At 51.3% G+C, this 55116-nt stretch carries 54 protein-coding genes, 1 tRNA gene and 2 rRNA genes; 11 read left to right on the plus strand and 46 right to left on the minus strand.

Annotated elements, in window-relative coordinates:
* Positions 1-94: 94 nt before the first annotated feature.
* The 3 genes from WC772_08425 to WC772_08435 form a co-directional block, all read right to left on the minus strand.
* Positions 95-334: a hypothetical protein gene (locus tag WC772_08425; GenBank protein MFA6170771.1), complete on the minus strand. Its 240-nt coding sequence runs from the start codon at positions 332-334 to the stop codon at positions 95-97.
* Positions 335-380: 46 nt separating this feature from the next.
* Complete coding sequence (locus WC772_08430) at positions 381-1319, minus strand: hypothetical protein (GenBank protein ID MFA6170772.1); 939 nt, start codon at positions 1317-1319, stop codon at positions 381-383.
* A gap of 336 nt (positions 1320-1655) precedes the next feature.
* A complete protein-coding gene (locus WC772_08435) occupies positions 1656-3368 on the minus strand; it encodes an AAA family ATPase (GenBank protein MFA6170773.1) in 1713 nt (570 codons plus the stop codon).
* Between the two features lie 239 nt (positions 3369-3607).
* On the opposite strand from WC772_08435, the gene WC772_08440 reads away from it, so the two are divergent.
* From WC772_08440 to WC772_08450, 3 genes are read left to right on the plus strand one after another with little or no spacing between them, the layout of a single operon-like run.
* Positions 3608-4270, plus strand: a complete 663-nt coding sequence (locus tag WC772_08440; protein MFA6170774.1) for a hypothetical protein — start codon at positions 3608-3610, stop codon at positions 4268-4270.
* Positions 4271-6010 carry a YcaO-like family protein gene (locus tag WC772_08445; GenBank protein MFA6170775.1) on the plus strand — a complete coding sequence of 580 codons (1740 nt, stop codon included), beginning with the start codon at positions 4271-4273 and terminating at the stop codon, positions 6008-6010. It begins immediately after the preceding gene.
* Positions 6004-7128, plus strand: a complete 1125-nt coding sequence (locus WC772_08450) for a radical SAM protein (protein MFA6170776.1) — start codon at positions 6004-6006, stop codon at positions 7126-7128. The genes WC772_08445 and WC772_08450 overlap by 7 nt, the downstream gene beginning before the upstream one ends.
* Here the strand turns inward: WC772_08450 and WC772_08455 are convergent.
* Complete coding sequence (locus WC772_08455; GenBank protein MFA6170777.1) at positions 7118-7729, minus strand: hypothetical protein; 612 nt, start codon at positions 7727-7729, stop codon at positions 7118-7120. The two genes, WC772_08450 and WC772_08455, sit on opposite strands and share 11 nt — an antisense overlap.
* Positions 7730-7928: 199 nt before the next feature.
* Here WC772_08455 and WC772_08460 point away from each other — a divergent pair, with 199 nt between their 5' ends.
* Positions 7929-8642 carry an SIMPL domain-containing protein gene (locus WC772_08460; GenBank protein MFA6170778.1) on the plus strand — a complete coding sequence of 238 codons (714 nt, stop codon included), beginning with the start codon at positions 7929-7931 and terminating at the stop codon, positions 8640-8642.
* Here the strand turns inward: WC772_08460 and WC772_08465 are convergent, their stop codons facing one another.
* From WC772_08465 to pgm, 4 genes are read right to left on the minus strand one after another with little or no spacing between them, the layout of a single operon-like run.
* A complete protein-coding gene (locus WC772_08465) occupies positions 8643-9122 on the minus strand; it encodes a hypothetical protein (GenBank protein MFA6170779.1) in 480 nt (159 codons plus the stop codon). It lies immediately after the preceding gene.
* 11 nt (positions 9123-9133) lie between these two features.
* Positions 9134-9739 (minus strand): DUF6498-containing protein, encoded by a 606-nt coding sequence (locus WC772_08470; GenBank protein ID MFA6170780.1) that lies wholly within the window; start codon positions 9737-9739, stop codon positions 9134-9136.
* A gap of 11 nt (positions 9740-9750) precedes the next feature.
* Positions 9751-11373 (minus strand): glucose-6-phosphate isomerase, encoded by a 1623-nt coding sequence (gene pgi, locus WC772_08475; protein MFA6170781.1) that lies wholly within the window; start codon positions 11371-11373, stop codon positions 9751-9753.
* A 1-nt stretch (position 11374) separates the two neighbouring features.
* Entirely contained in the window at positions 11375-13021 is a 1647-nt protein-coding gene (gene pgm / locus WC772_08480) for a phosphoglucomutase (alpha-D-glucose-1,6-bisphosphate-dependent) (protein MFA6170782.1), read from the minus strand.
* Between the two features lie 153 nt (positions 13022-13174).
* Between pgm and WC772_08485 the strand changes: the two genes are divergently transcribed.
* From WC772_08485 to WC772_08495, 3 genes are read left to right on the plus strand one after another with little or no spacing between them, the layout of a single operon-like run.
* Positions 13175-13897 carry a WecB/TagA/CpsF family glycosyltransferase gene (locus WC772_08485; protein ID MFA6170783.1) on the plus strand — a complete coding sequence of 241 codons (723 nt, stop codon included), beginning with the start codon at positions 13175-13177 and terminating at the stop codon, positions 13895-13897.
* Entirely contained in the window at positions 13894-15648 is a 1755-nt protein-coding gene (locus WC772_08490; GenBank protein ID MFA6170784.1) for a YgiQ family radical SAM protein, read from the plus strand. Before WC772_08485 ends, WC772_08490 begins: the two co-directional genes overlap by 4 nt.
* Before the next feature lie 57 nt (positions 15649-15705).
* On the plus strand, positions 15706-16227 hold the full coding sequence (locus WC772_08495) for a hypothetical protein (GenBank protein ID MFA6170785.1): 522 nt from the start codon (positions 15706-15708) through the stop codon (positions 16225-16227).
* Here WC772_08495 and WC772_08500 read toward each other — a convergent pair.
* The 7 genes from WC772_08500 to ssb form a co-directional block, all read right to left on the minus strand.
* A complete protein-coding gene (locus WC772_08500) occupies positions 16224-16730 on the minus strand; it encodes a DJ-1/PfpI family protein (GenBank protein ID MFA6170786.1) in 507 nt (168 codons plus the stop codon). The two genes, WC772_08495 and WC772_08500, sit on opposite strands and share 4 nt — an antisense overlap.
* A gap of 227 nt (positions 16731-16957) precedes the next feature.
* Entirely contained in the window at positions 16958-18082 is a 1125-nt protein-coding gene (locus WC772_08505; protein MFA6170787.1) for a site-2 protease family protein, read from the minus strand.
* Positions 18066-18320 (minus strand): hypothetical protein, encoded by a 255-nt coding sequence (locus tag WC772_08510; protein MFA6170788.1) that lies wholly within the window; start codon positions 18318-18320, stop codon positions 18066-18068. Before WC772_08510 ends, WC772_08505 begins: the two co-directional genes overlap by 17 nt.
* On the minus strand, positions 18317-19210 hold the full coding sequence (locus WC772_08515) for an LCP family protein (protein ID MFA6170789.1): 894 nt from the start codon (positions 19208-19210) through the stop codon (positions 18317-18319). Before WC772_08515 ends, WC772_08510 begins: the two co-directional genes overlap by 4 nt.
* On the minus strand, positions 19210-19869 hold the full coding sequence (locus WC772_08520; GenBank protein ID MFA6170790.1) for a SagB/ThcOx family dehydrogenase: 660 nt from the start codon (positions 19867-19869) through the stop codon (positions 19210-19212). Before WC772_08520 ends, WC772_08515 begins: the two co-directional genes overlap by 1 nt.
* On the minus strand, positions 19862-20290 hold the full coding sequence (locus WC772_08525) for a hypothetical protein (protein MFA6170791.1): 429 nt from the start codon (positions 20288-20290) through the stop codon (positions 19862-19864). The genes WC772_08520 and WC772_08525 overlap by 8 nt, the downstream gene beginning before the upstream one ends.
* 72 nt (positions 20291-20362) lie before the next feature.
* Positions 20363-20728: a single-stranded DNA-binding protein gene (gene ssb, locus WC772_08530; GenBank protein ID MFA6170792.1), complete on the minus strand. Its 366-nt coding sequence runs from the start codon at positions 20726-20728 to the stop codon at positions 20363-20365.
* Between the two features lie 147 nt (positions 20729-20875).
* On the opposite strand from ssb, the gene amrB reads away from it, so the two are divergent.
* On the plus strand, positions 20876-22009 hold the full coding sequence (gene amrB, locus WC772_08535; GenBank protein MFA6170793.1) for an AmmeMemoRadiSam system protein B: 1134 nt from the start codon (positions 20876-20878) through the stop codon (positions 22007-22009).
* On the opposite strand, the gene WC772_08540 is transcribed toward amrB, so the two are convergent.
* Positions 21987-22394: a hypothetical protein gene (locus WC772_08540; GenBank protein ID MFA6170794.1), complete on the minus strand. Its 408-nt coding sequence runs from the start codon at positions 22392-22394 to the stop codon at positions 21987-21989. The two genes, amrB and WC772_08540, sit on opposite strands and share 23 nt — an antisense overlap.
* Positions 22391-23623 (minus strand): glycosyl hydrolase family 8, encoded by a 1233-nt coding sequence (locus WC772_08545; GenBank protein ID MFA6170795.1) that lies wholly within the window; start codon positions 23621-23623, stop codon positions 22391-22393. Before WC772_08545 ends, WC772_08540 begins: the two co-directional genes overlap by 4 nt.
* Before the next feature lie 67 nt (positions 23624-23690).
* On the opposite strand from WC772_08545, the gene WC772_08550 reads away from it, so the two are divergent.
* Positions 23691-24185: an isoprenylcysteine carboxylmethyltransferase family protein gene (locus WC772_08550; protein MFA6170796.1), complete on the plus strand. Its 495-nt coding sequence runs from the start codon at positions 23691-23693 to the stop codon at positions 24183-24185.
* Here the strand turns inward: WC772_08550 and glgP are convergent.
* The 28 genes from glgP to WC772_08690 all read right to left on the minus strand — a co-directional run bounded on the left by glgP (position 24178) and on the right by WC772_08690 (position 52300).
* A complete protein-coding gene (glgP, locus tag WC772_08555) occupies positions 24178-26169 on the minus strand; it encodes an alpha-glucan family phosphorylase (GenBank protein MFA6170797.1) in 1992 nt (663 codons plus the stop codon). The two genes, WC772_08550 and glgP, sit on opposite strands and share 8 nt — an antisense overlap.
* 599 nt (positions 26170-26768) lie before the next feature.
* Positions 26769-28355: a hypothetical protein gene (locus WC772_08560; GenBank protein MFA6170798.1), complete on the minus strand. Its 1587-nt coding sequence runs from the start codon at positions 28353-28355 to the stop codon at positions 26769-26771.
* A 64-nt stretch (positions 28356-28419) separates the two neighbouring features.
* Positions 28420-29541, minus strand: a complete 1122-nt coding sequence (locus WC772_08565) for an MlaD family protein (protein MFA6170799.1) — start codon at positions 29539-29541, stop codon at positions 28420-28422.
* Between the two features lies 1 nt (position 29542).
* Positions 29543-30262 carry an ABC transporter ATP-binding protein gene (locus WC772_08570; protein ID MFA6170800.1) on the minus strand — a complete coding sequence of 240 codons (720 nt, stop codon included), beginning with the start codon at positions 30260-30262 and terminating at the stop codon, positions 29543-29545.
* Positions 30259-31038, minus strand: coding sequence for an ABC transporter permease (locus WC772_08575; GenBank protein ID MFA6170801.1), 780 nt, complete (start codon positions 31036-31038; stop codon positions 30259-30261). Before WC772_08575 ends, WC772_08570 begins: the two co-directional genes overlap by 4 nt.
* Positions 31016-31840 carry an NAD(P)H-hydrate dehydratase gene (locus WC772_08580; GenBank protein ID MFA6170802.1) on the minus strand — a complete coding sequence of 275 codons (825 nt, stop codon included), beginning with the start codon at positions 31838-31840 and terminating at the stop codon, positions 31016-31018. The genes WC772_08575 and WC772_08580 overlap by 23 nt, the downstream gene beginning before the upstream one ends.
* Positions 31827-32198 (minus strand): holo-ACP synthase, encoded by a 372-nt coding sequence (acpS, locus tag WC772_08585; protein MFA6170803.1) that lies wholly within the window; start codon positions 32196-32198, stop codon positions 31827-31829. Before acpS ends, WC772_08580 begins: the two co-directional genes overlap by 14 nt.
* 14 nt (positions 32199-32212) lie before the next feature.
* Positions 32213-33127 carry a branched-chain amino acid transaminase gene (locus WC772_08590; protein MFA6170804.1) on the minus strand — a complete coding sequence of 305 codons (915 nt, stop codon included), beginning with the start codon at positions 33125-33127 and terminating at the stop codon, positions 32213-32215.
* A gap of 28 nt (positions 33128-33155) precedes the next feature.
* The gene (locus WC772_08595) at positions 33156-34703 is read right to left on the minus strand and encodes an arginine--tRNA ligase (GenBank protein ID MFA6170805.1); all 1548 of its coding nucleotides are present in this window, start codon (positions 34701-34703) and stop codon (positions 33156-33158) included.
* A complete protein-coding gene (locus tag WC772_08600; GenBank protein MFA6170806.1) occupies positions 34704-34880 on the minus strand; it encodes a YtxH domain-containing protein in 177 nt (58 codons plus the stop codon).
* Position 34881: 1 nt separating this feature from the next.
* Positions 34882-35172 (minus strand): hypothetical protein, encoded by a 291-nt coding sequence (locus WC772_08605; GenBank protein ID MFA6170807.1) that lies wholly within the window; start codon positions 35170-35172, stop codon positions 34882-34884.
* Positions 35173-35175: 3 nt separating this feature from the next.
* A complete protein-coding gene (locus tag WC772_08610) occupies positions 35176-35403 on the minus strand; it encodes a hypothetical protein (protein ID MFA6170808.1) in 228 nt (75 codons plus the stop codon).
* Complete coding sequence (pheA, locus tag WC772_08615; protein MFA6170809.1) at positions 35404-36264, minus strand: prephenate dehydratase; 861 nt, start codon at positions 36262-36264, stop codon at positions 35404-35406.
* Positions 36239-36697: a cytidine/deoxycytidylate deaminase family protein gene (locus WC772_08620; protein ID MFA6170810.1), complete on the minus strand. Its 459-nt coding sequence runs from the start codon at positions 36695-36697 to the stop codon at positions 36239-36241. Before WC772_08620 ends, pheA begins: the two co-directional genes overlap by 26 nt.
* Positions 36694-37641, minus strand: coding sequence for a transketolase family protein (locus tag WC772_08625; protein ID MFA6170811.1), 948 nt, complete (start codon positions 37639-37641; stop codon positions 36694-36696). The genes WC772_08620 and WC772_08625 overlap by 4 nt, the downstream gene beginning before the upstream one ends.
* Positions 37638-38480, minus strand: coding sequence for a transketolase (locus tag WC772_08630; GenBank protein MFA6170812.1), 843 nt, complete (start codon positions 38478-38480; stop codon positions 37638-37640). Before WC772_08630 ends, WC772_08625 begins: the two co-directional genes overlap by 4 nt.
* Positions 38481-38484: 4 nt before the next feature.
* Positions 38485-39348, minus strand: coding sequence for a UDP-N-acetylmuramate dehydrogenase (murB, locus tag WC772_08635; GenBank protein ID MFA6170813.1), 864 nt, complete (start codon positions 39346-39348; stop codon positions 38485-38487).
* Positions 39349-39404: 56 nt separating this feature from the next.
* Positions 39405-40790, minus strand: coding sequence for a UDP-N-acetylmuramate--L-alanine ligase (gene murC / locus WC772_08640; GenBank protein MFA6170814.1), 1386 nt, complete (start codon positions 40788-40790; stop codon positions 39405-39407).
* On the minus strand, positions 40777-41832 hold the full coding sequence (murG, locus tag WC772_08645) for an undecaprenyldiphospho-muramoylpentapeptide beta-N-acetylglucosaminyltransferase (protein MFA6170815.1): 1056 nt from the start codon (positions 41830-41832) through the stop codon (positions 40777-40779). The genes murC and murG overlap by 14 nt, the downstream gene beginning before the upstream one ends.
* The gene (gene ftsW / locus WC772_08650) at positions 41829-42920 is read right to left on the minus strand and encodes a putative lipid II flippase FtsW (GenBank protein MFA6170816.1); all 1092 of its coding nucleotides are present in this window, start codon (positions 42918-42920) and stop codon (positions 41829-41831) included. Before ftsW ends, murG begins: the two co-directional genes overlap by 4 nt.
* Positions 42902-44203, minus strand: a complete 1302-nt coding sequence (gene murD / locus WC772_08655) for a UDP-N-acetylmuramoyl-L-alanine--D-glutamate ligase (GenBank protein ID MFA6170817.1) — start codon at positions 44201-44203, stop codon at positions 42902-42904. Before murD ends, ftsW begins: the two co-directional genes overlap by 19 nt.
* On the minus strand, positions 44200-45153 hold the full coding sequence (mraY, locus tag WC772_08660; protein MFA6170818.1) for a phospho-N-acetylmuramoyl-pentapeptide-transferase: 954 nt from the start codon (positions 45151-45153) through the stop codon (positions 44200-44202). The genes murD and mraY overlap by 4 nt, the downstream gene beginning before the upstream one ends.
* A gap of 84 nt (positions 45154-45237) precedes the next feature.
* Positions 45238-45849 carry a hypothetical protein gene (locus WC772_08665; protein MFA6170819.1) on the minus strand — a complete coding sequence of 204 codons (612 nt, stop codon included), beginning with the start codon at positions 45847-45849 and terminating at the stop codon, positions 45238-45240.
* Between the two features lie 138 nt (positions 45850-45987).
* The gene (locus tag WC772_08670) at positions 45988-47397 is read right to left on the minus strand and encodes an FAD-binding oxidoreductase (GenBank protein ID MFA6170820.1); all 1410 of its coding nucleotides are present in this window, start codon (positions 47395-47397) and stop codon (positions 45988-45990) included.
* 236 nt (positions 47398-47633) lie between these two features.
* Positions 47634-47751 (minus strand): 5S ribosomal RNA (gene rrf / locus WC772_08675).
* Positions 47752-47821: 70 nt separating this feature from the next.
* Positions 47822-50683 (minus strand): 23S ribosomal RNA (locus WC772_08680).
* Between the two features lie 335 nt (positions 50684-51018).
* A complete protein-coding gene (locus WC772_08685; GenBank protein ID MFA6170821.1) occupies positions 51019-51774 on the minus strand; it encodes a HesA/MoeB/ThiF family protein in 756 nt (251 codons plus the stop codon).
* On the minus strand, positions 51764-52300 hold the full coding sequence (locus WC772_08690) for a TMEM165/GDT1 family protein (protein ID MFA6170822.1): 537 nt from the start codon (positions 52298-52300) through the stop codon (positions 51764-51766). The genes WC772_08685 and WC772_08690 overlap by 11 nt, the downstream gene beginning before the upstream one ends.
* Positions 52301-53266: 966 nt before the next feature.
* Between WC772_08690 and WC772_08695 the strand changes: the two genes are divergently transcribed.
* Both WC772_08695 and WC772_08700 read left to right on the plus strand, forming a co-directional pair.
* Positions 53267-53338 (plus strand) — tRNA-Asn (locus WC772_08695).
* Positions 53339-53381: 43 nt separating this feature from the next.
* Complete coding sequence (locus WC772_08700; protein ID MFA6170823.1) at positions 53382-54029, plus strand: DUF4386 domain-containing protein; 648 nt, start codon at positions 53382-53384, stop codon at positions 54027-54029.
* Between the two features lie 106 nt (positions 54030-54135).
* Here the strand turns inward: WC772_08700 and WC772_08705 are convergent, their stop codons facing one another.
* Complete coding sequence (locus tag WC772_08705; protein ID MFA6170824.1) at positions 54136-54891, minus strand: hypothetical protein; 756 nt, start codon at positions 54889-54891, stop codon at positions 54136-54138.
* Between the last annotated feature and the right edge of the window lie 225 nt (positions 54892-55116).

Here is a 55116-nt window from a genome sequence, read left to right on the forward strand (position 1 = left end):
GGTCAGGCCGCATAGTTCGCTGGGGAATCTAACACCGGATGAATTTATCCGAAAGGAGGCGGAAACTGGCTCTTGCAGCCAGATTTACTCTAATTCATAATGGTACAGCTAATGGGGTAAGGTCACCCGGACCGCAAAGTTTGCCATAGTAGTAACAAGAACGGCAAGAAAAAACCAGGACCCGATACTCGGACCAAAGGCAGAATAATAAGTAAAGGATAACCGCGATCCGGCCAAAGCTGGACAAAATCGTCGCGCCGAGCGCGTAGATCGTTAAAGATAAAAGGATCGAGAGGGCGGGGATAAAGAGTGGATAGTTCTCAAATGTTTTCATAGTCGTATTTTGCCACTCAAGAAGGGGGGCGTCAATTGGGTAAAATCTAAGGCTTTTTCTTCAGATCCTCTTTGAAAGGCCGATCAGCGCCACTCTCAACGCTATCCGGTTGCGCCGGAGTGGGATATTTTCTTTGATCTTGTTTTATTTCCTCTAAAACGACTTCCATTCTTAATATTTCCGGTGAGGGGAGCTCGGCAGTCGTTTGCCAATTTTTGAATAATTGTCCAAGCTCCCGGCTGATCTGCTCCGGATTGACATCGAAGATCTTTTTCATTTGAAGCGCCAGTTCGCGGTTTTTAGACAGACGGACGCTATTTTCCAATTCAAGCGCGAGGCGTTCGGGTTCGGACCGGTAGAGGATGTAAGCGGTCGACATCGCGGCAACGGTCTCCAGCAAGCCGCTATCGGAGGCGCACAACTGGCCCCACTCCTGAAGGGCTTCATCCAGACCTGCCCGGTCAAAGGTTTCCCCGTTAAACCCGGCGGAGAGGATATTTTTTATCCGGTCAACAATGTCGCTGACCCGCCCGATTTCCGGCATGACCGGCGCGAGGATCGTATTCCATTTTTTGAGACACGCTCCAATCTCTTCCAGGGGAGCGTTCCGCAACTCCGCTTGCGCCTGTTGAATAAGCCGTAACTGGCCGAGCATCTCTTCCATAGTAAGCTTCGCGGCGGCTGACCTTTTGAGCGGTTCTGCCGATGCTTCGATCGATTCAACCAGATCGTCTTTCAGGTTAATGATGACCGGCGGCGGGTCGAGATCAGCAAGCAGATCCTTTGGAAGCCGGGGAGGACGCAAACTATGCGACATCTCCAAGCGGAGAGTAACTTCACCAACCTGATAGTTATTAACGAGATACGGCCCGATCGTGCGGCAAACTTTGGCGCCAAATTTGAACATCGATCTGGTAGTTTCGGTCCGATAAGCAACTTTTCCGATATTATAAGCAATTTCTCGGGCAACTGATCTGACTGACATACCTTTGACCTCCTGGAAGAAAGGGTTCCTTAAGTATATCGATAGTTAGGGAGGAAATTTCAAGGAATATTGGGGAAAACTCGAAATACTAAATACGAAACTCTAAACAAAGTCTAAATACCAAATTCTAAACCTCAAAACGGTTTTGGATTTTATTGTTTAGACTTTATAATTTGTTTAGAATTTAGGCTTTAGTATTTAAAGTTTATGCGTGGTGCGTCTGTCGGAGGGAAAGCGAGAATCGTCGCGCGAAGTGGGATGGGCGGATTGTGGGCAACAATATCCTTTATTTAAAACATTGATATTATAAATAAAATCTTTTAAAACCTTATATCACTAAGAAAGCAGTCTTTTTAATGGCTTAACCTTTTGCTTGGATATTTTTAGATGGTCACGTTCGACCTTTCTCCAAAAAGAAGATTTTATATCTTCTTTGTTTTTTATAAATTGTTTCGCCTCATTTTTGTTAGAAAACGATTTATTTCTTACGGCTGAAACTACGCCTGATAAATAAGAAGGGATATCTTCTTTTATTCCCCATGATGTTGTATTCCATATTTTATCAATACATTCTTCCAAATGATTATCAAATTCATCAAACAAGTCTTCCGAAGAGAAATTCTCTGGCAAGGTAATGGCAAATACATTATCACTGACTTTATATTTAACATATCCGAAACATTCTTCGATTTGTTGAGTTAAAAATCGCGAGAGATCTTTTTTCCCAAGGTCACAATCTAAGATAAAATAAGCGGCTGTTTTTAGCAAGGAATGATATGAGCCATACACCTCTAGATATTTAGCGATCTCTCCAGTCCCACCGAGCCCCTGAGCAATGTCTATTCCAGCTTCTTTAAACTTAATAATTGTAAGTGGCTTTTTATCTTCAATAAATATTGGCTTTTTATTCGCGGCAGCTAGAAAGTAGGCATAGAAATTAATGTCTCCCATCATATGTCCAATATCATTAATTTCCTTTTCTGACCAATTAATAGCTGTTTTGTTTGTTTGCAGAGCATGATTTTTTATTAAATTCCACCGTATTTTGCTCCCTCCAGCGCGACTTGTTGCAAGCAAAATGGGAGAATGAGTTGATATAATCATCTGAATATTATCAAGCCATTCCTTCGAGCTCAATTCTTTCGCTAATTTAATTATTAGGTCAGCGTGTAAAAACGACTCTGGTTCCTCAAGAAGCCAAATAGGGTTGTACTCTCCCAAATGCAAGGATCTGTCACTATCTAGAAGGAAATGGATTAAATACAATATTGTTGATTGAGCGCCCGTTCCTTGCAAAGTCAACTGAATCTCTGGAAGAGTTTTTTGCCCTTGGAAACTAATATCTGAAATCGCAATAATATCAAGAATTTTCGATGGCAACTCAATGCTCGCCTGGCTACCAGGCCACATTTTTTGAATACTACTTGTCAATGAAGTCGATAAATAGGTTTTAGCAATTTTTCGTAATGCCTCCCAATCTGTTTGGAGTTTTTTGAGACTTGTTGTAATTGTAGAATGACGCCCCCAATTCGCAAGCAATCTGTTTTTTAGTTTCTCTTGAGCTTCACGGAAGAGACTACGACCTTCTTGTGGGTGCAAATAGCTTATTTTGATAGATTTCAACAATCTTTGAATGTCTGCTGGAAGCTGCAATTGATCGTATTCTTTTCGACTTATTTTATAAACAAACGAAATTGTTTTAGCAACGGGAGAATATGTAATTATTTTTGATATGCTTATAGTTTTGCCATAATCCTTTTCCAGTCTTCTTTTCAAGACTTTTGTAGATAAGGATTTAACATTAAAAACAAGAGTTAACTCACATTTATTATAACCGGATCTCTTACTAAGATACTCGGTTTTGTTCAAGAAACTCTCATCTTTATACAAATTATTATCAAAGAAAAACCTTATTGCGTCAATTACAACGCTTTTGCCCGCATTATTTGGGCCAATAAGATAGGTGCCTTGGGAAAAGTTGAATTTAGATTTTCTTCTAAAACATCTGAAGTTTTTCAATTCGAGCGTTGATAATAATTGTTTTTGCATTGTTTTAGTTAAAACGAAGCCTTTTTATTATTCTCCCACTCTCTTATTATTGTGTCAATATTTCAAAGAGAATAAATATTCAAAATAGTAGTTAAATTTAACCGATCAACGTCTTTCGTCCAACGTTTCGCGCCTCGCGACCGATCACCGCATTACACACCAAAAGCCATTTTCCCCTGAAATCCCCCAAAAAACCTGCCGATCAATAGATGTCCGTAATTTCAAATGGAGGGAAAACAATGACCAATTCAAGTAAAGTTAGGGAATCTCGCTTCCAGCAACAATGGAACAAAGCCGGAGCGATCCAGTCGGCCATGACCCAAAATATTCTTAAGTTAGATATTAGGCTAAGGCTCCCAATCTTAGCGCAAAGCTTGTTCTCCTCGCTGGGAGGACGGTACAAGGAAGCCACTCTTCAAGACGTTATCGCCGCCTTAAAGCCAGACCTAACTAAACAAGCCGCCAAAATGCTCGGTTTAACTTCGTCAAGAGTAACTCCCCATTATTTTCGCTATAAAGTCATGCCGGCGCAGTTAGGGGAACTAGATAGCATTGTCACCGCCCGTGGTTTTCGGCGAATAGGCGGGATAATGAGCGTGATCTCCGTCCACCAGTTCCCTAAGTCAGAGCGCTCTCCTAACTCCAAACTCTGCCTCGCCATCGAAGTCGATCCAAATCGCAAAGATCCAACCCTAACATTGGCCGGAGTCGGCATTATGGGGAAAAAACCGGCCGACTTTGCCGCCGCCAGTAACTTTTTGAAGCGCCAACCAGGGGAAACCCGGTTTGGCGCCTTGCTGGCCCATAAACACCTGACAACCTTTGCTGAAATGCCGGGAGTAGCGATTGAACTGATCGATTGTTCGCTCCAGGCGATTTGGGAAGCGGTGGGGAAAAGATAAATGCCGGTTGTAAATTACAACTCCCAAACCAAATTAACCGGCAGTTCTTATTCTCACGGGCAAGGTGGACAAACCATTACTCCGGCCCGGGAAACAACTATCCGGGAAGCGCTTGACCACCTTAAAACCAGGCCAAACGACCGCTTCATGCGTTCTCATTTGCTCAAGAGCTTAATCAGCCTGAAAGAAGAAGGGATCAAATTAGCGGTTGAATTATTTAAGCAAGAACCCTCTCTGCCGCTCTTCGGTTTCCTGGTCAAAACCGGTTCCAGCTCCAGCCAGTACCCGGCGGTTATGGCCGCGTTGCAATCGCTCGGTATGCAGGCTGGTCTGGAAATGTTTCGCCGGCATCCGAGTCCCAGCGTCAGAGCGGTCTTAAAAGGTGAAGCGATCAGGCTAACTTCGATTTGGGAACGATATTTTTCGCTCAACCGCGAGCGCCATCTCGCTTTTCAGTCAATGCCTCGTTTTTCTCTCCCAATAACCACCGATCTCTTGCCGGTCAAAGGCAAAACGGCGGTCAACCTCGCCAACTTTAAACCCGAGGTTTCGACGTCCATCTCTTTCCGGACCGGGACCGGCTTGAGAACGGTCAAGCCAATGGAAACATTCGCGCGCCTTGAATCAGTGAAACTGTTTTCCGACAATGACCAGTCGATCTCATTGGTTCAATATCACGGCACAGATTTCGCGCTCTTCTTTGCTCCGTCAACCCGCCGGGTCGCGGTTGGGCCGCACGAACATACCCTCACCGGGACCGGCCACGGGAGCGGGAAAGGCTTGACCCAACAAGCCGCCCTGGTTTCGGCCGTGATGGAAGCGCTGGAACGCTACAGCGCCGCCGAAGGGGTTGGCAATAATTGGCCGGGCGGGTACGTTGCCGATCTATCGCTCACCCAGAAAACGCTGGCTGAACTGCGGCGTGACGGCCTGGCGGCGCTCGATCCAAACCAATTTAACCTGGAACATCCTTACGAAAACCAATCACTGCATTGGGTTAAGGGGGAAGTAAAAAACGGGAGTGGGGAGAGTAAAATTATGGTCCCGGCCCAGATCGTCTTTGAAAACTCTAATTTAGACGAAGTTGAAGTCTTTTTAACTTCATCCAACGGCTTGGCTTCCGGCAACACCATGGCGGAAGCCAAACTGCACGCCTTGCTGGAAGTGATCGAACGCGACGGCGATTACAGCATGTATTATCAACCGGCCCGGACCTTTGCGCTTTCCGCCGAAGACCAGGTGGTCGGCCCGATCATTCAGGCTTACGGAGCCAAAGGATTGAGCGTCCAATTGCTCGACCTAACAACGGAGTTCGGTGTCCCGACCTACCGGGCTTTCATTCACCTGCATGAACAGATCTTGAGCGGCAGTGGCGCGCACCTTGACGGCCGGATCGCCGCTTTCCGGGCGATCTGCGAACTGAATACCAAAGCTTTTATTTATGAAAGACATAATCGATCGCTGACTCCCGCCGCTGAACAACGAGCTGATGTCCGGACTAGGCAGTTCGAAACGCTCCCTTCGTTCTCGACCATGAACGTGGAAGAGGACCTGGCTTTGGCGGAGAGATTAATGATCGCTAACGGCTTGTCGGTCGTTTACGTCGATCTAACGCGAGCGGACCTTGGGATCCCGGTCGTGCGGGCGATCGTCCCTGGACTCGATCTGCCGCCGGTCATAAGCCGCCGCCAGGTCAAGCATTTATTGGAGATGTTTGGGAGTGAGGGGACGGTATGCTAACGGCTGAACGAACCCAACAAGCAAGCTCTTTTCTCGCCGCCCGCAGGACGGTCCTTAACAGGATGAAGGCCGCCGGGGAAGGCGGGGCCCTCGACTACCGGCCGCAGAAGATTGGTCTTAGCCTAACCGATAAATGCAACTCCAATTGCACCTATTGCTCCGCCAGCGTCGGCCCCAGTGGGAAAGAGGTCATGCCGATGGAGATCGTTAACCGGTCGGTCAGAGAAGGGGCTGACGCTGATATCGCGGCGGTCGTCCTGACCGGCGGCGAACCGACGACCCATTTTGACCTGCTGATGAAAGCGATCAGGCAAGCAAGCGAGTGGGCCCTGGCGCTCGCGATCCAGACCAACGCCAAAATGCCGGCCGAAACCGCGCAAAAATTAATTAAAGGAGTGGGAAACTCCGGTTGGAGACAAGAAAATTTCGGCCTTTTTCAATTCAACCTCTCTTACGCCTTGTCGCGTTCGCCGGCCGAGATCGAAAGCCTGGTTAATTTTGTCCGGTTATTCGGCCAGAGCCGGATCAGAGGGGAGATCCTGATCGAAGCGCTCCACGACCAGCCGATTCCCGTGCAGGAGGGGGTCGATCTATTGAACCGGCAGTTAGGCGACCGGCTGGTTGGATTAAAGGATTTCTTTTTGACGGGAGATAAGAAATTAAACATGATAGTTAATTTCCCGCTGATGCTTGGCCGCGCCCGGGTCTTGCGGGAGATGCCCCTTGGCCAAATGATCCGGGAAGCTTGTCAACCGCTTGATTTTTCCGGCTACCGCCGGCTGGAGCAATTCGACCAGGATGTCATTGCCGTCGATCCGTTCGGCTATGTTTATCCCTCCGGCCTTTATATGTATATGGGAATTTATCCGATCGGCAATATCAGGGTAAATACTCTGACGGAAATAATTGAAGAAGCGAACTGCGATCCATTCCTGATCATGGTCAGCAGAGGAAGAGCCGGGCAGTTCTACGATCTGGCGAAAGAGCTATTCCCGGAGTTTGCCGCGCTGGCCAAAACCTGCGCTGTCCCATTTGAAGTCTTCGCCGATATTCTGGAAGAACCGGTGAAAGCCTTGGCGGTTTTAGATAAAGCGGCCGACCAACTGATTAACGACTAAGGTTTACTTCCCACATCGCCGAGTCCGGCTCGACCGGCGCGCCGAACCCCAAATTAGAATAGAAGAGCTTGGCCCGTGGATTGTGACGGGAAACAAGATAGCTGATCTTCTGAACCCCGGTCTCTCCGGCCAGGTTATAAAGCGCCAGCAGAGCTTCGCCCCCTTTACCGATGACCTTTGAGGCGAGATCGTCCAGCCCCATATATTCACCGACAATGTTGATCGAAAGCTGAAAGAGGTTCAAACCGCTGGAAAAGGGAAAGTAAAGGCTCGGAGAATGATCGTATTGAAAAGCTTTTGTTTTCAGCGTTAGATGAATAATCTCGTCATTTTGAGAAAAATAAAAACCAAGGGAGAGCCCGTGAAATATCGAACCAAGATGCGAAATGGCTTGAGCGGTAAACCGGGGGTTATGATATTCCTCCGATCGGTTGACCAGGAAACGATTTCCGCCTAATTCAAAGCGCGTCAAAAACACGCACTCACTCGCTTGTCCCAAACTGATGCTCCGCTCCCGCGCAGCTTGCGCGGCCCGTTCCGCCAGCGGGACCAGCGGTTTACTGAACGTTCGAGTGGAAGTTGAGGCGGCAGCAATTTTCATACCTTTGTATCGAACGGAAGAGGGGGAGATTTCAGAGGGAAGAGGGAAACTCTAAATCCTAAATCCGAAATACTAAACAAATATTAAGCTCTAAATAATAAATTCCAAATCATTTTAAACCTTAGATATTTAGTATTTAGAATTTGTTTAGAGTTTCGTATTTAGTTTTTAGTATTTATTTTGTGTTATAATTCCCCACATGAACGAACAAAAACCAGCTCTAATTATCGGTCTCGCTTTCGTGATCGGCATGCTCGCCTTCGGCGGGTTTTATTATTCCGCCCAACTTTCGGTTTCCAACCGCGACATTCTCTCCGTTACCGGCTCGGCCAAAACCCGGGTCAACGCCGACCAGGGGAAATTGACCATCTCGCTCGCCAGACAGGCGAACGCCAACACCCTAGCCAATGGATACGCCGGGCTCGCTCATGATCTAATCTTGACCCGGACCTTGCTTAAGAAAGAAGGGGTCGCCGATATTGCTGAAAGCCCGGTCTCCATGAACCAGGTTTACGACCAGAACAACACCGGCCCGACTAAATACACTTTAAACCAAACGGTCACCGTCCAGCTCAACGATGTAGTCAAGATCACCAAGCTCTCAAAAATGGTCCCGTCGCTGACCGAACAAGGAGCGGTGATCTCGGTCCAGGCGCTGGAGTACTATTACTCGAAACTTCCCGACCTGCGGGTTTCCCTCTTAAGCGAAGCGGTGAAAGACGCCAAAGCGCGGGCGGAAAAGATCGCGGAAGGGACGGGGCGCCATGTCGGCAGTGTCGCAGCCGCTTCGAGCGGAGTCGTCCAAGTCTTGACCCCTAACTCGGTCGACGTCTCCGATTACGGCTCTTACGATACCTCGAGCGTAGTCAAAGACATTATGGTCACGGTCAAAGCTTCGTTTTATCTGAAGTAGTTATTTCTTCATCGCTTCGGCGACTTTTATCGCCAGTTTGATCAATTTTTCTTCGGTCGCAACCTTAAAGTTATAGGTGTAGAGCTTGATGTAATTGGTGTCGCCGGTCGAGAGACAAATGCTTTGCACCGGTCCCTTGGGGTTGCTGACAAGGTAATGTTCCGCTTTGATCCGGGGGTCGGTTTTAATGACCTGGCCGTGCCTCTTCCAATTGCGCTGGTTGCTGTTGTAGCTGACATATTTTTCGTAAACGATCGCGACCGCCATCTCTTTCTGACCAGCGACAAAATAATCAACGCTGACCAGTACTTTCTCCTTGCTGGGGACCGCTTTACTAACCTTGATGTCGGAAGCGGTCGCGACCCAGGCGACAGGGAACATTGTTAATAGTTCCTCGCTGGTCTTGGGGGCTTTCCATTTAGCTTCCGAAGCCGTGATCAGGGTCAGGGCCAGCAAACAAATCGCGAATATTTTTTTCATCTTAATCCTCCTTATGAATGTTCGATCTTATGCATGACCAGGTCAGCGATCGTCTTTAACGACAGGAAAAGCAGAATAGGGGCGTGGGCAACCCCCGGCAGGATGACATCCATCGCCGCGCCAAGGATCAGGGTCAGGTGCATCGGAATGATCCGGGCGTAAGGGAACATGAAGAGCCGGTCGAGGTTGGCTTTGGACTGGTCCCGCTCCTGATTATATAAGTAAGAAAATATATGGTTCGCTAAAAAGACCAAAATTGTAATAAAAACCCAGCCCCACTGGACCGGCGCGCCGTTGCTTAACGGGGTCTCTCCCGCGAGGGTGAAGATCGACAGGAAAAGCAAATAGATCAAATGAAAGAAACCGTAGTGCATTAAAAAGAACGAAGAAGTATCCCCCATAAAAAACCAACTCGACCGGCCGGTGGCTTTCTCCAACCGGCGCATTTTGATGACATTGATCGCGCCGATAATCACGCTCTGCGACCAGTAGATCCACATCAGTTCTATCAGGCTCCAGTTGAATTTCACCGCCAAAGCGATCGTCAGCAGGTTGGCAAAAAAGAGCGACCAGGCGCTGGGATCGGTCCGGTCGATAATAAAGAATTTCTTAGCCATTTATTGGTTTATTACAACTTCCCTTTAAGGAACGCTTTTAACAACAGGTCTGTCGAATCGGTCAAGCCGCAAGCGTCATATTCGGTCTTGTCGTAATACTCAATGATCCTCTCGCGGTGTTCAAGGCCGAGAACTTTACCCAACTGGACCCCTTCCTGGTCAAAACTATTGATCCCCCAGATAAAACCTTTCACCGCTGTCCGATGTTCGGTCCAGGCCAGAAGGAGCCCGGCGGTGAAGGGGGTCAACGCTTCAAGTAGCATCGAAGAAGAAGGGCGGTTTCCGGGGAATATTTTAGCCGGGTTGGCGTCATCTTTACCAAAGGCCATGGCGTCCGGCTGGGCAAAGAAGTTGGTCATCAGCTCTTCGTGATGGGTCACTTTGGTTTGCGCATTCTTGTCGTACTGGTATTGCGGGGTGATAAAGCCGATGAAATCACACGGGACGATCTGCGTCCCCTGATGGAGGAGCTGGTAGAACGAATGCTGGCCATTGGTCCCCGGTTCGCCGAAGACGATCTCACCGGTCTCGAACTCCAGTTTATTCCCTTCCAGGTCGACCGACTTGCCGTTGCTCTCCATCTCCACTTGCTGGGTATGGGCGGCAAGTTTCGCCAACCCTTGCGCGTAGGGGAGCAAGGCGCGGGTCTTGAAGCCAAGGAAATTAATATTCCAGATGTCGAGCAAGGCCGAGAGGATCGGGATGTTTTTTTCGATCGGCGTGTGGCGGCAATGGTTATCGAGCCAGTAAGCCCCTTCCAAAATATAGCTGACATTCTCAAAACCAAGATACAGGGAAAGGGGGAGGACGCCAACGGCCGAGGTCGCGCTGAAACGGCCGCCGACCCAATCCCAGAAACCGAACATGTTTTGCGGATCGATGCCGAACGCTTCAACCTTTTCTTTGGCGGTCGAAACGGCAACAAAATGTTTCTTGATTGCATCGGGGTGGTTCTTCAAACCGGCCAGAAGCCACTGCTTGGCGGTCCGGGCGTTGTGCATCGTCTCCGCGGTGGTAAAAGTTTTGGAAACGATAATGACCAGGGTCTCTTCCGGATCGAGGCTGGCAGTTTTTTCCTCGAAGTCGGTCCCGTCAATGTTGGCGATAAAGACCAGGTTCATCCCCGGCTGGGCGTAGGGGCGGAGAGCGACCGCCAGATATTCCGGGCCCAAATAAGAGCCGCCGATCCCGATCGAAACGATATTTTTAAATTTCTTGCCGGTCGCGCCCGTTCTTTGGCCGGAGAGGACTTCGCCGGAGAAGCGTTCGATCTGGCCCAAGACCGCGTTGATCCCCGGCATCACGTCCTGGCCGTCAACCATGACCGGATCGTTCTTCCGGTTACGCAGCGCCGTATGAAGGACTGCCCGGTTCTCTGTCCGATTGATCTTCTGGCCGCTGAACATCGCCTGGATCTTTCCGGCCAGATCGCTCTCTTTAGCCAGTTCGGCCAGAAGCTTGATCGTCTCTTCGGTCACCCGCTGGCGGGAGAAATCAAAAACCAGATGTTCGGTCTTGACCGAGAACTTATGGCCGCGCCGTTCATCCGCCTCGAAAAGATCCCGCAAATGTTTTTGACCGATCTCTTTATAATGCTTGGCCAGTTTTTTATACGCTTTGGTTTTGTTGAACATTTTATGCTCCTTTTGCAAACGCCTCATCAACTATCTTCTTCGCTTCTTCAAAGATCTTTTTAAGATGGTCCGCTCCCCTAAAACTTTCGGCGTAGATCTTGTAGACCTCTTCGGTCCCGGAGGGACGGGCGGCGAACCAGCCGTTCTCGGTCGTCACTTTGAGGCCGCCGATCTCGGAGTTGTTCCCAGGGGCGCGGGTCAGTTTGGCAGTGATCGGCTCGCCGGCCAGAGTAGTAGCGGTCACCATCTCCGGTGATAATTTCTGGAGGATCGCTTTTTGTTTGGCATTGGCCGGGGCGTCGATCCGCTCATAAACCGGCGCGCCAAAAAGGGCGGTCAATTCTTGGTAATGGATCCCCGGGTCTTTACCGGTCACAGCTAGGATCTCGGCCGCCAGCAGGTCCATAATAAAACCATCCTTGTCGGTCGTCCAAACGGTCCCATCCTGGCGGAGGAAGGAGGCGCCGGCGCTCTCTTCGCCGCCGAAGCCGAAACTCCCATTAAGGAGGCCGTCAACGAACCACTTGAAGCCGACCGGGACCTCCATCAGGGGGCAGTCCAGCTTTTTCGCCACCCGGTCGATCAGGCTGCTGCTGACCAGGGTCTTGCCGATCGCCGCCGTTAACGGCCACTTGGGCCGATGCTGGAAGAGGTACCAAATCGCCACCGCCAGGTAATGGTTCGGGTTCATCAGCCCAACAGAGGGGGTGACGATTCCATGGCGGTCGAAATCGGTGTCATTGCCGAACGCAATATCATATTTATCTTTTAGTTTTACCAGGCTCGCCATCGCGTAAGGCGACGAACAATCCATCCGAATCTTCCCGTCACGATCAACGGTCATAAAAGAGAAGGTCTTATCGACCATCGGATTAACAATGTCGATCCTTAGGCCGTATTTTTCGGCTATCGGAAGCCAATAATTGACACCAGCCCCACCCATCGGGTCAGCCCCGATCGAAAGGCCGGAAGCTTTGATCGCTTCCATATTAATGATGCTCCCCAAGTCATTGACATAGGGGGTGACGAAATCATAGAGCCTGGTAGTCGAGGCTTTGAGAGCCGCTTCATAAGTGATCCGCTTAACCCCGGCCAGCTTTTTGGCGAGGTACTGATTAGCCCGTTCTTCGATCCATTTCGTCACCTTAGTATCGGCTGGTCCGCCATGGGTCGGATTGTACTTGAAGCCGCCATCCTGCGGCGGATTGTGCGAGGGGGTAATAACGATGCCGTCAGCTAAGCCGGTCTGCTTTCCCCGGTTGTACTTTAAGATCGCGTGGGAGATGACCGGGGTCGGGGTATAGCCATCATTTTCCTGGATAAAGAGAGCAATACTGTTTGCCGCCAGGACCTCGAGGGCGGTTTTCTGGGCCGGGTCGGACAGGGCATGGGTATCTTTTCCCATATAAAGGGGGCCGTTGATCCCGTTTTCCTGCCGGTAATCGCAGATCGCCTGGGTCGTGGCCAAGATATGGTCTTCGTTAAAGCTTCCTTTTAATGATGAACCCCGGTGGCCGGAAGTGCCGAAAGCAACCCGCTGCTGCGGATCGTTATGGTCCGGATGGGTGGAGTAATACAGCTCAATTAATTTAGTGATATCGACCAGGATCGAATCGGGCGCTTTTTGACCGGCTAATGGACTTAACATATGACCCAACTTTCTATTTCAGGATTATCTATTATACCAATAACGGCACTTTTCAGCTATAATGATTATTACCATGAAAGGTCAAATGCCGAGGACAAAAGCGCCAAAGCTTATTCATAAGCCTTCGAAGCCGATCAGCAAGGAGAAAAAACCGTGGGTGAAACCGTCGACTTTTCGGGGCTCAAAGTAGACAACGTCACGCTGGCGGAAGCGGTCGCGAAAGTGGAAAGCCTGATCACCGCTCATCAACCAAGCCTGGTCGTCACCCCAAATCCGGAAATGATTGTCGCCGCGCAGGATGACACTGAACTCCGCGCGGTCGTTAACAACGCCGCGCTCCGCGTCCCGGACGGGATCAGCATGGTCGTGGTCAAAAAGCTTCTCGGCGATCCCCTGAAAGAGCGGGTCTCCGGGATCGATCTGATGCAGCGGCTCCTGGCAGTCGCGGCCAAGAAAGGTTATAAAGCTTTCTTTTTAGGGAGCGCCCCCGGGGTGGCCGACGAAGCGGCCGTTAAAGCCAGGGAATTAAATCCCGGCCTGCTGGTTGTCGGGACCAATGATGGTTATTTCAAAGATGAGGCCGCGCTCCGCGCCAAGATCATGGCCGCCAAGCCGGACCTCCTTTTTGTGGGACTAGGAGCGGGGAGGCAGGAAAAGTGGCTCGCCGCCAACCTAACAAAGTTAGGGGTCCCGGTCGGGATGGGGATCGGCGGAAGTCTCGACACCATTGCCGGCAAAGTCAGACGGGCCCCGGTCCTGGTCCAAAAGTTATACATCGAATGGCTCTACCGCTTGCTCCAACAGCCGTGGCGCTGGCGGCGGCAGATCTCTTTGATCAAGTTCCTGATCCTGATGTTTTTCCCGAGGAAAAAATGACAGACTTTTTACCGGTTAGCAAACACGACCTGCGCAAGCGAGGGATCGAACAGCTCGACATCATCCTCGTCACCGGCGACGCTTATATCGACCATCCAAGTTTTGGCCCGGTCCTGATCGCTCGGTACCTTTTAGCGCATGGCTTTAAGGTTGGGATCATCGCCCAACCAGACTGGAACAAAGACGACGACTTCATGAAGCTCGGCGCGCCGCGCCTCTTCTTCGGCGTCTCTTCCGGCAACCTCGACTCGATGGTCGCCAACTACACCGCCGACAACAAGATCCGCCGGACCGACATGTACACTCCGGGGAATGTCGGCGGCAAACGGCCGAACCGGGCAACAATCGTCTACACCAGCAAACTAAAAGGGCTCTTTCCCGGCGTCCCGGTCGTCCTCGGCGGGGTGGAAGCAAGCCTCCGCCGTTTTGCCCATTACGATTATTGGTCCGACAAAGTCCGCCGCTCTTTGATCTTTGACACCAAAGCCGACTACCTAACTTATGGGATGAGCGAGAAGGGGATTTTGGCAATAGCAAATAAACTCTCTGGAAGCCGCGACGATATTGTCGCAGGCTTCCAGGAAATCCCCAACACCGCCATTATCGTTAAAGATATTTCGGAGTACAAAGACGCGTTAGTTCTCCCTTCATATGAAGAAGTCGCGACGGATAAGAAGAAATACGCCGAAGCCTTTAAGCTCTATTATCTTGAGGGGCGGAAGAAACATCCCCGGATAATCATCCAGCCGTGCCAGGGGCGTAACGTCGTTGTTTTCCCGCCGCAAAACTTAACCGGCCCGGAACTTGACGCTTTGATGGAGATGCCGTTTGTTAGGGCGCCTCATCCATCATACAAAGAACCGATCCCGGCCTGGAACTTCGTGAAGTTCTCGACCGTTTCCCACCGCGGCTGTTTCGGCGGCTGTTCTTTCTGCGCCATCTCCCAGCACCAGGGGAAATATATCACCAGCCGCTCCGGCGAATCGATCAAACGGGAGATCGCCAACACAATAATGAAACAGCCCGATTTTACCGGCAACATCCTCGACGTCGGCGGGCCGACCGCCAACATGTACGGAATGACCTGCAATAAAGAAGAGGGGTGTACCCGGGCCAGTTGTATCTATCCCAACGTCTGCCCGCATCTCGACGCCTCCCTTAAACCGGCCTTAAGCCTCTTACGGACGATCCGCCAGATCCCCGGAGTGAAGAAACTTTTTATCGGCTCGGGGATCCGCTACGATCTGGCGTTGCTCGATGACGAGTACATCAACGAGATCGCCAAGCACCACGTCAGCGGCCAGTTGAGCGTCGCGCCGGAACATGTTTGCGAAGAGGTCCTGCTGATGATGGGGAAACCAAAGATCGACAAGTTCCTTGAGTTCAAAGACAAATTCGACGCCGCCAACCGCCGTCACAATAAAGAACAGTTCCTGATCCCGTATTTTATCTCCTCCCACCCGGGGAGCACGTTGAACCACGCCCTGGAGCTGGCCCTTTTCCTGGAGAAACATCGGATCCGGATCGAACAGGTCCAGAACTTCACTCCGTCACCGATGACAGTTTCGACCTGCATGTATTACACCGGGCTCGATCCGTTCACCGGCAAACCGGTCCATATCCCTAAAGGGGAAGAGCGGACTTTGCAGAAGGCTCTTTTGCAACCACACCTTGAGAAGAATAAGCTGAAGGTCGGCAAAGCGCTCCGGATGCTCGGTAAGAATAAGTACTTCAACGAATTGACCAGTTAAGTTTGCAATTAGCCGGCCATTCTTGCTATTATTCCATTGAAAATAGTGAGGTGGACCATGATAAAAAAGAAAGCAAAGAAAAGCGCCAAAAAACCAACCGCAAAAAAGAAAGCTCCCAAAAAACTTAAAAAGGCGGCTAAACCAAAGGGGCCAAAGGTCCTCGGCAAGATCACCCACATTTTCGACAAGATCTCCGTCGCGATCATCAAGGTCGCGGCCCCAATTAAAGTCGGCGATTACATCCAGATCAAGGGGACGACCACCGATTTCAAGCAGAAGGTCGATTCGATCCAGATCAATCACAAGAACGTCCCGATGGTCAATAAAGGAGCGGAGATCGGCCTAAAGGTCAGCAGTCAGGTCAGGGAAAATGACGTCGTTTACGCGGCTGAAGAAGAAACTCATTTAGTGGTCGCGCCGCAACCAAGCTACCCCATGATCCAGCCGATCAGACCGGTAACCGCGGCGCCGCAACCTAAGCCGATCATGCCGCCGGTCAGACCGATTGTTCCGCTGACACCCAAGCCCGTGGCTCAACCAAAACCGGGCTATGATAATACAAAGTTCTTGAAGTTCTAAGAGAGGGCGGTCACAATAGCGGAGCCAAAACGCCGGGCGTTCCCCGGACCATCGGCGGTAATAATATTTCCATCAACTTCCAAACCCCGGGCGTTATAAATAGCTCCGGCCGCTTTCAAGCGTTCCGCTTCACCCGGGAAAACGGTCGCTTTTTTACCTTTTAATATCCCGGCTATCCCTAAAATTGCCGCCGCGGAACAGATCCCGGCGGTCACTTTCCCGGCAAGATTGAACGCGCGGACCAAATTGAGGACCCGCTCATCCTCATAATAATCATAACAACCCGGTCCGCCAACCAAGACCAAGGCATCATAATCGGCCGCCTGAACATCATCCAGGAGCAGATCAACCTTAGTTTTTAAGCCAAGTTTACCGGTCGCGGTCCCCAGCCGCGTCGAAGCGACCGTCACGCCAATCCCGGCTTTTTCCAACTCCTCGCGCGGCTGCTGGTACTCTTCGTCGCGGAATTTTTCGAAGGCAATAATAAATAAAGCTTTTTTCATGGTTATTTTATACCCCTCATCCGTTAACTGCTGCAACAGCCCTCATCCAAGTAATTCTTAAACAAATACTTTTTCTTTCCAACCTTCTCCCAAAGGGAGAAGGAGTGGTTCTTTTCATCAACAAACTCTCAATTCCCTCTCCCAGACTGCGTAGCAGTCGTTGGGAGAGGGCTGTTAAGCACTGACTAAACTAGCCGCTCCTACTCGGGTGAGGGCCGTAATAATTCCTATTTTTCTATTTTCGACCGTAGATCGAGGAGCCGCATGATGTCCCGCTGGGAAATGATCCCGACCAATTTTTCCCCTTCGACCACCAACAGGCGGCCGAATTCATTGTTCGTCATTTTCGCGAGGCACTCCATGATCTGGGCGTCGCCCTGGATCACCAGCGCGTCGCTAACCGGGATCATGACGTCGCGGACCGAATACTGCGGCCACTTGTCCTGGTCCAGTTCTTTGATGAGATGGACGGTGACGATCCCGAGCAGGTTATCGTCTTCGATGACCGGAAAAGAAATGTAGCGAAGTTTAAGGAAATAGTCGTTGACCAGGCGGTCGACCGCCAGGGTCGGGGGGACGGTAACCAGTTCTTTGCTCATGATATTTTTCGCCATGGTCCCGCTCAAGAAGCGGCGCATCAGGACCTGGCGGTAGCTCGCTTCGGCCGATTCCTGGACGAAATAACCGATAAAAATGAACCAGAGCCCGTTGAGAAAAAGACCGGCAAAGACCAGAAAAAAGCCATAGGCCATGATGAGGAAGGCAAGCGCGCGGCCGATCCCGCTGGCGATCCGGGTCGCCCGGCTTAGGTTCCCCATGATTTTCCAAAGGATCGAACGGAGGACCCGCCCGCCGTCAAGCGGAAACCCGGGTATCAGATTAAAAAGAGCGACCGCCAGATTGACGATGAAAAGATAATTGGACATCGAAATAACGTAGCTGGGAACATTATAGCGAAGCAAAAGCTGGGTCAGGAAAAAGAAAAATAATCCCAGACCGAAGCTCATCAGCGGGCCGGCGATCGCCATTTTAAATTCGACCCACGGGGTCTCCGGTTCTTTTTCCAGGTGAGCGATCCCGCCGAAAATAAAAAGAGTAATGCCGTGGATCGGCAGATCGTTGCGCATCGCGACCACGGAATGGGAAAACTCGTGCGCCAGCAGGGAAGTAAAGAGCAGGAGCGACGAGACGACCGCCATCATCAGGTAGGCCGGATAGTTCAAACCGGGATCGGTCTCGGGAAAATATCCGCCGGCCAAGGTAAAGATCACCAGGGCGAAGACGATGAACCAGGTGTAATTTATTTCGACCGGGATATCAAAAAGAGTTAAGACCTTAAACGTTTTTTTCATAAGTAAAAGCGTCGATGATGCCGTAGACCCAGAGGAGGATCCCGGCGATCGAGGCCAAGCCTAAAGCGATCAGCGCCAATAAGCCGTTGAAGATCAGCGCGGCGTAAATCGAGATCGGGAAAATAAAATAAAAAGCGAGCATCATTTTCAAGCCTTTGGCCCCTTCGCCGCGCAGGACCTGGCCAAGACCGACCACGAAAAAAGAGGCCAGGGCGGCGAGCAGGCGGTCTTTTTTCATCGGAAATGAGCCTCCAGGATCCGGTCAAGGTTCTGCCGGTCAACCACCAAAGACGAGCCGACCCCCTGAATATCCTGGGGCTCCCCGGAAGCGGTAAAGGTTGTGACCTCGCCAGGGCCGAGCATCCGGGTAAAGTTCAGGATCCGGATCATACTGCCAAGCGACAAATTGGTATCGATATGCTGGCGGCCGATCTCCAGGCCGACCGGCGCTTTCAGGATATTGTCCGGGCTGGCAAATTCCTTAAAAAGGGCCAGGATAAAATTCTGCTGGCGGGTGATCCGGCTCAAGTCCCCGTAGGTATCGTGGCGGAAGCGCAAGTACCCCTCGGCTTCTTTCCCGGACAACTTCTGCCACCCCTTTTTCAGGTTGATGTAGAGCTGCTGGGCGTTATCGGTGTAATACATATCCTTATCGACGTAGATATTGACCCCGCCGAGCAGGTCGACTAAGGCGACCGCCGCGTTCGGATTGACCAGCAGGTGCTTATCGATCTTCAGCCCGGTCAATTTATAGAGCGCCGCTTTGACCGCGTCGGTCCCGCCGAAAACATTGGCGGCGTTGATCTTCTGATAACCGTAATCGGGCAGCTCGACCAGAGTATCGCGGGGGATGGAAAGCAGGGTGATCCGGTAATGAACGGGATCGATCCGGGCAATGATGATCGTGTCGGTCCGGCCTTTCATGTCGACGATCCTTTTACCGGTAAAACGATCGTAGTTCATGTCCATTCCGAGGATCAGAATATTGACCGGGACCCGGAGCGAACCGATCCGCAGGATCGGCGGAACCAACCGCGGCATAAAAACGTTGGCGTAAAAATAAAGGATCCCGCAAAAAAGCGTGGCGAGCGCGAGCAAGCGGTATGAATCGAGTTTTTTTCTGTTCATTATTGTTCCGATTTGGGGTAACCGACCGGGATGATATAAAACGGATCGCGGGTCTCGGGGAGTTCCAGGACCTTGGCGACAACGTCGTCCCAAAAGGCGCCGACCGAGACCGAGGCCAGTCCCAGGGCGACCGCCTGTAAATGGATATTCTCCGCCGCGTGTCCGACCTCCATGTTTATGTAACGGTAGGAACGCTGGCCGAATTTCGCCTGGGAGATCCTAAAGTTGCCGCAGACGATGATCACGCAGGGGGCTTCGCCGATGAATTGCTGGCCGAGCGAGGCCCGAACGATCGCGGTCCGGCGGTCTTCGCCGGTCACTTCGACCAGCTTATGGCCGTCGGGAATGTATTCATAGACGCCGTCTTTTTTGGCAACGTACAAGTTGAGCGGGTAAAGAGAGCCGGCCGACGGCGAGGCCCGAAAACCCCAGCTCTTTTCCGTGATCCCCTGCGCCGACCAAAGGATCTGGGAGAGTTGTTCCAGGCTTAGGTCGTTGGGATAAAAACTCCGCCAGGAACGGCGGCGGAAGATCGATTCCTCAACCGACATCTTGCCGATGATCTTCGGTTCGGGAAGCTTGATGAACTTCTTCTCGGCCGCGGCCAGGTCGGCCGCCAGCGCTATCAGCAAAAAGGTAAATAAGATCTTCTTAATCATTAATAGCTAGTTTAAATTTAGCCAGGACGCTGTTGCCGCCCCGGTCGACGATCGTCCCGACATAGATCCCGTTGCCGATCAAGGTCCCGTCATCCGCCCGGCCGTTCCACTGGATCTTGTTGATCCCCGCCGAGCCGCCTTCGGTCCCGGCGTTAAAGGAAAGCTTTTTTATAATATCGCCGCTGACCGCGATGATAAAGATATCGATATCGGTGTCTTCCGAGAGCCGGTACTGAATGACCAGGTTTTTATCGGCGGCCAAGCTGAACGGGTTGGGGTAGACCAGCGCCTCGCCGACCACCCGGAGCGGTCCGCCGATCACTTCTTCCGATGGAGAATGGGTGAAAGGGACACTGCCCATGGCGTTGAGCGAAGAGGTGAGGAACAGGAGCAACAGGCCGGCCAGAATATTTCGCGTCATGGAAAAATACTAGCATATTACCGCCCAAGAAAAAAGCCCCGAATGCGATGGGTCGCACCCGGGGCTAAGCGACTAAACCTCGATCAGTTCGGTCTCTTTTTCGGCCGCTTTATTTAATTTGGCATCAAGCATTTGCATCTCATCAACGACGACTTCGGTGGCGCTTTTCTTTTGTCCGTCTTTTCCTTCATAGCTCCGGATCTGAAGCCGGCCTTCCACCGCGATCAGCCGCCCTTTTTTCAGGTACTCGCCGCAGATCTTGGCCAGCGAACCGAACGCGACGCAATTGATAAAATCAACTTCTTCCACCCCTTGCTTGTTCTTGCCGCGATTGATCGCCAAACGGAAGGAAGTAACCGCCACTTCCTTGTTGGTGTAGCGGACCTCCGGATCGGCGACCAAACGGCCGGCCAGGATCGATCTGTTTAATCCACGCATATCTTCACCTCCTTTGTCTTGCTGACCCGGACTGCCAGGTGCCGGTCAGCAACTCACCGCGTTATCAGCAATTCTATTGCCAGAAGAAGAGGGGGGCTTTTACTTTGGCGCTGACGAAATACCGTTGACGCGTGTTATAATTCGGCCATGAAAATACGTATTTTAATTTCAATTATGTTGTTGTTTGCTTGTTCTTTCGGCGAAGTCAGAAAAGCGGCGGTAGCCGGTGATTTTTATCCCGCCGATAAGGATGAGCTGACCCGGGTTTTGATCGACAACCTCAACAGCGTCCCTTTTGGTTTGCCATCGGAAGAGATCACCGCCGTTATCGTTCCGCACTCTGGCTCCCAGTTCTCCGGGCAGGTCGCGGCTTACGCTTATCGCCAGCTGGTCGGACGGACCTTCAAACGGGTTATCATCCTCGGCTCGAGCCGCCAGGCCGATTTTGCCGGAGCGGTCGTCCCCAAAAGCGACGCTTTCGAGACGCCGCTCGGCCAGGTGCCGATTGACAAAGAGGCGGTCAAAGGGCTGGTCAAATCGTCACCCGATATTCGCTACGATGACGCGGTCCACCTCAAGGAGCAGGCGATCGAGGTCCAGCTCCCGTTCCTGCAGGCGGTCCTGGGTGACGATTTCCAGATCGTCCCGATCCTCTTCGGCCAACCATCTCTAAAGAGCTGTCAGGCGGTGACGAAAGGGCTCGCCCCGCTGCTCGACGAAGAGACTCTGGTCGTGGTCAGCGCCGATTTGTCCCAAAACGACCTGGAGGATTTGGTTAAAGCGTTCGATGCCGGTACAACTTCAACCTGCGCCGCGCCGGCGATCGGGACCTTGCTACTGCTGGCCCCGGAACTCGGGACCACCCGGATCGATATATTGAAGACGGCGATCGTTTTCCGGGCGGTCGTAACGCCGCTGACCCAAGACGATAAGAAGGCCCTCCTTAAACTATCCCGCCAAACCCTGGAAGAGGCGCTGGACGGCAAGTCAACCTCTCCCTTCAAGCCGAACTCGAACGCTTTAGCCGAGCGGCGAGGGGTTTTCGTTACCTTAAAAAAACACCGGGAATTACGGGGGAGCAGCGGCTACGTCCAACCGGTCAAACCGCTCTATCAGGCGGTCCAGGAGATGACCCTGAACGCCGCGCTGCATGACGATCGTTTCCCGCCGTTGACCAAGGCGGAACTAAAAGACGTTGAAGTGGAGATCTCGGTCCTCTCGAAGCTAAAAACCGCCGAGACCTTCGGCGAACTGGCGGCTAAGTTTTTCTGGAAGATGTAAACCCGCAACCGGGAAGAAAACACGGCTTCTTAAAATAATCGAGCAGGGGATAATTGCGGCAAAGGGGAGGGCGCCAGAAATAATTACCGCAACGGCCGTCCGCCCGTTGTTTGAGACAGCGAAAGACAAGCGCCGGGGCTTCCCGATCAAAACGGATAAATTCAAAAGCAAAAAGCCAGGCGAACCAACGCCGAAAAAAACCGACAAAGAGCCGGCTGCGGGCCTGGCCGGGGGTCATGGAGAGATAGATCTCCTTGCAGCATCGGCCGCAACAAAGACAACGGCCGCTTCTTTGCCAGGCGGTCGGAAATATTTTTCGCAGAGCCTGCATCACCGCGTTATCGATCACCCAAAGCATAATGATCGCTCGTTTGACGATCGTCACGGTCTAACTGGACCCGACCAGAACCACTGGTTTTCCCCCTCGGAAGTCTTCCATAAGTTCGGCATATGACCGGAAACAATGATCAGGGAGACCAGCCGGATCGTATCGGCGTAATAGCCGCCTTTTTCTCCCGTATTCATCTGGACGAGGTAGGCGTAGAGCTTATCGAGCCAAGGTTGGTACTCCTCCGCGACCATCGCCGCCACGCAGAACGGACCGACAAACGCGGCATTGCTGTATTTACCGATCGGATTACCGTCAACCGAGTAACCGTCGGCAATCGCTTCCGGGTGGTTGTCGGTCTTGTCCATGATCCAGTTGGAAAGCCGCTTTAAGTAGAGGTCGCTTTCGCCGTTCCAGAGATAGTCGAGCCCGATCTTGAGCGGAGTAACGCAGGCGTTATAGGTGTAATCGTAGCTTAACTGGGTCTCATCGCCGGTCGAGGTACACCAGTCAGGGTATAGTCCGGTCGTGTAGCGGTCGGCAAAAAGGGAGTAAAGCTGATCGGCATTTTCGCTGACTTTTTGCCAACGGTCATCGAACTTCGCCCAGGTCTTGTAATAAGCGGGGGAGTAGTAGGAGGGGTTGGTCGCGCCGGAACCGCCCCAGCCGGCCGCCGGTTTTAAAACATAAGAAAAAGGCTCAACCTCATGCTTCATGATGTTCGCAATGATCTTTTTGGCCTCCGCCAGATAATCGATCGCGCCGCGGCTTCCCCATTGGCGGTCGGCAAACAACAGCGCCATGGCGACATTCTGGTCGGCGTCGGTCGCCGAATCCTTTTCCAGCGCTTCGCCGGTCCGGCTAATCTTCCAGGCCATCAGACCGGTCCCGTTCATGTTCCGTTTGTAATACATCCAAAAACCGTCGAAATATCTTTTGGTCGGGTTCTTCCGGTTCTCCATCAAAACGGCGATCAGCATTCCCCAGCCGATCCCCTCGGAAACCGTGTCGTAATCGTAAAGCGAGCCGCGGTGGACCCGGTATTCCTTGTTGGGTCCGCCTTCTTCCGCGACGTAATTATGCAGCCAGTCTTCATAAGCGGAAAGGACGTTAAGGAGGAGTGTTTCGTCCGGAATCCGGGGACTGATCCCGTAGCGGTATTTAACGACTTGGGGGAAGGGGACCTTCGGCATCGTCCTGGCATACGCCCAATAGGCGGTCAGCATGACCAGCGCCATAATAACGATCGTTAACGTCCGTAAAATTAATGTTCTGTTCGGTGACATTCTTTTGCTTGTGCGCTTGTGGCCTCGGTGTTATTATACAATATATAATATTCTTTTGGAGGACAAAATGTTAATTCAGCTGATCTTGGTCTTTCTTTTCCTGCTCAATCTTGCTTTTTTCTGGTTTTTCGTTTACGGACGAAAATTCCCCGGTTATAAATATCTTGGGATCGCGCTTTTTCTTATTTTGCCGCTGATCTCTGTCTTTTTCGATCAGCCGCGATTCGATCTTGATTACTTCTGGTGGTACGTGGCCGGTTATCTGCTGGCGGCGACTGGAGTCGTTTTACTTGTCTGGGCGCGCCGCGAATTAAAAGAGGGAGAAATTCTGGTGACGAGCGGCCCATACGCCTGGCTCCGCCATCCGCAATATCTCTCCTGTATCTTTATTTTTGTCGGTTGGTGGTGGATCTTCGCGGCGGTCTATTCATTTTACTTCGGCATGTTTATCCTGGGACTGATCTGGATCGAAGCCTGGCTTGAAGAACGGTTCCTGATGGATAAATTCGGGAAAAAGTTCACCGCTTATCGGGCGGAAACCGGGATGTTCTGGATTAAATAAGATTCCAAATCTTATCGTTGTATTCCCTGATCATCCGATGAGTGGAGAAAAAAGCGCTTTGCGCGACGCAGTTGATCATCATGTCTACCCATTCCGACCGCTCTAAATTCTCTTTGGCTGTTCCGTAATATGTGGCCGCCATTTCTTCCAGCGCTTTGTATAAGGCTTTAGAATCCTCATCCAGTTTCAGATCGCTTTCATTGCCAATCTCTCCCGGCGGTGGTACGTAGCCAAAGATCTTTCCGATCCCTTTATCGGCCGCTTCCACGACCCAGCCGTCCAGCGTGCTCAATTGCAAAACGCCGTTCAAGATCGCTTTCATCCCGCTGGTCCCGGAGGCTTCAAACGGCGGCAGGGGGTTGTTCAGCCAAACATCGACCGAATTGGTCAGCAGCTTGCCGAAATAAGTATCATAGTTCTCCAGGAAGCAGATCCGAAGAAGCTTCCGTTCACCATTGAGCAGGGTGATCTTTTCCAGCATCTCATCCATATGGATCGAAGCGGGGACATCGGCCGGATGCGCTTTGCCGGCAATAACGATCTGCAGTTGGCCGTATTTTCGGGCGATCTCGATCAAACGATTCGGGTCCTGAAGTAACAAGCTTGGCCGTTTGTAAGGAGCAATGCGGCGAGCCCAACCGATCGTAAAAGTATTATGGTCAAAATACCAATACTCAAGCATTTTTGCCAGAACTTGCTTATTATCTTGATGCGCCCGCCAAAGATCTTTACGGAATTCGTTGTTATTTCTTAAATTAACGACATTTTTAAGCAATGTTGGATCAGCTTGCCAATCGCCAATCTGCGTCTGATATTTGTCAAACAAGGCCTTAAAGGAGTCCGATAACCAGGTAAAAGTGTGAATTCCATTGGTAATACTTTGAATTTTCTCTTTAAATTCAGGAAATTGCAGCCGGGTCACTTCGCCATGCTTTTGCGCGACAGCGTTAACATGGCTGGAGGTTGTCATCGCTAATTGAGTTAAATTGGCAACGTTGTAGTTTTTATGGTCACGGCCATATTTTTTGACTATTTCTGTCCCTTCAGGACCAAGGGCGGCGGCAAGTTCCTGCATATCAAAGCGATCATGGCCGGCTTCAACGGGAGTATGGCAAGTATAAGCAAAGTTGTTTTTTAGGCTTTCCGGATCGGTATTTTTGGCTTTTTCCACAAAAGCAAAGGCGGCATGGCCTTCATTCAAATGGTTCTTGTTTATGGCGTATTTTAAGGAATTACAAGCGTTAACACCCCCCATGCCCAGGATCATTCTTTGCGCAATCTTGATCCAGGAATTAGAGCTCCGGTAAAGCTGTTCAGTCAGTTCTTTAAAGTATTCCGGGTTCTCATCAAGGTTGGCATCAAGCAAAACTAACGGCACGACATTTTTCTGATCATGGGAAAAAACATAATACTTCCACAGCTTTAAGGTCAGCGGTTGGCCGCTTAAGGTGATCGTGATTTTGTTCTTTAAGGGGATCAAACCTGGATATGTATCCGGGTCCCAGGCAAGCTTTTCCGGCAATTGGCCGCCGGCCCGAAACCAGAATTTCTGCTTAAAATAACCTTTATGCCACATGATGCCGATACCAGACAGCGAGATCCCCAGATCGGCTGCCGATTTCAAGCTATCGCCGGCCAAAACACCAAGCCCGCCGCTATAGATCGGCAGATCGAGCAATTTATTAAGCGGCAGGTTCAAATGATGGTAATAATCCATATCTTTCATGTTAGAGAAGACTTCGTGGCGCGAGATCTTATTTTGCGGGCTGATCGGATTAACGGTCTTGAAAGTATGATAAACGCTTGGCGCCAGGCCAAACTCCATGGAGTAATAAGCAATCGAAGCGGTCTGCTGATCGCGCAGACGTTCTTCGGCTTTAATGATCGATTCTATGGGATAACCAAAAAACTCACGATCGTTGATATCTTTGAGGTATTTATCAGAGGTATCTAGCTGCGATAATTCAATAAATTTATTACGCATTGTCTCGTACCTTTCAAATATTTATTAAGGCAAGTTGATTATAAATTAAATCTTCCAAAAGAGCAAATAGAAAAGGACGAAAGCTTACAGCCATAAGCGTACAGCACTAAGCAAGCAAAATTATATGCGTTTCGATAGGGGAGACTGAAAAACAGTTACGCAACTAAACGAATAAACACAAAAGTGGAGACCAGCGTGCGCTTTTTCAAGCTTAGCGCTTTCCCGCTGAGAGCTTATAGCTTCCCCTTGTTTATTAATCCTGTGGAAAAGCCCAAGGTGACGATATTTTCCGCACCCCAGAGCCTTAAATCGAACCATCATCACCCCCTCGTAAGTATACATAAGATATATTATGCGACATGGCAATTGGGTTGTTTTTTAGCTGTTTAAGGCTCTCCGGATCGCTGGTTTGGGCATAATGTCCCGCGCTTGTTTGATAACCGCGCAATAAATTACGCGGTTATTTTTATATCAACGGCCTTTAACCGTGTACTTTAGTGCACGGTTAAAAAGTATAATTGCGCAGTTTGAGCAACAAGCCACGAAAAGTCACGTAACCTCCCCTATTGAAAAACGGAAATCGAAAACAGTGGTTTGATTTAAAAAGCGAGCTCTTTCTTCATGATCCCCAGCTCCCAAAGTTCCTGCCGGCGGTCGTGGCGGAGAATAACATAGCCGTCATCCAGGGCTTTGATTCCAATATAACTGATCTCATTAAATAATCCGCCGGCGGCAAGATCATAGAGCCAAAGGTTGCCGCCAACGAACAGATCGGTCCGCAGGTAAAGATCGAGCGAAAAGCTGTCTTTCAGCCGGCCGTATTCTTCGAAATAAAAAGGACTCAAACCGCTGTCGGCCAGCGACTTTGTCAGCACCGCTTCATATAATAGAAAATCCAAGATCGGTCGCCGGACGGTCAAGGCACTTGTGATCCGAGTCCGGGTCGCGGTCCCCGGCTTGTATTCATCATGCTGATAATCAAGGGATAAGAAGGCTTTGTTCACGTAAGGCTGGATAAACTGGGTTTCCAGGTAATAGGAAAAATTAAGATCGGCCCCGGTCCGGAAATAACTCCGGTCAACTTCCTGCGGCAAGGCGCTCTCCGGATAGATCTTCTTTTCCTTAATTTGGCCGTAGGTCAAGGTCGGCACAATCGTGTAAAGATGATCGAACAACAAACCTTTCAACCGGCCGCTCGCGGTCAGATCATAACCGCGATCGATGATGCTCCGGTTGATCTCCTCATTAAAACTGTAATCGGCCCCGATGATCAGCCGCGGTTCGATCCCGGCGATATTCCTGACCAGCTCATTTTGACCGGTAAAGCTCCGGCCGTTGCCCTTCGGATCCTCATAATAATTGTAGACATATGAGGCTTTCCCCTGGGCCGGCGACCGCTGCCAACCGGCCAGATCGAACCGGAACTGTTGATGATCGGAAAGCCGGAAAATCTGCTGGACCTCGGCCCCGCCGCCGTCAAAATCGGACAATCGCAACGCCAGGTCGCCGAACCATCGCGGATTGAAAAAATAATGGCTGTGGACCGCCCCCTGCGCGCCATGAAAAATATCTTTCGCCCCTTCCAGCGCCGGAAACGGCAGTTCAAAATATTTCCGCCGCCGGTCATTAAGATATAAAGGGAGGTAATAGATCGGGAGCGAAAAAAACCTTAAAACATTGCCGCGCGCCAGCGTGTAACCGGGATAGATCTCAACCCGGCTGGAATCAAAACTGAAGATCGGATAATTCAGAGGGGAAGTCGTGACCTGATCGGCGACGATCTTCTCGCCGAAAAATTGGACCCGCTTCCCCTTCAGATAGGCCGAAAGATAACCGAACTTCAGGCCTTCGCCGGCGTATTCGCCGGTCCGGGAATTGATCCGGAAGTAATCGCCCTCAAGCGAATATTGTTCATAGCTCCCTTTAAAATTGGCCAGTTCGATCTCGTCCTGGTCATAGCTGATCCGGTCGGCTTTAAGCTTTAGCCGGTCGTAAGCCAGATCAACACCCAGTTTTTTGCTCCGGTCAAAGATGATCTTTTGGCCGTTATAACTGGAGGCTTCGGGGCCCTTGATCGTCAATAAACCGGCCGGCAGTCGGCGGGAAAATTCGGCTTGCGCAAAAGCGGGGAAATAAAGCAGTCCTAAAATAACCGCGCAATAAATTACGCGGTTATTTTTTATCAACGGCCTTTAACCGTGTACTTTAGTGCACGGTTAAAAAGTATAATTACGCGGTTAACTGACCGGATTAGAATAATTTACCACCCTGCGGTTTAACTCTGATCCCGAACATGAAATTGCTATTGGCGCTGTTCAAGAGATCGTCGGCCTGGAAAAGCAGGTCGAGATAATCGACCAGCTCCCGTTCATAGCCGATCCGGAATTTGGGCATGTTCGGCCGCGGATTATTAAGATCATAAATATCGGCGATCACGTTATTGTTGGCCCCCGGCTTAAAGACAAACCCGCCGCCCAGCTGGCTGTTGATCATCCCGAGGCGGAAACTGACGTTGTCGGACATTTTACTGGTAAAGAGAACGTCAAGGACCGACATCTGCCGGGTCGGCCCCTCGCCTATCCCGACCCGATAGTAAGTCTTATCCCCCTGCAGGATATCGACGTCGCCGCGCACCGCGTTGGCCCTGGTGCCGATATCCACTCCGCCGGAGCTCCGCATATTGATCCGGCCGAAATTATCGAAAAATTGGTTGGCTGAAGTAAGGGTCTTTTCGGTTTCCCGGATCGTCCCTTTGATATTCTCCTGGAAGCGCGGATCGGCGACGACCTCCTTGATCCCTTTGTTGGTCTCGCGGAGCTCTTCGGTCAGGCGGTTGAGGTTCTTGGTGATCTCATCGGCCATAACGACCATGCTGACGATCGAGTGCTGAAGCTGGGGATTATCGACCATCTTGCGGATGCTTTCTAAGATCAGCTTGCTCTCCTGAAGGTTTTGAGAGCCGATGTCGATGAAGTCGACGATCCCCGCCGTCGTTATCCCCGGTATCGCCATTCCGGACACATAAACTTCAGCGGAACTGCCGGGCCGGATCTCCATATATTTCATGCCGACCAAACCGTCATAAGCGACCCGCAGGGTCGAATCGGCCGGGAATTTGATGTTTTGGTTGACGACGCAGAAGATGCGGATGTCGGCCGGGCCGGGATCGATACGCATTACTTTGCCGACCCGAAAACCGCGGTAGCGGACCTCGGCGCCGATGGTCAAGCCTTCGACGTTCTGAAAAGTGCCGACCATCTGGTAGCCTTCGCGGACCAGCAAGAGGTCGGTCTTCCAGATCACGACGGCGGCCAGCACGAGCAGCGCCATGATGGTAAAGGCTCCGACTTTGGCGACCGATGTTTTTGACATTCTAGAGTCCCCCCGTGATGAACTTTTTCACCACTGGATTCGTCGATCGCTTCGTCTCTTCCGGCGAACCGATCGGAATGAACTTTCCGTCATGGACCATGACCACGTCGTCGGCGACCCGATAGACCGTTTGCAGCACGTGGGTCACCACGATCGAGGTCACGCCCTGTTTTAATTTTATCATTAAATTTTCAATCGCGACAGAGGTTATCGGGTCAAGTCCGGTAGTCGGTTCGTCGTACAAGATAATGGTCGGATTAAAAGCGAGCGCCCGGGCGATGCAAACCCGTTTTTGCATGCCGCCGGAAAGTTCGGCCGGCATCATCTCCTCGATCCCCTCGAGCTCCACCAGCTTCAGTTTTTCTTTGACTACCTGGGCGATCTTCTCTTCCGTAAAAGCTGAATGTTCCCTTAGCGGGAAAGCCACGTTCTCATAAACGCTCATGGAATCAAAAAGGGCGGAACTTTGAAAGATAAACCCGATCTTTTTACGGATCGCGATCCAATCATCCTCGTTAAGGCCGGTGAGCTCAACACCGTTAAGGTCGATCGTCCCGGCGGTCGGCTCTTCCAGCCCGGTGATCAGCTTCAGCAAGGTGCTCTTGCCGCAGCCCGAAGGGCCGATGATCGCCAGAGAGCGGCCGTCCCGGACGTCGAGACTGACGTTTTCCAAAACTTTCAGTTCGCCGAAATATTTAGTTAGATTCTTTAATTTGATCATTTAAAAAATAAGATCGACAAAAAATAATTGACCACGAACAGACTAATCAGCGTCGTCACGACCGACGAGGTCGTCGACTCCCCTACCCCTTTGGCGCCGCCGTAAGTGTGGAGTCCGCGGTAGCAGGCGATGATCGCGATGATCATCCCGAAGACCACCGTTTTCAGCAAACCGCCGTAGAGGTCCCAAAGCATCAAGAGCCGGCGGGCGTTGGCGATGTATTCCACCGGATTGACCTTGCTGACATAGGTCGCGACCAGGTAGCCGCCGACAAAACCGATGACATTGGCAAAGATCGTCAGGAGCGGGAGCATCGTCATGGCGGCCAGGAAGCGCGGGATGACCAGGTAGCGGACCGGACTGCTGCCGAACGCCCGGAGGGCGTCGATCTGCTCGGTCACTTTCATCGTGCCGATCTCGGCGGTGATCGAAGCGGCGACCCGGGCGGCAACCACGATCCCGGTGATCGCCGGCCCCAGCTCGCGGGCGATGCCGATCCCCATGACCCCGCCGACATAATTGCCGGCGCCGAACTTCACGAACTCGCCGGCGATCTGCACGGCAAAGACCATCCCGACAAAGGCCGAGGTCGTAAGAGCCAGCGGCAGGGACTCAACGCCGATCTTGACCATCTGATCGATCGTCAGCTTGACGTTGACCTTGCCGCGAAAAATATCGCGGACCACCGCCCAGGCTAAAAGAGAGATCTTGCCGACCTCTTCCAGCAAAGCCAGGCTCCGATAACCGATATTTTCAGTTACTCTGGCGTATGGCATAAGGTATTTTCTCGATCACGTCGGTAGCGATCAAGCCGTATTCTCCTTTATCTTTGGCCGCGAGGTCGCCGGCCAAGCCGTGCAATCCGACCCCGTTAACCGCCGCCTGCCGGGCGGACAAACCCTGGGCGCAGAAGCCGGCGATCATTCCGGTCAGGACATCTCCCGTTCCAGCCGTCGCCAGCCCGGGATTGCCGGTCTTGTTCACATAAGTGTTGCCGGAAGGATCGGCCACGACCGTCCGCCGGCCTTTTAACACCAGAAGGCAATTATAACGATGGGCAAATCCGGCCGCGATCTCCAGCCGGTTCCGTTGAATTTCTTCAACGCTCAAGCCGCTCAAGCGGGACATCTCTCCCGGGTGCGGGGTCAAGATCAAGTTAAGGTCCAGCGCGGCTAATTTCTCCGGCCGGCCGTTGTAGACGGCCAGAGCATCGGCATCGAGAACGATCGGCGAAGGAAAACGTTTTTTACTTAAATAGTTGAGGATCTTTTCGGCGATGACGCGGCGCTCCGAAAGGCCCGGCCCCAAGGCAAGAGCGGTAAAATTAAAGGGGAGCCGTTCAAAATCCCTTAGGCCATCGACCCCAAGGGTGATCAGTTCCGGGGCGGCGCAATTAACCTGGTCGGCACAACGATCGGGAACGGCTAAATAAACCAGACCGGTCCCGGAACGGATAGCGGCCCGGCCGCAAAGCAAAGCGGCGCCGAGCATTCCTCTCGATCCGGCCAAAACAAAAAGCCGGCCAAAATCCCCTTTATGCGAATCGGCCCGGCGTTTCGGCAGATCAACTTTCAACATAGACCGACGCCACCGCGTAATCGCGGCTGTGCGAGAGACTAAGGTGGACGTGTTCGAGGATCTTCCCCTGATACGCGAGGTGCGGTTTGCCGTCGCGATTGTTGACGACTTCGACATCCAGCCAGCTGATCCCCCGGTTGGAGCGGCCGAAACCTTTGATCCCGGTGCCGATCGCTTTGGAGTAGGCTTCCTTGGCGGCAAAACGGACGGAAAGTTCGGGGACCTTGTATGCTTTCTGGCGGCGGCAATAACCAATCTCGGCCGGAGAAAAAACCCGGCGGAGGAAATTGTCTCCGTAATTTTCAACCGCGCGCTTGACGCGTTCGATCTCGATTATATCGATCCCGATCCCTTTCACTTGTCCCCTCCCCATCAATAAACCGGCGTACTCCAATCAGCATATTTCGGATTATCGCCGCGCGCCGCTTTGAAGTAAAGGTCCTGGATCTTTTTGGTGATCGGCCCGATCACTCCCCCCGAGATCACCGCCTCATCAACCTGGGCGATCGGCGCGATCTGCGCGCCGGTCCCGCAGAAAAAGAGTTCGTCGGCGGTGTATAATTCCGCTTGCTGGATCCGGCGTTCCACGGTTTTGAGGCCGAGCTCGTCAGCCGCGAGCTTCATGACGCAGACCCGGGTGATCCCCGGCAAGATCGTCTCCGAAAGCGGCGGCGTGATCAATTGGCCGTCCTTGACCATGAACAGGTTCTCGCCGGAACCTTCGGCGACCGTTTTCTCGTGCGAAAGAAGGATCGCTTCGTCAAAACCCTTTTCCAGCGCTTCCGCTTTAGCCAGGGAAGAGTTAAAGTAAGTCCCGGTCATTTTCGCTCCTTGAGGGGCCGACTTAGCCGAGATCCGCCACCAGGATGAAACGCAAACTTTGATCCCCTTGCTGATGTCGAGATAGTTGCCGAACGGCGACATGAACATGCAAAAATCATCTTCGATCCCGATCAGTCCCAGACCGATCTTTTCCTGGGATTTGTAATAAAGCGGCCGGATATAGACATCTTCCTTGTACCCGTTCTTTTTCGCCAATTCGACCGTGATGTCGCACAGCTGGTCAAGAGTATATTTTATCTCCGATTTCAGCCCGAGATTGACCGAGCGCTGCAGCCGTTCGTAATGTTCGCGGAGCTTGACGATGAACATCTGGTTTTTATCGGCGTTCCAATAGCCGCGAATCCCTTCGAACACCCCGGTCCCGTAATTGAAAGCGTGGGTCATGATGGAGATTTTAGCCTGGTCGAAGGGGACAATCTTGCCTTTAAAAAACGCGTATTTCATAAAACCCTCTCTTTACCAACCCGCGACTTCACATCGTTTCCGGAGCCGTGATACCAAGTAATTTTAACACATTGCGTAATGTAATTCGAGTCGCGTCGGCCAGATATTCCCGCGACGGATTGCCCAAGACCTTGCACTGTTCGTAAAATGAATGGAACTGCGTCGCCAGCTCCTTGCCGTATTCGCAGATCCGGTGGGGATGGCGCAGCTGCGCCGCGTCAAAAACCACCTCGGGCCAGCGGATCAGTTTCATAATCAACTGCCGCTCCGCCGGCGTGCTTAACTCGCTGATTTTAACTTCCGCTCCGTTCCCCATTCCCTTCCTGGTTATCCCGCAGATCCGGGCGTGACCGTATTGCAGGTAAAAGACCGGATTATCGCTGGAGCGTTTCTTGGCCAGCTCCAGGTCGAAATCAAGATGGGAATTGACGTCGGTCGCGGCAAAAAAGAAACGGGTCGCGTCGGCCCCGGTCTCTTCGACCACTTCCTGCAAAGTGATCATCTCGCCGGTCCGCTTGCTCATCCGGACCTGTTCGTCCCCCCGGAAGAGGGCGACCAACTGGCCGATAATGATCTCTAACTTTTCCGCCGGCAAACCGAGCGCCTTAAGGGCCGCTTTGAGCCGCTGAACATAACCATGGTGGTCGGTCCCCCAGATATCGATCATCAGATCATAGCCGCGGTTGAATTTATTCAGATGATAAGCGACATCGGCGGCAAAATAGGTCGGTTTTCCGTCTTCCCGGACCAGGACCCGGTTCTTATCGTCGCCATGTTCCTGGGACTTGAACCAAATCGCCCCTCCTTCTTCAAAGGTCTGGTGATTTCGTTTTAGTTGTTCGACCGCTCCCCTGACCAGGTTCTGATCATGAAGCTCATTTTCAAAAAAGAACCGGTCAAATTCAACCCGGACCAAAGCCAAAATTCTTTTTTGTTCATCGAGATTAAAGTCAAGCATCTCACCGATCGTTTCGCCTTTGATCTCTTTAACGTACGCGCCGCCATAGCCATTTTCCGGGACCGGCTGGCCGGCGCGCGACGCAACAACCGAAGCGTAGAGCTTGTCGACCTGGTTGCCCACATTATTAACGTAAAACTCTTTTTCCACCTTATAGCCGACGGCGGAAAACAGCCGGGCGATGCAATCGCCGACGACCGCCCAGCGGCCGTGCCCAACATGGAGCGGTCCGGTCGGATTAGCGGAGACATACTCCATCAGGATCGAGCGGCCTTGATAATGGCGGCTATTTCCCCAGGCTAGGTCAAGAGCAACAATCTCTTTCAACCGGGCCTCGATCGCCTGATCGGTCAGGAAAAAGTTGATGAAGCCGGGGGGAACGATCTCGATCTTGGCGAAATGTTTTCCCTGGTCGAGCTTTTCGATCTCGGCAACCAGTTCCTTGGCGATCTGAAGCGGCGCTTTCTTTAAGGTCTTGGCGTTGACGATGGCGACGTTGGAAGCGTAGTCCCCCAGCTCTTTACGCGGCGGGACCTCAACTTTAAAGTTGACCGTCTCATTAACACCAAGGAGGCCTAAGGCCCCCTTGATCGAAGATTCGATGGTGGATCGCAGCATTTATTGGTTTTCTTTCAAATTCTTTTTGATCTCGTCGAATTTTTCTTTCCCTTTTTCCAGGGATTCTTTTAATTTGGCCCTGGTCTCCTCGCCTTTACCCGGAGCGAACAACATCCCGCCGATCGCGCCCAGGATCCCGCCGATCGCAAACATTTTGAACAATCTTTTTAAACCCATCTTAATCCTCCTTATTATCTTTTAAGAATACATTAAGCCCTTTGCGCAGACCGCCGACAAAAGCGGCAATGGTCGTGTTTTTAGTCCACTTTTTTTTCGAACCGCCGAACGCGCCGAAGATCATCGTCACCGCGTCGAGGAGCGAGGTGATCGCCAGGACCTTCGCCCTGATCTCGCAACTCATTTTACGAACATCAAGCAGGATCAAAACAATCTGGACCATCGCCACGGTCATGGCCAGAAGCAATAAAACCCCGCAAAAGATCAGGATGTTGATCAAAACCTCGTACATCTCTTAGCCTCCTTCAAATTCTTCTTCGATCCGTTCCGCTTCTTCCAGGCCGGCGGCAAAGGCCTCGCCGAACCGATCGACAACCTCACCCAAATTAAAATCATGGACCTTGGACTTGATAAGCGCTCTGGTCTCGTCGCTGATCGACGACGAAAGCATTAGCCCCATGATCCCGCCGATCAAGCCGCCGGCAAGCAGACCGACCAATAAGCCGTCTTCTTTTTCGGGCATTTAAGTTCCTCTGGGAAAGGAACCGAGCAGTTTCAGGAACGAGGTCTTCTTTTTGATCTTGCCCAAAACTTCCCGGATCTCCGGATCGCCGCGATGCCCCTGCATATCGAGAAAGAAATAATAATCACCCAGCGACTTTTTCGACGGCCGGGACTCGATCTTGGTCAGGTTGATGTTGCGGCCGGCAATCTCCGCTAAAACGTCATGCAACCCGCCGGGGCGGTCTTTGGCGATCGAAAAAGCGATCGAAGTCTTGTCGTCGCCGGTCCGGGAATGGTCCTTTTTCGCCAGCACGATAAACCGGGTCTTATTATCTTTAGCATTGATCTTAGAAGCGATGATATTCAAACCGTAAAGCGCGGCCGAAGCCTTGGTCCCGATCGCGGCAAAGACGCTCCCTTTGACCTTGCCGTGAGCAATGATCTTTTCCCCCAGCGAAACCGCGACCTGCCGGACGGCATCGGACGAACTGTAGGACAAATGAAGCTTAACCTTTTTAATTTTCCGGCGTAAAAAATCCCGGCATTGGTCGAGGACCGGCGGATTGGAGATGACATCGGTCACTTCCTGGAGCTTGATCCCTTTCTGGGCGATCAGGTAATGATGGATCGGCATGACAAATTCAGCTTTGATCCGGAGGTCGACTTCTTTGACCAGCATGTCGGTGACGACCCCGATCGTCCCTTCGATCGAATTCTCGATCGGCACGACCGCCTCATCAATTTTGCCGCGGTCAGCGGCTAAGAGGAGTTCGGAAAAAGTGGCGTAAGAGATCAGGTCGGCGTTTTTCAGTTTTTTGACGTATAAGAGACCGGCTTCTTCGCTGTTGGTCCCTTCAGGCCCGAGGTACCCTACTTTCATATTTAACAACCTCCAACTTGGAATCCTTCAGCATTTCACTTGCCAGAGCGTCGGGATAGCCGCCTTCATAGACCAGTTTCACCAGTCCGGCATTAATGATCATCTTAACACAGATGACGCAGGGCTGAAAGGTGCAGTAGAGAGTCCCGCCTTCGATCTTAACCCCGTGCCAGGCAGCCTGGATTATAGCATTTTGTTCGGCATGGAGACCGCGGCAAAGTTCGTGCCGCTGACCGGAAGGGATATCCATCTGTTTGCGGATGCAGGTTTCAGCGGTGCAATGCTTGAAGCCGCGGGGCGCGCCGTTATAACCGGAGGCGAGGATCCGTTTGTCTTTGATAATGACCGCGCCAACGCTCCGTTTGACGCAGGTCGCCCGTTCGGCCACGTCATGCGCGATCTTCATGAAATAATCGTCCCAGGAGGGCCTCATTTTTTCCTTTTTAACACAGCGCGGGCAGCTTTTTCTATCGCTTCAGCGGTTAAACCGTATTTAACCAGCAGCTCGTCCGGCTTGCCGGATTCGCCGAAAACGTCTTTCAAGCCGACCCGAACCATCGGAACGACGCAATTCTCGACCAGGACTTCGGCCACGGCGCCGCCGAGTCCGCCGAGGATCGAATGTTCCTCGACCGTCACAACCGCCCCAGTCTTAGCGGCGCACTCGACGATCAGTTGTTTGTCTAACGGCTTGATAGTGGAAAGGTTAACAACCTGCGCTTCGATCCCCTTCTTGGCCAGCTCTTCGGCGGCATCAAGAGCGGTCGCGACCATAATGCCGCAGGCAAAGATCGTCAGGTCTTTTCCTTCTCGCAGAATAAAGCCCTTACCGATCTTAAAGGTGTAGTTTTCATCGTTGATGATCGGCGTTTTAGGTCGGCTCAAGCGGATATACATCGGTCCGTGGAATTTAGCCGCTTCGCGGATAACCTTTTCGGTCTCGACCGAATCGGACGGGACCACGACCGTCATGTTCGGAATAACCCGCATGATGGCGATGTCTTCATTGGCCTGATGGGAAGCGCCGTCTTCCCCGGTCACGATCCCGGCGTGAGTAACGACGATCTTAACGTTAGCCCGCGTATAGGCGACCGACAAACGGACCTGGTCCCAGGCCCGGCCGGAGCCAAAGACGGCAAAGGTCGAAGCAAAGGCGATCTTGCCGCAGGCGGCTAAGCCGGCCGCGGTCCCGATCATATCTTGCTCGGCAACCCCCATATTAAAGAAACGATCCGGGAACAATTTCCCGAACTCCGCCGTTTTGGTCGAAGCGGAAAGATCGGCGTCCAGGACCACGACGTTCGGGTTCTCTTTCCCCAGCTGGGCCAAGGCTTTGCCGTAAGCGTCGCGGGTGGCGGCTAATTTCTTTTCGCTCATTGTTTACTATCCTCTATTTTACAAAGTTCGCAAAGAGCCTGTTTTTCCTGCTCCGGGGTAGGGGGTGAGCCGTGGAAGCTTAGCGGCGCCGCTTCCATGAAGCTGACCCCTTTTCCTTTAATAGTGTCGGCAATTATTACGGTCGGCTTCCCCTTGATCTTCTTAGCGCTATCCAGCGCGCTGATCAGCGCTTTGATCGAATGGCCGTCACAGCGGATCACGTGCCAGCCAAAAGCTTTCCATTTATCCTCAAAAGGATTGATGTTCTTGATATCCTCGACCTTGCCGTCGATCTGATATTTATTGTGGTCGACGATCGCGGTGAGGTTATCGAGCTTGCGGTGACCGGCGGTCATCGCCGCCTCCCAGATCTGCCCCTCCTGGCATTCGCCGTCACCCATCAAACAGTAGACCCGGTAATCTTTTTTGTCCAACCGCCCGGCCAGCGCCATCCCATTGGCGGCAGAGAGCCCCTGCCCGAGGGAACCGGTCGACATCTCAATCCCGGGAAGCGAGAGCATATCGATATGCCCCTGGAGCGAACTCCCCATCTGACGGAGGGTTTTGAGATATTTGGCCGGAAAATAGCCGGCTTCAGCCAGGGCGGAATACAAAACCGGAGCGGCATGCCCCTTGCTCATCACAAAACGGTCCCGCTCGGTCCAACCGGGATCTTTGGGATTATGTCTTAAAGTGTGGAAATAAAGGACGGTGATGATATCGGCGGCCGAAAGCGAACCGCCCGGGTGTCCGGAAGAAGCGGCGCAGGTCATTTGGATCACGTGTTTGCGCAAAACAGCCGCTTTTTCTTGTAATTTTTTTATCTCGTCGCCGCTCATTTCGTCATTCTACCATAATTTTAATCTCGGGCTCAAGGCAAACTTTAAACTTGTCCTGCACCGCTTTCTGCAGTTTGGTCATCAGCTTTAAGATATCACGGCTCGAAGCCTCGCCTAGATTAACGATAAAATTAGCGTGCTTTTCCGAGACCTGGGCGTCGCCGCAGCGCAGGCCTTTACAGCCAGCCGCCTCCAGCAATTGTCCGGCCGCTTTTTTGTTTGGGTTCTTGAAAACACTGCCGGCATTCGGGATCCCCAGCGGCTGTTTAACTTTTCGCTGGGCCAGATATTCCTGGATCTTCTGGCGGCTCGCTTTGGCCGAACCGCTTTTCAACTTAAAAACGGCTTCCACCACCGTCAGCCCCTTTTTTTCAACTCCGCTCTTGCGGTAGCCGAAGCCCAGCTCCTTTTTTTTCAAAAGCTGTTCCTCGCCGTTCCGATCGATCACTTTAACGTATTCCAGACAATTTGCGATCTCCCGCCCCCAGGCCCCGGCATTCATGACGACCGCTCCCCCAACCGTCCCCGGGATCCCGGCTAAAAATTCCAGGCCGATAAGATGACGGCGCAGGGCCGCCTGGACCAACTGCGGCAAATAAACCCCCGCTTCGGCATGAAGCAGGTTATCCTTGAAATAGATCCGTTTTAAGCCGCCGGAAAGTTTAATGACCAACCCGCGAAACCCCTTATCCAGCGCCAGAACGTTGGTCCCGGCGCCAAGAATAGCTCGTTTAAGTTTCTTCTCTTTAGCGTAAGCGATCGCTTCGGCCAGCTCCGCCTGGTTCTTGGGAGCGCAGAATAACCGGGCCGGCCCGCCGATCCGAAACGAGGTGTGTTTTTTTAACAATTCATCTTTAAGGTATTTCATCTTTATTTGCAAGCTTACAGCAAAAAGCTTTAAGCTGTAAGCTGAAAGCTTTCTTTTTATTCCCTCATCTTCAATCTAAGCAGGATCTCTTTGCCGACGGTATGGATATCGCCCGCCCCAACCGTCAGGACAATATCGCCCGGCTTGATCTCTTTCATCAGCTGTTCAACGATCTTTTCTTTCTTCGGGATATAGGACGCTTTTTCTTTGTCGAGCAAAATGGCGATTGTCCGACCGGTAATTCCCGGGATCGGCTTTTCCGAAGCGGCGTAGATATCGGAGATGATCACCCGGTCGGCATCGCCGAAAGCGGTGGCAAACCGATCTTTAAGAATCTTGGTCCTGGTGTAACGGTGCGGCTGGAAAACACAGACGATCTTGCGTCCCGGCCACCCGGAACGGGCGGCAGAAAGTGTCGCCTTGATCTCGGTCGGATGATGGGCGTAGTCGTCGATGATCATAATGTCATCTTGCTCGCCGACGATCGAAAAACGGCGGCGGGCGCCGACAAAGGTCTGCAAAGCGCCGACCATCAGGGAAAAATCGATCCCAAACTCAAAGCCGATGGCAAAGACCGCCAGACTGTTGAGGACATTCTGCCAGCCGGGGACCGCCAGGGCCACCTCGCCGATATCCTCCCCTTTTTTCTGGAGAATAAAAGTCGAGTTAAATTTGGAAAACTTAAGGTTCTTGGCGCTGTATTCCATCGCCGGATCGAGCCCGTAGGTGATGAAACGCTTGCCGACCCTCTCCATCAGCCGGCGATTATTGGGATCGGTCCCGTCGACCAGGATAAAACCGGTCGAAGGAACTCGGGCGGCAAACGCCTCAAAGGTCCGGAGGAGTTCGTCGATATTACCGAAATGCTCCATGTGGTCTTCTTCAATATTGGTGATGACTTCGATCGTCGGGGAAAGGAAAAGAAAAGAACTGTCCGATTCGTCCGCTTCGGCGACACAGAAGCCGCCACTCCCCATCTTGGCGTTGCCGCCGACGTAGTCCATGTCGCAGCCGATCAAGAAGGTCGGGTTCAGTTTGGCGGCGTCGAGAACTTTGGCGCACATGGCGGTGGTCGTCGTCTTGCCGTGGGTCCCGGCGATCGCGATCCGGTTCTGCGAGCGGGACATGATCCAGGCGAGCATCTCCGCCCGTTTGATGATCGGGATCTGTTTCGCCTGGGCCTCTTTCAGTTCCGGATTTTCAAAGGTCACTGCCGAAGAATAGACGACCAGATCGATCCCCCGGACGTTATTGGCGTCGTGGCCAATCTGGATCTTGACCCCCATGTCTTTTAGGCGGACGGTATTGGGGTTTTCTTTGATGTCGGAGCCGCTGACCTTAAGGCCCATCTCATGCAGGATCTTGGCCAGCCCGGAAACCCCGCACCCGCCGATCCCGACCAGATGGATACTTTTTACTTTATTAAAATCAAGCGATGACATTGAGAATATCTTTCGCCGCATTCGGCCGGGCCAAACTGCGGCAAGCGCCTTTCATTTTAGTTAAATTCAGGGTCTGATCGTTGACCAAAACAGCGAATTTCTCCGGGGTCAGCTCGCTGTTCTTGATGAATAAACCGGCCCCCGCTTCCGCCACAACTTGAGCGTTAAGGTCCTGATGCCCTTCGGCTGAAAAAGGGAAAGGGACCAGGATCATGGGCAAGCCGCGGGTTAAAAACTCGGCGATCGCCGTCGCCCCCGCCCGACTGACCACCAGATCGGCCGCCGCGATCGCTTCTCCCATATTATACATGTATTCCACCGGTTTATAAAAAGAATAATTCCGGCCGGCGAGCTGCCGCAAAACCTCCGGATAATCCCGATGGCCGACCACGTGAATGATCCTGATCCCGGGATTGATCAGGGGCAAGGCGCCCATAACCGCCCGGTTGATTGTTCTCGCTCCCTGACTGCCGCCGACCACGAGGACCACCCGTTCATCGGGCTGGCAGCCCAGCTTGGTCCGGCTGGACTCACGGTCATAAGAGAGGATCTCCCGCCGGACCGGGTTCCCGGTCACGGTCCCGGCCAGATATTGCTTCGACTGTTCGAACGAGAGGAAAACTTTTTTTGCCCAGCGGGCATAGAACCGGTTGGTCACCCCCGGCAGAACATTCTGTTCATGAATGTAGATCGGGATCGATAAAATCTTGGCCGCCAGGACGACCGGCAAACTGGCGTAACCGCCGGTTGAGAGGAGGAGCCGCGGCCGTTCTTTTCGCAAAAGCGCGAGCGCCTGAAAAAAACCGATCAAGGAAACAAAGGGGGCGGAAATCGCTTTATAGGAAAGTTTCCGCAGGAGCGCCCGCGAACGGATCAGCCTGATCGGAAAGCCGGCTTTCGGGACCAGTTCTTTTTCCAACCCTTCCGCGCTGCCGATAAATATTATCTCGGCTCGCGGATCGTGAGCCTTTAACTCCTCCGCGATCGCGATCCCCGGATAGATATGGCCGCCGGTCCCGCCGGAAACGATGGCGATCTTCATGCTGTCCCTTTCTTGGAAATATTTAAGATCACGCCGACGGCGAAAAGATTAATGATCGTAGCGGTCCCGCCGTAACTGATGAAGGGCAAAGGAATCCCGGTCGTCGGGACTAAGCCAACCACGACCATGATATTGATCAGCGCCTGGGTCGTCAGCCAGGCGACGAGGCCGGTCGCCAGCAAGCTCTTGAACGGATCTTTCGCGCCAAGGGCGATCATAAAGCCGCGGTGGGCAAAGAGGACAAAGAGCGAGATCACCGCCAGCGCCCCCAGGAACCCGGTCTCTTCGCAAAGAATGGCGAAGATAAAATCAGTGAACTGTTGCGGCAGATAGTAGAACTTTTGCCGGGAAGCCCCCAATCCCAACCCCATAAACCCACCGGAACCGACCGCCAGCAGTGATTGAATTATTTGAAAACCGATCCCCTGCGGATCCTGCCAGGGATCGAAAAAAGCCAGGAACCGCCTCATCCGGTACGGGCTGGTCACCCCCAGGAGCCCGACCGTAATTATCGCCAGGAGCCCCAAAACCGCGAATTGCGCATACTGCATCCCGGCGACAAATAGCATCGCGAAGACCGCTCCGCCTAGGGTTAAAACGGTCCCCAGATCGGGCTGCTTGATGATCAAGCCGGCGACCAGGCCGAAGATCAACAGCGCGGGGAGGACCCCGTTGATAAAATTACCGATACTCCCCTTTTTTTCGACCAGCAGTTTAGCGATAAAGACGGTCAGGGTAAACTTGATCAGCTCTGACGGCTGGAAAGACAAGATCCCCAGATCGATCCAGCGCGAAGCGCCGCTGATATTATGGCCGACACCCGGAACAAAGACCAGGATCAATAAAAGAACGGAAAAGGCAAAAAGCGGAAAAGCAATCTTTTTTAGTTTTTGCAGATCGAGGTTGAAGCCGTAAAGACAAGCTCCAGCCCCCAGCAAGAGATAAAACAAATGGCGCTTGATATAATAAAGGAGATCGGCGTGTTTCATTCCCATGGTCGGACTGGCGGAAAAAATAGTTATCGCGCCAACGGCGGAAAGCAGGATCACCGCCAGCAGGAACCAATAATCTATTTTAAGTTTCGGCATAATTCCTTGAATATCCGGCCCCGTTCCTCGTAATTACCGAACATGTCGAAACTGGCGCAGGCGGGAGAGAGGAGAACGACCTCCCCGTTGGCCGCCAAACGGTACGCTTCCCGAACGGCATCCCCCATGGAAAACCCGGCCCGGGAGATCCGGTCGTAACCAATCTCGCGCAGCGCCGCTTCAAACCGATCGGCCGCCTCGCCGATCAAGACGACCGCTTTGGCCGATTCTTTCACCAGCTTCATCATTTCATCAAGACCGACCCCTTTATCGCGCCCGCCGAGGATCAGGACCAAGCCCCGTCCTTTAAAGGTCTCGATCGCCACCATGGTCGAATCGGGATTGGTCGCTTTGGAATCGTTATAGAACTCGATCCCCTTCTTTTTCCGAACGAATTCGATCCGGTGTTCGACCCCCGGAAAAGTTTTGAGGACTTTGGCGACCTGTTCTTTTTTGATCCCGCAGAGATTGGCGACGGCGGCCGCCGCCAGGGCGTTTTCCAGATTATGCCGGCCGGGGATCTTGATCTCCGCCGGATCAAGCGAGAGAATCTCGGCAGTCTGTTTTTTCGCGAAAGGAACCGTCTGCGCCTTGGCCCCCTGGACCATTTTTACGACCTGGAGATCGTCGGCGTTATAGACCAGATGATCGGCCTTCGTCTGCTTGGCAAAAAGCCGGGCTTTTTGGGCGATGTATTCTTCAATCGTATGGTGCCGCTCCAAATGGTCGGGCTGGATGTTTAAGATCACGCTGATCGAGGGTTTGAAATCAACGATCGCTTCCAGCTGATAACTGCTGACTTCGACCACCACGTAATCAAGATCGGCATCGCTCACTTCGATCAAGGGGAGTCCGATATTACCGGCGACCGCGACCTTCTTCCCTCCGGCTTTGAGCATTTCACCGATCAGGGTCGTCGTCGTCGTTTTGCCGTTCGTTCCGGTGATGGCGATGATCGGCTTGGTCAGAAAACGAAAGGCCAGCTCGATCTCCGAGATCACGGGAATTTTATTTTTTCTAGCCAGCTCAACGATCGGAATATCGAGATGGACCCCCGGACTAACCACTACCAAGTCTAAGCCTTCAACCAGCTCCGGAGGATGCGCCCCCAGGAACAGGCGGATCCCTTTGCTCGTTAAGGCTTCAAGCTGATCTTTTGGAAAAAGCTCTTCTTTCTTTGAGTCGGTCACCGTCACGACCGATCCCAGTCCGGCCAGCTTTATGGCGGCCGAAAAGCCGCTTTTCCCTAAACCGACAATCAGTATTTTTTTGCCGGTGTTCATTTGATCAATATTCCCGCGAGTCCAAAGATCAAACCAAGTCCCCAGAAACCAAGGACAACTGGAACTTCCTTGAAGCCAAGCAATTCAAAATGATGGTGGAGCGGCGCCATCCGGAACGGCCGCCATTTAAAGAATTTATAAAAGCCAACCTGGAGAATGACCGACAATGTTTCCAGGACAAAAACACCGCCGATCACGATCAGCCGGAGCTCCTGATGCATAAGGACAGCGATCCCGGCCAGTAAGGCGCCGATCGCCAGCGACCCGGTGTCCCCCATAAATACTTGGGCGTTGGGGAAATTATAAAAAAGAAAAGCGATCACCGCGCCAGCGGCAATCAGGCATAAGCTGGTCGCGTCGACCAGCCCTAAACGGTTGGCAATAACGGCAAAAAAAAGAAAAGCGACTCCCCCGGTCCCGGCCAGCAAACCGTTGAGACCGTCAGTTAAATTGGTCGCGTTAGCGGCGCCAACAATAATAAAGGACGAGCCAAGCAAAAAGAGGATCGGTTCACTAAAGTAAAGATATTTAAGCCAGCCGCCAATTTGCTGATGATAACCGATGGTGACCAGAAAATAAGAAAAAATGGCGGCAAAGGTGGTTTGCAGCATAATTTTCTGCCAAAAAGTCAGCCCTAAATTTTGTTTCTTAGCGGTCTTAATATAATCATCGTACAGGCCGATCCCGGCAAAACAAAGCATCAGAAAAAGCAGGGCCAGGTAACGGAAATCCATTTCGACGTTGATGCAGATGAGGGTAAAAATGAAAATGGTGAGCAAAAAACCGAGCCCCCCCATGATCGGGGTCCCGGCTTTGCCGTAATGGCTTTGCGGTCCTTCCACTCTGATAAATTGCCGCAGTTTAAAATACCGCAAACCAGCGACAACCGGATAAGTGATCAGCAGGGAAATAAAGACCGCCGCAAAAAAAAGCGCAATCTGGGAAATCACGAGGCTATATTATCACATTTTAGCGAGACAAAAAAGCCCTCCCGGGGATAACCCCAAAGAGGGCTTTTATAAACAAGGAAACGATTACATTGGAATCCGCATGCCGCCTTCTAAATACAGCCCGCCGCCATTGGCGCTGACGCTGAAAGGAAAACCTCCGATGGTAACCGAATAATTGAAGCTGTTGTTGGCATACCCGACGTTGCCGTAGAGTAAACCGACCCCGGCCACCGGGAAATCAGCTCCGCCGAAGATCTTGAAACCGATCCCGCTCGCCGAGCCAGCCCCAGATACGTTGAGTTGATAAAAGTTATAATTCAATCCACCCCCAACATACGGAGAGAACGTCTGGCTTTCCATCGGGATAGCAAACCGGCCTATTCCTCCGATCTGGATCCAGCCAACGTTATTGGACGAGAGCTTATAGTTGCCTTCCGCTCCCAGCTCCAGTCCTTTTACGCTTTCAACCGGGAAGAAATAGCTTTCCACGCCGATCGATAAACCGCTGAAATCACCGGACATGAAGGTAATCTTAGGAGAGATCGACATTCCGGACTTTTTCACGGTCGTACCCGAAGCCGCCTGCGCTTGCAGAGCTTTGGCCGCCGGGGTAGTCTTCTTCACCTGCGCGTCGGCCGTTACCGCGAAAATCGCAGTCAGCATCAAAACCGTAATAACAGAAATAATTTTTTTCATTCATTTCACCCCCTTATTTTTTAAATTCGATATTTACTCACTGATTTTTAACCGCGGAATTTCCTCCTACCGGCGGACAAGAATTCCGCGGTTAAATCTCGGTTAATGCTATCATATTTCAGTTATTAAGCAAATAGGTCAAATAGCCGGAAAAATATTGCCGCGGTCCAAAATACCGGCCGGATCGAAATGGGCCTTTACCCGACGCATCTCTTCGATTCCTTTGGCCCCGTACATGACTTTTAAATATTCATATTTGATCTTCCCAATCCCATGCTCGGCCGAGACCGTCCCGCCCAGCTCAACCGCCTTCCGCACAAAGAGCCGGACCAATTCTTTGGCTCGAACCATTTCCGCCTCATTTTTAGGCAACAAGTTGACGTGGAGGTGGTTATCGCCGATATGGCCGAATTTAATATAAAAAAGCTTACAGCTTAAAGCTTTAAGCTGATTATTATAATAGTTAAACATCTCCCTGAATTTATCTTCCGGCACGGCGATATCGGTCGCCATTTTGGTCAAATGGTGTTCTTTAAACAGTTCGTTGATATGCTCCGGGATAGCGTGGCGGAACTGCCGCAGAAGGGCTTGTTGCTTAGCGTCGCTCCCGATCCAGGCTTCTTCCAGAGAAGAATCATAGGCTGACAACAGCTTCTCCCACTCTTCAAGGTAATTACTGTTCCGTTCGGTGAGCTCCTGCTCGATATAGACCGCCGCTTCCCGTTCCCGCGGGATATGGGGGTAGCTCCTCCCCAACATTTGCAAAGTGTTGGGATCAAAGTATTCAAAAAAGTTGATCGACTGATCGCGGAGTTTTTTCGCCGCTTCCACAAAGCCGATGGCTTGCGCTTCCGTCTTAAAGAAGGCGACCAGCTCAAAGGTCTCTTTCATTATCGGCAGGAGTTTGACTTCGATCTCGGAGATAAAGCCGAGGGTCCCCTCCTGGCCGATAAACAAATCGATCAGTTCCATCCCCGGCCGCGCGTAATACCCGGCCGCGTTCTTGAGCCGCGGCATGTTGTAAGTCGGCAAAGTTAAGCCGGACGCCGGCCCCTGGCCCCTTTTTAACTCCAGTTTTTCACCATTGGTTAATATTACTTTTAAGCCTACAGTATGATCGCGGGTCGAACCGAAACGGTAGCTCCGTCCGCCGGAAGCGTTAGTGTTGACGTTCCCGCCGACCGTGGCGCTCTTCTCCGTCGGATCCAGCGCGTAAAACAAGCCGTATGGCGCGCACGCTTTGGCCAATTCTTCCAAAGTTACACCGGACTGGATCAGCGCGGTCTTCTTCACTGGATCGATCTCAATTATTTTAGTGAGTTTTTGGACCGAGAGGATATTGCCGCCGAAAGGAATACAGCCGCCGGTCGTCCCGGTCTGCGCGGCGGAAAAGGTCAGCGGCGTTTTATTGGCGGCGGACTCCAGAAGAACTTCTCTGGCTTCTTTTTCATCACTAGGCAAATATAAACCTTCAGCGGAGCCGCCCGTCAGGTTCGAGCTGTCTTCCAGATAGCCGGCGATGATCGATTGGTCGGTGATTTTACGCATGTCTTCATTATATCAAATGTAGGGCAACGGCTTGTCCGTTGCCGCGGCAAGGGATGAACCCTTGCCCTACATTTAAAACATAGTATTCTCTGACCCCGCGACTGAACGTCGCGGTTAAAGCAATGTTTAACCATAACCGCGGCGTTTAGCCGCGGTTTATAACAATTTCTCTAATGGTCACAAGAAAAGCGAATACTTAACGTATTCGCTTTTCTTTAATTTATCGAGGGCAAAAACCCCGGCGACGTTCTACTCTCCCCCAAAACGAAGTTAAGGAGTACCATCGACCCGGGAGGATTTCACTGCCGTGTTCGGAATGGGAACGGGTGGGACACCTCCGGTATGGTCACCGGGATTTTTACCCTCGTATAAATATGTTAGCGTTGAAGCCCGAAATAAATCCCCGCAATGCGAGATTGAGAGAATAAATAAGTCCTCGACCGATTAGTACTGGTCAGCTCAGACGTTGCCGCCTTTACACCTCCAGCCTATCAACCCTGTGTTCTTCAGGGGGTCTTACTCCTTCACCCTTGCGGGATCCAGATGGGAAAACTAATCTTGAGGTGGGCTTGATGCTTAGATGCTTTCAGCATTTATCCCTTCCAGACATGGCTACCCAGCGTTTGCAGGTTGGCCCCACAACTGGTACACCAGAGGTCTGTTCCTTCCGGTCCTCTCGTACTAGGAAGGACTCCTCTCAATTTTCCTTGCGACTGCACCGGATATGGACCGAACTGTCTCACGACGTTCTGAACCCAGCTCACGTACCGCTTTAATGGGCGAACAGCCCAACCCTTGGAACCTGCTCCAGCTCCAGGATGCGATGAGCCGACATCGAGGTGCCAAACCTCCTCGTCGATGTGAACTCTTGGAGGAGATCAGCCTGTTATCCCCGGGGTAACTTTTATCCGTTGAGCGATGGCCCTTCCATTCAGAACCACCGGATCACTAAGTCCGACTTTCGTCCCTGCTCGACATGTACGTCTCGCAGTCAAGCACCCTTATGCCTTTACACTCGACGCACGATTTCCAACCGTGCTGAGGGTACCTTTGAACGCCTCAGTTATCCTTTGTGAGGCGACCGCCCCAGTCAAACTACCCGCCTAACTCTGTCTCCCGGCTTATCAAGGCCAGGGTTAGAAATCTAACACAACCAGGGTGGTATTTCACTGTTGGCTCCCCCCCATCCAAAAACAGGGGATCAAAGCCTCCCACCTATGCTACGCAAGCGGCGTCAAATCTCAAAGTTAGGGTATAGTAAAGCTCCACGGGGTCTTTCTGTCCTGGTGCAGTTAAACCGTGTCTTCACGGTCATCCCAATTTCACCGAGTCTCTCTCCGAGACAGCACTTCCTTCGTTATGCCTTTCGTGCGGGTCGGAACTTACCCGACAAGGAATTTCGCTACCTTAGGACCGTTATAGTTACGGCCGCCGTTCACTGGGGCTTCGATTCTGACCTTGATATAATCTCAATCATCCTCTTAACCTTCCAGCACTGGGCAGGCATCAGCCCCTATACATCCCCTTACGGGTTAGCAGAGACCTGTGTTTTTGTTAAACAGTCGCGGAAGTCTGATATCTGAGAATCCGATTTTATTCGGATCATCCCTTTTCCCGAAGTTACGGGATCATTTTGCCTAGTTCCTTAGAGAGAGTTATCTCGCGCGCCTTGGCTTGTTCAGCCTGTCCACCTGTGTCGGTTTATGGTACGATCACCTATCACAATACCCAGAGCTTTTCTCGTCAGTGCGGAGTCACTCAATATCCCCGATAAATCGGAGTACCACAATCCAATAAGTGCTATGAGTTATCCCCCTGCGTCCTTCTGGTTAACAAAATAGGCGGTAACGGAATATTAACCGTTTGGCCATCACCTACCCCTAGCTTAGCCGCGCTAGGGCTTGGCTTAGATATCGACTTACCCTGGGAGGACGAGCCTTGCCCAGGAAACCTCAGACTTTCGGCGTACGGAATTTCCATCCGTATTTTCGTTACTTATGCCGACATTCTCACTTCCGTTTCGTTCACCGTGCCTCGCGACACGACTTCAACCTACAACGGAACGCTCCTCTACCGCCCCCCGGATAAATCCGGAAGACCCGTAGCTTCGGTAGTATGCTTAGCTCCGTGTGTTTTCGGCGCAAAATCGATCGACCAGTGAGCTGTTACGCACTCTTTAAAGGATGGCTGCTTCTAAGCCAACCTCCTGGCTGTCTAGCCGACTTTACTTCCTTTCCCACTTAGCATACATTTAGGAACCTTAGCTGACGATCATGGGCTGTTTCCCTTTTGACCACGAGGCTTATCCCTCGTAGTCTCACTCCCAAGTAATGGCGTCATGGTATTCGGAGTTAGCAAGGATTTGGAAGGCCTCTCGGCCCCCTAGTCCGAACTGTACTCTACCCCCACGACGATACGCTTGAGGCTGGCCCTAAAACCATTTCGAGGAGAACCAGCTATCTCCGAGCTCGTTTAGCTTTTCACTGCTATCCTCAGGTCATCCTGAGATTTTTCAACATCAATAGGTTCGAGCCTCCCTTCAATTTTACTTGAAGTTCACTCTGCCCAAGGATAGGTCGCTATCGGTTTCGGGTCTACAACTACATACTAAATCGCCCTATTAAGACTCGCTTTCGCTACGCCTCGGGTTCAACGCCCTAAGCTTGCATGTAACTGTAAGTCGCCGGCTCATTCTTCAATAGGCATGCCGTCACCCCGGTAAACCGGGGCTCCGACTGCTTGTAGGCACACAGTTTCACGTTCTATTTCACTCCCATTCCTGGGTTCTTTTCACCTTTCCCTCACGGTACTTGTTCACTATCGGTCACTACAGAGTATTTAGCCTTAGGAGATGGTCCTCCCGGATTCCTACAGGATTTCTCGTGTCCCGCAGTACTTGGGATACCGCTAGGGCCATTTAGTCTTTCGCTTACAGGGCTATCACCTTCTATGGCGACTCTTTCCAGAGTACTTCAACTAAACTATCCGGTCCCACGTCGCGGTCCCGCTACCCCTTGAAGATAAATCAACAAGGTTTGGGCTGTTTCGGTTTCGCTCGCCACTACTACCGAAATCGTTATTACTTTCTCTTCCTCCGCTTACTTAGATGTTTCAGTTCAGCGGGTTGTCGTTAGGCACGACCAGGCTTTTCCTGGTCAGGTTTCCCCATTCGGAAATCCCCGGATCAAAGCTATTTTGACAGCTCCCCGAGGCTTATCGCAGCCAATCACGTCCTTCATCGACTTGTAGTGCCAAGGTATCCACTATGTGCCGCAGTAACTTAAATTCTCTCTTTCTCGATGCGGGAATTTATTCCTGCTTCAACCTTAACATACTTATACTTTCTAAAACCCTATTCAATTTTCAAGTAACTTGTCCACTTCCAGGCTTCTGAAGTTTTTCAGAACTAGTCCCTTTCGAGGAACCCGGAGAGGCCAATAAAAAACGCACCGAAGTGCGTTTCTCACGCTCGGTCAAAAATTTAAACACCAAATTAGGTATTAAATTTATTCACAGTCGAGGTTGTAATTATAACGTAGTTCGCAACTAGTTGTCAAGAGAAATCTTGGGGAATTTCAGCTCTTTTCCCTTTTTCCGGAAAACCCTTACCAGATAAGGGGTTTAACGGCCGCCGCAGGCCGGGCATTTCTTATTTCGGGGGACTTTGACCTTCCGCCAGGAGCGTTCCAGGGGAGCCATAACGAGCAGTTCCCCACCCGCCGTTTCGCCGAGCCCGAGGAGCAACTTGACCGCTTCGGTCGCCTGCCAGGTCCCAACCAATCCAGGCAAAACACCCAGGACCCCATTTTCCCGGCAAGCCGGAACTTCGCCCGGCGGCGGCTCTTCCGGGAAAAGGCACTGAAAGCAGGCCCCTTCGCCCGGCGTGATCGTCATCAGCTGGCCTTCAAATTGGTAGACCGCGCCGTAGATCAGGGGCTTCTTCTGGTCGACGCAGGCTTTATTTAATATGTAGCGGGTCGGGATATTATCGCTCCCGTCAATGACGATCGAGTAGTCGCCGATGATCCGGGCGGCATTGTCGGCGGTCAAGCGGGTCGAAAAAGCCAAGACGTCACATTCGGGATTCAACGCTTTGATCCGGTGAGCGGCGACTTGGGCTTTGAGCTTGCCAATATCCTCGGTTGAATAAAGCGTTTGGCGGTTGAGGTTAGAGAGCTCGATAAAATCACTGTCGACGATGCCGATCGAACCGACACCAGCGGCGGCGAGATATTGCAAGGCTGGCGAACCAAGGCCGCCAGCGCCGACGACTAAAACTTTTCCGCGGCGGAGTTTTTCCTGCCCGGCCGGGCCGACTTCAGGGAGGATCAGTTGGCGGCTATAGCGCCCTTCTTCGGGAGCGCAACTACCAGACAAAGAGCTCACCCAGGGTCCAGACCCCAAATATAATGAACATAGCGGCCCCGACAAGCTTGACCGCTCTTGCCGGGATAAGGTCTTTGGTCCACTTACCGGCTAAGGCACCGATCGAATTAACTACGATCATTGCCAGGGTCGCGCCGGCCCAAACCTGAAAAGGCGTTCCGTATTGGGCGGTCAGAGCAAGAGTGGCAATTTGCGTCTTATCTCCAAGTTCGGCCAAGAGAAAGGCGGTAAAGACGAGCCAGAAAGGAGAACGGTTGTCGGTCTCGGTTTCTTCCTCCTCCTCTTCCCGGCCAAAAATAATCCAGAGACCGAATATAATGAATAAGATCCCAGAGAGGGTTTGGATATAGATCAACGGGATGAAACGATTAAGGAGTTCGCCAGAAAATACCGCTAAAGCCATTAGTAATGCCGAGGCGCAAGCGACAGCGGCAATGACCACTCTAGCTGAATACTTGGTGGCTAGACCAAAAGTGAGGAGTTGGGTTTTGTCTCCCAGCTCCGCCACCGCGATCATTATGAATGTAGTTATAAATGGGATTAAGGACATGGGGATATTATAACATTTGGTTAGTAGGAAACCTGCGGCAATATCGCCGCCACATAGGTGGGCAAGAATTGAGCGGTTAACCAGCGGCTGAACGCCGCGGTTAAAGGGAAAGCTCTAACCGCGACGTTTAGTCGCGGTTGTAAGATCGTGAATTGCCTGCCGGCAGGCACGGCTCGGTTCCTCACGAGTTTCATGAAACCCCTTGAAGGCCATATTTGATTCACTAAAACACTTGGTTATTTATGGCTTACAATAACTACAAGGATATTTCCCCGCAGCAAGGGCCCATTCACGATTTGTATAAGCAACCAGATTCTCTGGCAAAATAGCGTCAACATAATAACACCAGGCATAATGAAACGCGTCTGATTTTGAACTCGCGTAATACAAGCCCGAATACAAGGTTGTAGTCGTAGAGACGGTCGTTGTTGTCGTTGACGCGATAGTAACAGTCGTTGTGGTAGTTGCGGGAGTACTAGTAGCCGAGCAACCAACCAAGACAAGAAGCGATAAAACAATAAGAAAAGAAGAAAGCTCTTTTATGGCTCTCACCTCAAGATAAGCATATTCTCTTATTTGGGTCATTTCAAGACTAATCGGACTTAAAACTTATCTACGACCATATTTGTTTTAAACACCAAAAGAGCGGTCTGTCCCAGTGTTGAGTGAGGCAGACACTTAAATAATGGCACTGGATTAGAATACAAGTTCAGGATGGGTGCGCTTTTTGCTTACCTTGAGAAAAATCAAAAAGCGCGAGGCCTTTTCTTTTTGACCATTTTCTTTGTGGCCGGACAAAGAAAATGGTCGCCCAGCAAAGAAGAGACGTACACCATTTGAAGCGAATAGCGTAACTACCAAGCAAAAACGCCATTTACCCTTAACAGTTGCTAAAAGTCCAAAATTTGGTAAAATTAGAAACTGTATTGGCGTTCCCCGGTAGCGCAGTGGTAGCGCAGGTGACTGTTAATCACTTGGTCGTAGGTTCGAATCCTACCCGGGGAGTGCCGATTCCATCGGCGCGACTTTCGCATTTAAGGAGAGTCTTTTGGAAAAACTATCACAGCAAAGAGTTTCAACCGCTTTAAGAATCCTCTATCCCCTCTGGCTAGTATTCGGGTCATTCAGCGTTGTGTATGTACCATCGAAGCTGCTGGTTTTAGGGAACGCCGGAGAAACCGCAAACAACATATTATCGAACGAGCTACTTTTCCGAGCGAGTATTTCAGGCAGTCTCATTACCCAGCTAATTTTTATTTTTGCCGTCCTACTGTTATATCGGTTATTCGAATCAGTTAACAAGAGCCAAGCCTTACTGATGGTTGTTTTAGCTTTAGTGAGCGTGCCGATCGCCATGCTGAACGAGCTTAATAGCGTAGCCGCCCTAATGCTGCTCAATTCTCCGGAACAAATGATGTTATTTTTGAACTTACACGCCCAAGGAATTATCATTGCCTCAATCTTCTGGGGCTTATGGCTTTTCCCGCTTGGTTATCTTGCTTACAAATCAGGTTATTTCCCCAAGGTTATTGGCGGTTTTGTTATTATCGCTGGAATTGGGTATACCTTGGGATCGTTTATTAAGTTACTCATGCCGGGATTAGAAAGCGCGATCTCCATTTTTGAGTTGATGGCATTTGGTGAAGTGATCTTTTTAGCTTGGCTGGTAATCAGGGGAGCGAAGCTAGACAGATAATTGCGTCAGACCCCTAGCCCGGTCCTACCCGGGGAGTGCCCAATTTTATTATGCGTACGTCAACATTCAAGCTTACGTTATAATATTGGAAATATGGTATAGAACATCAAGCAACCAATAACGGTCTAAACTCAAAATACCCCATATCGCTTAAAGCATTGACTGCCTCATTAACCATTTCTTTACATTCTGGACATTTTCTCGTTTCTTCAATGATTTTACGCATATCAGACGGATCGGCATAACCCTCTCTGGTTGTCTTTTTTACCTTGATAACTTCCAACAATATGCTAATTGTCGATACTGGGTGGTTTTTAGCATTGTCGATCAAGTAACCAAATAAATCATGAAGGAAAAGATATCCTTTTGACGGCTTTATTGATGGCTTTATCAAATCGATTAGCGAATCAATACTTTCATTTTCTGGCACATTTTCCAGCCAATCAAGAAACGCCAATAATTCTTCGTCTTTCGCTTCTTTCACTCTCTTTGCCCAAAAAGTTTTCAATTTCGGCCATGAATTTGTTCTATTTATTTTATCTTCAATCAATATCTTCTCAAGAGATCCTCCAATAAAATATATTGCATGTTGTCTAACTATCATTGGGGCCTTTTTGAAGAACTTATTAATAAGACTATTTGTTTGGTCAAGATCTTCGAGTCCCCATAGATAAGAAATCATCATATGTTCAGCCAATCGATCGTTTTCGGATTTTCTTTCACTTGATGTCTGATGAATTAAGTTATTTATCCCCCGATCATAGTGGTTCTTTAGTAATTCAAATATTTGTGAGTAAAATTTACTGAAAAGCATATAACCCTGCCAGTCCGCTTTCCAGATATTGCTTTTATCCTCTGCCATTGGGAATATTCGCCCACCAGCAAGCATCTTTTTGGCCCACTCCTGGTCAAGGTAGCACAAGTGAACAAAGAAACGGCCAAACATGGAATGCACAGAAGTGACCTTACCCCCAAAAACTGGACCACTTGCAATTAGAATTTAGGCCGGTAATACTAATTGAAGGAGGATCATTTATGAAGGGGAAAAGGATGTCCGAAGAACAGATAATTGGAGCGTTAAAAGAGG

This window comes from Candidatus Margulisiibacteriota bacterium (assembly GCA_041661965.1).
Lineage (GTDB): Bacteria > Margulisbacteria > WOR-1 > O2-12-FULL-45-9 > XYB2-FULL-48-7 > XYB2-FULL-45-9.

What these genes read in the sequence shown, in the direction of transcription:
- WC772_08630 (MFA6170812.1), bottom strand. Translation starts at nt 38,480, where the DNA reads ATGAGCGGCGACGAGATAAAAAAATTACAAGAAAAAGCGGCTGTTTTG.
- WC772_08495 (MFA6170785.1), top strand. Translation starts at nt 15,706, where the DNA reads ATGATAAAAAAGAAAGCAAAGAAAAGCGCCAAAAAACCAACCGCAAAA.
- WC772_08550 (MFA6170796.1), top strand. Translation starts at nt 23,691, where the DNA reads ATGTTAATTCAGCTGATCTTGGTCTTTCTTTTCCTGCTCAATCTTGCT.
- WC772_08705 (MFA6170824.1), bottom strand. Translation starts at nt 54,891, where the DNA reads ATGGCAGAGGATAAAAGCAATATCTGGAAAGCGGACTGGCAGGGTTAT.
- glgP (MFA6170797.1), bottom strand. Translation starts at nt 26,169, where the DNA reads ATGCGTAATAAATTTATTGAATTATCGCAGCTAGATACCTCTGATAAA.
- WC772_08430 (MFA6170772.1), bottom strand. Translation starts at nt 1,319, where the DNA reads ATGTCAGTCAGATCAGTTGCCCGAGAAATTGCTTATAATATCGGAAAA.
- WC772_08595 (MFA6170805.1), bottom strand. Translation starts at nt 34,703, where the DNA reads ATGCTGCGATCCACCATCGAATCTTCGATCAAGGGGGCCTTAGGCCTC.
- WC772_08440 (MFA6170774.1), top strand. Translation starts at nt 3,608, where the DNA reads ATGACCAATTCAAGTAAAGTTAGGGAATCTCGCTTCCAGCAACAATGG.
- WC772_08455 (MFA6170777.1), bottom strand. Translation starts at nt 7,729, where the DNA reads ATGAAAATTGCTGCCGCCTCAACTTCCACTCGAACGTTCAGTAAACCG.
- pgi (MFA6170781.1), bottom strand. Translation starts at nt 11,373, where the DNA reads ATGTTCAACAAAACCAAAGCGTATAAAAAACTGGCCAAGCATTATAAA.
- WC772_08465 (MFA6170779.1), bottom strand. Translation starts at nt 9,122, where the DNA reads ATGAAAAAAATATTCGCGATTTGTTTGCTGGCCCTGACCCTGATCACG.
- WC772_08570 (MFA6170800.1), bottom strand. Translation starts at nt 30,262, where the DNA reads ATGATCAAATTAAAGAATCTAACTAAATATTTCGGCGAACTGAAAGTT.
- WC772_08425 (MFA6170771.1), bottom strand. Translation starts at nt 334, where the DNA reads ATGAAAACATTTGAGAACTATCCACTCTTTATCCCCGCCCTCTCGATC.
- pheA (MFA6170809.1), bottom strand. Translation starts at nt 36,264, where the DNA reads ATGAAAGTAGGGTACCTCGGGCCTGAAGGGACCAACAGCGAAGAAGCC.
- pgm (MFA6170782.1), bottom strand. Translation starts at nt 13,021, where the DNA reads ATGTTAAGTCCATTAGCCGGTCAAAAAGCGCCCGATTCGATCCTGGTC.
- WC772_08670 (MFA6170820.1), bottom strand. Translation starts at nt 47,397, where the DNA reads ATGCGTAAAATCACCGACCAATCGATCATCGCCGGCTATCTGGAAGAC.
- WC772_08500 (MFA6170786.1), bottom strand. Translation starts at nt 16,730, where the DNA reads ATGAAAAAAGCTTTATTTATTATTGCCTTCGAAAAATTCCGCGACGAA.
- WC772_08625 (MFA6170811.1), bottom strand. Translation starts at nt 37,641, where the DNA reads ATGAGCGAAAAGAAATTAGCCGCCACCCGCGACGCTTACGGCAAAGCC.
- WC772_08445 (MFA6170775.1), top strand. Translation starts at nt 4,271, where the DNA reads ATGCCGGTTGTAAATTACAACTCCCAAACCAAATTAACCGGCAGTTCT.
- WC772_08525 (MFA6170791.1), bottom strand. Translation starts at nt 20,290, where the DNA reads ATGACGCGAAATATTCTGGCCGGCCTGTTGCTCCTGTTCCTCACCTCT.
- WC772_08610 (MFA6170808.1), bottom strand. Translation starts at nt 35,403, where the DNA reads ATGCCCGAAAAAGAAGACGGCTTATTGGTCGGTCTGCTTGCCGGCGGC.
- murD (MFA6170817.1), bottom strand. Translation starts at nt 44,203, where the DNA reads ATGAACACCGGCAAAAAAATACTGATTGTCGGTTTAGGGAAAAGCGGC.
- WC772_08505 (MFA6170787.1), bottom strand. Translation starts at nt 18,082, where the DNA reads ATGAAAAAAACGTTTAAGGTCTTAACTCTTTTTGATATCCCGGTCGAA.
- WC772_08435 (MFA6170773.1), bottom strand. Translation starts at nt 3,368, where the DNA reads ATGCAAAAACAATTATTATCAACGCTCGAATTGAAAAACTTCAGATGT.
- murG (MFA6170815.1), bottom strand. Translation starts at nt 41,832, where the DNA reads ATGAAGATCGCCATCGTTTCCGGCGGGACCGGCGGCCATATCTATCCG.
- ftsW (MFA6170816.1), bottom strand. Translation starts at nt 42,920, where the DNA reads ATGCCGAAACTTAAAATAGATTATTGGTTCCTGCTGGCGGTGATCCTG.
- WC772_08690 (MFA6170822.1), bottom strand. Translation starts at nt 52,300, where the DNA reads ATGATCGCGGTGGCGGAGCTGGGAGACAAAACCCAACTCCTCACTTTT.
- WC772_08450 (MFA6170776.1), top strand. Translation starts at nt 6,004, where the DNA reads ATGCTAACGGCTGAACGAACCCAACAAGCAAGCTCTTTTCTCGCCGCC.
- WC772_08470 (MFA6170780.1), bottom strand. Translation starts at nt 9,739, where the DNA reads ATGGCTAAGAAATTCTTTATTATCGACCGGACCGATCCCAGCGCCTGG.
- WC772_08490 (MFA6170784.1), top strand. Translation starts at nt 13,894, where the DNA reads ATGACAGACTTTTTACCGGTTAGCAAACACGACCTGCGCAAGCGAGGG.
- WC772_08580 (MFA6170802.1), bottom strand. Translation starts at nt 31,840, where the DNA reads ATGTTGAAAGTTGATCTGCCGAAACGCCGGGCCGATTCGCATAAAGGG.
- murC (MFA6170814.1), bottom strand. Translation starts at nt 40,790, where the DNA reads ATGTCATCGCTTGATTTTAATAAAGTAAAAAGTATCCATCTGGTCGGG.
- murB (MFA6170813.1), bottom strand. Translation starts at nt 39,348, where the DNA reads ATGAAATACCTTAAAGATGAATTGTTAAAAAAACACACCTCGTTTCGG.
- ssb (MFA6170792.1), bottom strand. Translation starts at nt 20,728, where the DNA reads ATGCGTGGATTAAACAGATCGATCCTGGCCGGCCGTTTGGTCGCCGAT.
- amrB (MFA6170793.1), top strand. Translation starts at nt 20,876, where the DNA reads ATGAAAATACGTATTTTAATTTCAATTATGTTGTTGTTTGCTTGTTCT.
- WC772_08565 (MFA6170799.1), bottom strand. Translation starts at nt 29,541, where the DNA reads ATGTCAAAAACATCGGTCGCCAAAGTCGGAGCCTTTACCATCATGGCG.
- WC772_08460 (MFA6170778.1), top strand. Translation starts at nt 7,929, where the DNA reads ATGAACGAACAAAAACCAGCTCTAATTATCGGTCTCGCTTTCGTGATC.
- WC772_08665 (MFA6170819.1), bottom strand. Translation starts at nt 45,849, where the DNA reads ATGAAAAAAATTATTTCTGTTATTACGGTTTTGATGCTGACTGCGATT.
- WC772_08590 (MFA6170804.1), bottom strand. Translation starts at nt 33,127, where the DNA reads ATGAAATACGCGTTTTTTAAAGGCAAGATTGTCCCCTTCGACCAGGCT.
- WC772_08600 (MFA6170806.1), bottom strand. Translation starts at nt 34,880, where the DNA reads ATGGGTTTAAAAAGATTGTTCAAAATGTTTGCGATCGGCGGGATCCTG.
- WC772_08520 (MFA6170790.1), bottom strand. Translation starts at nt 19,869, where the DNA reads ATGATTAAGAAGATCTTATTTACCTTTTTGCTGATAGCGCTGGCGGCC.
- WC772_08575 (MFA6170801.1), bottom strand. Translation starts at nt 31,038, where the DNA reads ATGCCATACGCCAGAGTAACTGAAAATATCGGTTATCGGAGCCTGGCT.
- WC772_08515 (MFA6170789.1), bottom strand. Translation starts at nt 19,210, where the DNA reads ATGAACAGAAAAAAACTCGATTCATACCGCTTGCTCGCGCTCGCCACG.
- WC772_08545 (MFA6170795.1), bottom strand. Translation starts at nt 23,623, where the DNA reads ATGTCACCGAACAGAACATTAATTTTACGGACGTTAACGATCGTTATT.
- WC772_08605 (MFA6170807.1), bottom strand. Translation starts at nt 35,172, where the DNA reads ATGTACGAGGTTTTGATCAACATCCTGATCTTTTGCGGGGTTTTATTG.
- WC772_08510 (MFA6170788.1), bottom strand. Translation starts at nt 18,320, where the DNA reads ATGAAAAAAGACCGCCTGCTCGCCGCCCTGGCCTCTTTTTTCGTGGTC.
- WC772_08620 (MFA6170810.1), bottom strand. Translation starts at nt 36,697, where the DNA reads ATGAGGCCCTCCTGGGACGATTATTTCATGAAGATCGCGCATGACGTG.